Annotated in this window: 46 protein-coding genes and 2 pseudogenes (1 of these 48 only partly in view); 19 read left to right on the plus strand and 29 right to left on the minus strand. The window is 65.8% G+C overall.

The features are described from left to right. Positions 1-391, minus strand: partial view of a VOC family protein gene (locus tag ATE71_RS07745; protein ID WP_058802895.1) — the 5' portion only. It extends 629 nt beyond the left edge of the window; the window shows 391 of its 1020 coding nt (coding positions 1-391); its start codon is at positions 389-391; its stop codon lies off the left edge, out of view. Between the two features lie 77 nt (positions 392-468). On the opposite strand from ATE71_RS07745, the gene ATE71_RS07750 reads away from it, so the two are divergent. Further along, entirely contained in the window at positions 469-1101 is a 633-nt protein-coding gene (locus ATE71_RS07750) for a TetR/AcrR family transcriptional regulator (RefSeq protein ID WP_058802896.1), read from the plus strand. On the opposite strand, the gene ATE71_RS07755 is transcribed toward ATE71_RS07750, so the two are convergent. Both ATE71_RS07755 and ATE71_RS07760 read right to left on the minus strand, forming a co-directional pair. Then, positions 1085-1783: a pirin family protein gene (locus ATE71_RS07755; RefSeq protein WP_058802897.1), complete on the minus strand. Its 699-nt coding sequence runs from the start codon at positions 1781-1783 to the stop codon at positions 1085-1087. The genes ATE71_RS07750 and ATE71_RS07755 overlap by 17 nt on opposite strands. Before the next feature lie 52 nt (positions 1784-1835). Then, positions 1836-2225: pseudogene (locus tag ATE71_RS07760) on the minus strand (hypothetical protein); the annotation flags it as partial. Between the two features lie 293 nt (positions 2226-2518). Here ATE71_RS07760 and ATE71_RS07765 point away from each other — a divergent pair. After that, positions 2519-2899 carry a Rap1a/Tai family immunity protein gene (locus ATE71_RS07765; RefSeq protein WP_058802898.1) on the plus strand — a complete coding sequence of 127 codons (381 nt, stop codon included), beginning with the start codon at positions 2519-2521 and terminating at the stop codon, positions 2897-2899. Between the two features lie 18 nt (positions 2900-2917). Here the strand turns inward: ATE71_RS07765 and ATE71_RS07770 are convergent, their stop codons facing one another. From ATE71_RS07770 to ATE71_RS07815, 11 genes are read right to left on the minus strand one after another with little or no spacing between them, the layout of a single operon-like run. After that, positions 2918-4594 (minus strand): AMP-binding protein, encoded by a 1677-nt coding sequence (locus ATE71_RS07770; protein WP_058802899.1) that lies wholly within the window; start codon positions 4592-4594, stop codon positions 2918-2920. Next, a complete protein-coding gene (locus ATE71_RS07775) occupies positions 4591-6183 on the minus strand; it encodes an AMP-binding protein (protein WP_058802900.1) in 1593 nt (530 codons plus the stop codon). The genes ATE71_RS07770 and ATE71_RS07775 overlap by 4 nt, the downstream gene beginning before the upstream one ends. Next, a complete protein-coding gene (locus tag ATE71_RS07780; protein ID WP_058802901.1) occupies positions 6180-7589 on the minus strand; it encodes an aldehyde dehydrogenase family protein in 1410 nt (469 codons plus the stop codon). The genes ATE71_RS07775 and ATE71_RS07780 overlap by 4 nt, the downstream gene beginning before the upstream one ends. Before the next feature lie 12 nt (positions 7590-7601). Next, positions 7602-8918 (minus strand): TonB-dependent receptor, encoded by a 1317-nt coding sequence (locus ATE71_RS22860; RefSeq protein WP_321164270.1) that lies wholly within the window; start codon positions 8916-8918, stop codon positions 7602-7604. Between the two features lie 9 nt (positions 8919-8927). Next, positions 8928-9821, minus strand: a complete 894-nt coding sequence (locus ATE71_RS22865) for a TonB-dependent receptor (protein ID WP_235587955.1) — start codon at positions 9819-9821, stop codon at positions 8928-8930. Beyond that, a complete protein-coding gene (locus tag ATE71_RS07790) occupies positions 9821-10303 on the minus strand; it encodes a c-type cytochrome (protein WP_058802902.1) in 483 nt (160 codons plus the stop codon). The genes ATE71_RS22865 and ATE71_RS07790 overlap by 1 nt, the downstream gene beginning before the upstream one ends. Beyond that, positions 10300-10731, minus strand: a complete 432-nt coding sequence (locus ATE71_RS07795) for a c-type cytochrome (protein ID WP_058802903.1) — start codon at positions 10729-10731, stop codon at positions 10300-10302. The genes ATE71_RS07790 and ATE71_RS07795 overlap by 4 nt, the downstream gene beginning before the upstream one ends. Continuing rightward, entirely contained in the window at positions 10728-11285 is a 558-nt protein-coding gene (locus ATE71_RS07800) for a methylamine dehydrogenase light chain (protein WP_058802904.1), read from the minus strand. Before ATE71_RS07800 ends, ATE71_RS07795 begins: the two co-directional genes overlap by 4 nt. A gap of 31 nt (positions 11286-11316) precedes the next feature. After that, entirely contained in the window at positions 11317-11907 is a 591-nt protein-coding gene (locus ATE71_RS07805; RefSeq protein WP_058802905.1) for a redoxin family protein, read from the minus strand. Then, entirely contained in the window at positions 11904-12425 is a 522-nt protein-coding gene (locus tag ATE71_RS07810) for a MauE/DoxX family redox-associated membrane protein (RefSeq protein WP_058802906.1), read from the minus strand. Before ATE71_RS07810 ends, ATE71_RS07805 begins: the two co-directional genes overlap by 4 nt. Then, on the minus strand, positions 12425-13591 hold the full coding sequence (locus ATE71_RS07815; RefSeq protein WP_058802907.1) for an amine dehydrogenase large subunit: 1167 nt from the start codon (positions 13589-13591) through the stop codon (positions 12425-12427). Before ATE71_RS07815 ends, ATE71_RS07810 begins: the two co-directional genes overlap by 1 nt. Before the next feature lie 150 nt (positions 13592-13741). On the opposite strand from ATE71_RS07815, the gene ATE71_RS07820 reads away from it, so the two are divergent. Both ATE71_RS07820 and ATE71_RS07825 read left to right on the plus strand, forming a co-directional pair. Further along, positions 13742-14401, plus strand: a complete 660-nt coding sequence (locus tag ATE71_RS07820; RefSeq protein WP_235587956.1) for a TetR/AcrR family transcriptional regulator — start codon at positions 13742-13744, stop codon at positions 14399-14401. Positions 14402-14463: 62 nt separating this feature from the next. Further along, positions 14464-14913: pseudogene (locus tag ATE71_RS07825) on the plus strand (glycoside hydrolase family 92 protein); the annotation flags it as partial. A 137-nt stretch (positions 14914-15050) separates the two neighbouring features. Here ATE71_RS07825 and ATE71_RS07830 read toward each other — a convergent pair. From ATE71_RS07830 to ATE71_RS07850, 5 genes are all read right to left on the minus strand, one after another. Next, positions 15051-16196 carry a GGDEF domain-containing protein gene (locus ATE71_RS07830; protein ID WP_058802910.1) on the minus strand — a complete coding sequence of 382 codons (1146 nt, stop codon included), beginning with the start codon at positions 16194-16196 and terminating at the stop codon, positions 15051-15053. 63 nt (positions 16197-16259) lie between these two features. Then, positions 16260-17633 carry an efflux transporter outer membrane subunit gene (locus tag ATE71_RS07835; protein WP_058802911.1) on the minus strand — a complete coding sequence of 458 codons (1374 nt, stop codon included), beginning with the start codon at positions 17631-17633 and terminating at the stop codon, positions 16260-16262. Further along, positions 17633-18808: an HlyD family secretion protein gene (locus ATE71_RS07840; protein ID WP_152998694.1), complete on the minus strand. Its 1176-nt coding sequence runs from the start codon at positions 18806-18808 to the stop codon at positions 17633-17635. The genes ATE71_RS07835 and ATE71_RS07840 overlap by 1 nt, the downstream gene beginning before the upstream one ends. A gap of 22 nt (positions 18809-18830) precedes the next feature. Next, positions 18831-20501 (minus strand): MFS transporter, encoded by a 1671-nt coding sequence (locus ATE71_RS07845; protein ID WP_058802913.1) that lies wholly within the window; start codon positions 20499-20501, stop codon positions 18831-18833. Positions 20502-20936: 435 nt separating this feature from the next. Continuing rightward, positions 20937-21128, minus strand: a complete 192-nt coding sequence (locus ATE71_RS07850; RefSeq protein WP_058802914.1) for an amidase family protein — start codon at positions 21126-21128, stop codon at positions 20937-20939. Here ATE71_RS07850 and ATE71_RS07855 point away from each other — a divergent pair. Next, the gene (locus ATE71_RS07855; RefSeq protein ID WP_058802915.1) at positions 21127-21552 is read left to right on the plus strand and encodes a hypothetical protein; all 426 of its coding nucleotides are present in this window, start codon (positions 21127-21129) and stop codon (positions 21550-21552) included. The two genes, ATE71_RS07850 and ATE71_RS07855, sit on opposite strands and share 2 nt — an antisense overlap. 21 nt (positions 21553-21573) lie before the next feature. Here the strand turns inward: ATE71_RS07855 and hutU are convergent, their stop codons facing one another. From hutU to hutI, 4 genes are read right to left on the minus strand one after another with little or no spacing between them, the layout of a single operon-like run. Next, the gene (gene hutU / locus ATE71_RS07860) at positions 21574-23241 is read right to left on the minus strand and encodes a urocanate hydratase (protein ID WP_058802916.1); all 1668 of its coding nucleotides are present in this window, start codon (positions 23239-23241) and stop codon (positions 21574-21576) included. Beyond that, entirely contained in the window at positions 23238-24041 is an 804-nt protein-coding gene (gene hutG, locus ATE71_RS07865) for an N-formylglutamate deformylase (protein WP_058802917.1), read from the minus strand. Before hutG ends, hutU begins: the two co-directional genes overlap by 4 nt. Continuing rightward, positions 24041-25561, minus strand: coding sequence for a histidine ammonia-lyase (gene hutH / locus ATE71_RS07870; protein ID WP_058802918.1), 1521 nt, complete (start codon positions 25559-25561; stop codon positions 24041-24043). Before hutH ends, hutG begins: the two co-directional genes overlap by 1 nt. Further along, a complete protein-coding gene (gene hutI / locus ATE71_RS07875; protein ID WP_414892641.1) occupies positions 25558-26742 on the minus strand; it encodes an imidazolonepropionase in 1185 nt (394 codons plus the stop codon). The genes hutH and hutI overlap by 4 nt, the downstream gene beginning before the upstream one ends. A gap of 56 nt (positions 26743-26798) precedes the next feature. Here hutI and ATE71_RS07880 point away from each other — a divergent pair, with 56 nt between their 5' ends. Both ATE71_RS07880 and ATE71_RS07885 read left to right on the plus strand, forming a co-directional pair. Beyond that, a complete protein-coding gene (locus ATE71_RS07880; protein WP_152998695.1) occupies positions 26799-28148 on the plus strand; it encodes a formimidoylglutamate deiminase in 1350 nt (449 codons plus the stop codon). Then, on the plus strand, positions 28145-28837 hold the full coding sequence (locus tag ATE71_RS07885) for a UTRA domain-containing protein (RefSeq protein ID WP_058802921.1): 693 nt from the start codon (positions 28145-28147) through the stop codon (positions 28835-28837). Before ATE71_RS07880 ends, ATE71_RS07885 begins: the two co-directional genes overlap by 4 nt. A gap of 38 nt (positions 28838-28875) precedes the next feature. Here ATE71_RS07885 and ATE71_RS07890 read toward each other — a convergent pair whose 3' ends face one another. After that, complete coding sequence (locus ATE71_RS07890) at positions 28876-30213, minus strand: sigma-54-dependent transcriptional regulator (protein ID WP_058802922.1); 1338 nt, start codon at positions 30211-30213, stop codon at positions 28876-28878. Then, on the minus strand, positions 30210-32018 hold the full coding sequence (locus ATE71_RS07895; protein ID WP_058802923.1) for a sensor histidine kinase: 1809 nt from the start codon (positions 32016-32018) through the stop codon (positions 30210-30212). The genes ATE71_RS07890 and ATE71_RS07895 overlap by 4 nt, the downstream gene beginning before the upstream one ends. Positions 32019-32232: 214 nt before the next feature. Here ATE71_RS07895 and ATE71_RS07900 point away from each other — a divergent pair, with 214 nt between their 5' ends. The 4 genes from ATE71_RS07900 to ATE71_RS07915 are packed head-to-tail and all read left to right on the plus strand — an operon-like array spanning position 32233 to position 39806. Beyond that, on the plus strand, positions 32233-33552 hold the full coding sequence (locus ATE71_RS07900; protein WP_058802979.1) for a dicarboxylate/amino acid:cation symporter: 1320 nt from the start codon (positions 32233-32235) through the stop codon (positions 33550-33552). Positions 33553-33606: 54 nt separating this feature from the next. After that, entirely contained in the window at positions 33607-36741 is a 3135-nt protein-coding gene (locus ATE71_RS07905) for a TonB-dependent receptor plug domain-containing protein (protein ID WP_058802924.1), read from the plus strand. A gap of 56 nt (positions 36742-36797) precedes the next feature. Beyond that, positions 36798-37712, plus strand: a complete 915-nt coding sequence (locus ATE71_RS07910) for a DUF4886 domain-containing protein (RefSeq protein ID WP_235587957.1) — start codon at positions 36798-36800, stop codon at positions 37710-37712. A gap of 45 nt (positions 37713-37757) precedes the next feature. Then, entirely contained in the window at positions 37758-39806 is a 2049-nt protein-coding gene (locus ATE71_RS07915) for a transglycosylase domain-containing protein (RefSeq protein ID WP_058802926.1), read from the plus strand. 3 nt (positions 39807-39809) lie between these two features. Here ATE71_RS07915 and ATE71_RS07920 read toward each other — a convergent pair whose 3' ends face one another. After that, positions 39810-40916, minus strand: a complete 1107-nt coding sequence (locus ATE71_RS07920) for a DNA alkylation repair protein (RefSeq protein WP_058802980.1) — start codon at positions 40914-40916, stop codon at positions 39810-39812. A gap of 177 nt (positions 40917-41093) precedes the next feature. On the opposite strand from ATE71_RS07920, the gene ATE71_RS07925 reads away from it, so the two are divergent. The 6 genes from ATE71_RS07925 to ATE71_RS07950 all read left to right on the plus strand — a co-directional run bounded on the left by ATE71_RS07925 (position 41094) and on the right by ATE71_RS07950 (position 49622). Then, positions 41094-43394: a TonB-dependent receptor gene (locus ATE71_RS07925; RefSeq protein ID WP_058802981.1), complete on the plus strand. Its 2301-nt coding sequence runs from the start codon at positions 41094-41096 to the stop codon at positions 43392-43394. 24 nt (positions 43395-43418) lie between these two features. Then, positions 43419-44684, plus strand: a complete 1266-nt coding sequence (locus ATE71_RS07930) for a spinster family MFS transporter (protein WP_235587958.1) — start codon at positions 43419-43421, stop codon at positions 44682-44684. Next, positions 44681-46309, plus strand: a complete 1629-nt coding sequence (locus ATE71_RS07935) for a carboxylesterase/lipase family protein (protein WP_058802928.1) — start codon at positions 44681-44683, stop codon at positions 46307-46309. Before ATE71_RS07930 ends, ATE71_RS07935 begins: the two co-directional genes overlap by 4 nt. Beyond that, positions 46306-47892: an AMP-binding protein gene (locus ATE71_RS07940; protein ID WP_058802929.1), complete on the plus strand. Its 1587-nt coding sequence runs from the start codon at positions 46306-46308 to the stop codon at positions 47890-47892. Before ATE71_RS07935 ends, ATE71_RS07940 begins: the two co-directional genes overlap by 4 nt. Next, positions 47879-48631: a TetR/AcrR family transcriptional regulator gene (locus ATE71_RS07945; protein ID WP_082665137.1), complete on the plus strand. Its 753-nt coding sequence runs from the start codon at positions 47879-47881 to the stop codon at positions 48629-48631. The genes ATE71_RS07940 and ATE71_RS07945 overlap by 14 nt, the downstream gene beginning before the upstream one ends. Before the next feature lie 82 nt (positions 48632-48713). Then, entirely contained in the window at positions 48714-49622 is a 909-nt protein-coding gene (locus ATE71_RS07950) for an SDR family NAD(P)-dependent oxidoreductase (RefSeq protein WP_201022931.1), read from the plus strand. An 18-nt stretch (positions 49623-49640) separates the two neighbouring features. On the opposite strand, the gene ATE71_RS07955 is transcribed toward ATE71_RS07950, so the two are convergent. From ATE71_RS07955 to ATE71_RS07965, 3 genes are read right to left on the minus strand one after another with little or no spacing between them, the layout of a single operon-like run. Next, positions 49641-51041, minus strand: coding sequence for an efflux transporter outer membrane subunit (locus ATE71_RS07955; RefSeq protein ID WP_082665138.1), 1401 nt, complete (start codon positions 51039-51041; stop codon positions 49641-49643). After that, positions 51034-54198: an efflux RND transporter permease subunit gene (locus ATE71_RS07960; RefSeq protein WP_058802930.1), complete on the minus strand. Its 3165-nt coding sequence runs from the start codon at positions 54196-54198 to the stop codon at positions 51034-51036. Before ATE71_RS07960 ends, ATE71_RS07955 begins: the two co-directional genes overlap by 8 nt. 6 nt (positions 54199-54204) lie before the next feature. Continuing rightward, the gene (locus tag ATE71_RS07965; RefSeq protein WP_058802931.1) at positions 54205-55359 is read right to left on the minus strand and encodes an efflux RND transporter periplasmic adaptor subunit; all 1155 of its coding nucleotides are present in this window, start codon (positions 55357-55359) and stop codon (positions 54205-54207) included. A 116-nt stretch (positions 55360-55475) separates the two neighbouring features. Here ATE71_RS07965 and ATE71_RS07970 point away from each other — a divergent pair, with 116 nt between their 5' ends. Both ATE71_RS07970 and ATE71_RS07975 read left to right on the plus strand, forming a co-directional pair. Then, complete coding sequence (locus tag ATE71_RS07970; RefSeq protein ID WP_058802932.1) at positions 55476-56105, plus strand: TetR/AcrR family transcriptional regulator; 630 nt, start codon at positions 55476-55478, stop codon at positions 56103-56105. A gap of 183 nt (positions 56106-56288) precedes the next feature. Next, positions 56289-57569 carry an MFS transporter gene (locus ATE71_RS07975; RefSeq protein WP_058802933.1) on the plus strand — a complete coding sequence of 427 codons (1281 nt, stop codon included), beginning with the start codon at positions 56289-56291 and terminating at the stop codon, positions 57567-57569. Positions 57570-57671 lie beyond the last annotated feature (102 nt).

Genomic DNA, 57671 nt, shown 5'->3' on the forward strand with positions numbered 1-57671 from the left:
CAGCGGTGTTGCGTGGCCGATCGGGGAAGGGAAGGCTGGTCTCGCCCTTGGCCTGTCCGGCCACGACCTCGACACCATAGCCGTCGGGATCGGTGAGTCGCACGACCTTGCCGCCGCCGGGCGCGACGGAATCCTCGACGGTTACACCCTCGGCGGCGGCGAGCCGGTCGAGGTCGGCGAGCGTTTCTGCGCGCAATCCGATGGCAAGGAATTTTGCCTCGCCGGGTTCGGTGACATGGACAAAGGGACGGCCGTCGCTGCCCTTGCCGTAAAGGCGCCCGCCGGCCTCGAACACGGTCATCCCGAAATCCTCGAGAAAAGCCCGCATCGCCGCCAGGTCGGGTGCGGCGAAGCGCACATGCGCCATGTCTTCGACCTTGATGACGGCCATGATCTCTCCCTGCGACTCGTATATGACTATTTGGTCAATTAGGTTGAATATGACCGGATAGTCAAGTAGAGAGCGGTATGGCCACACAGCCCGAGCTTTCACCCCGCGCCGCCCGCACCCGCACCGCGCTGATTTCGGCGGGCTTTGACCTGCTCGCCGAAAAGCCGATCGACGCCATTCCGATCGACGAGGTCGTCGCGAAAGCCGGTGTCGCCAAGGGAAGTTTTTTCAATCATTTCGAGGACAAACAGGCCTTTGCGGAAGCGATCGCCACCGAGGTCAGACTGGAACTGGAGGATCAGATTACCAGGGCCAACGCCGATGTCGCCGACCCCGTCGAACGGATTGCCGGCGGCATGCGGGTCGGGGCCGCATTCGCGCTCGGAAACCCAAAGCGGACCATCGTGCTGCTGCGCAGCCACGGCAGCTCGACCGCCCGTGCGCATCCGCTCAACAAGGGGGTGCTCGACGATTTTGAATCGGCCTGCGCGCGCGGCCTGCTCCGGCCCGAAGCGAAGGAGAGCGGCGTGCTCTACTGGCTCGGCCTGTGCCAGGCGCTGATGTCGAACCTTGTCGAACGGCGGTTCGGCGAAGCCGAAGCACACCGACGCATCGCCGACATGATCATGCTTGGGCTTTCGGGCCTCGGCATATCGGCGGACAAGGCCGCAGGCCATGCGGCCAAGGCGTTGCTCAAGGCAGGTCGATGAGCAGGACTTCGGCTTCGGAATCGGCTTCGATGGACAGCAGGGTTTCCGACGTCAGCGCGGCGCCGTCGCCTTCGCGCATTTCGGTGCCATTGAGGCCGATCAGGCCGCCGATGACCTGCACCCAATAGCCGCGATCGGGATCGATTTCGCGCGCGATCGTCACCCCTTCGTCAAGGCGGGCGATCGCCATGACGGCATCCTGCCGCAGCGTCAGCGATCCATCGCGCCCGTCGCCGCTTGCAATGGTGATCCAGCGGTTTCGATCGTCGTCGTCCGCGAAGGCTTTTTGTTCATAGGACGGCGGGCCGCCGAACGTGGCGGGAATGATCCAGATCTGGAGCAAGTGGGTGCGTTCGTCGGCGCCGGGGTTGCGTTCGCTGTGGCGGATGCCGGTCCCCGCGCTCATTCGCTGGACCTCGCCCGCGCCGATGATCGCGCTGTTGCCCAGGTCGTCGCGATGTTCGACGGCGCCTTTCAGCACGATCGTCACGATCTCCATGTCTTCGTGCCCATGTTCGGGCAAGCCGGCGCCGGGGACGACGCGGTCCTCGTTCAGTACGCGGAGCGCGCGGAAGCCCATATGTTTGGGATCGTTGTAATCGGCGAAGGAAAAGCTGTGCCAGGCGTCGATCTGGCCGCCCTGGTGGCGGCCGCGTGCGCCGCGGTCCCTGAAACGGATCATCGTCATTCTCCCCCGGTGGAGCGCCGCCGGCTGGGCGGCGCTCCGGTCATGGTCAGGTCGCGTCGACGGGGACGATTTCGCTGTCCTCGATCGCCGTCACGCGCAGCACGTCGATGTCGCGGATCGCGGCGCCGTCGCGGGCGTTCACGCGGACGTCATCGGTCTGCACCGCACCCTTCGCCGGGACGAGATAGGCCTTGCGGTCCTTGCCCAGCTGATATTCTGCCTTCTCGCCGGCGCGAAGCGTCGCGCCGACGACGCGCGCGTCGGTACGGATCGGCAGCGCTTCATTGTCATTGTCATAACCCGACGCGAGCGTCACGAGCCTACCCTACCGCTCGCCCTTGGGGAAGGGTTTCGCGCTCCACTGCGGCGCTTCGCCGTCGCGGGTCGGCAGGATCCAGATCTGGAAGATCTTCCTCGTGAAATCCTCCAGATTATGTGCGAACCAGTCGGATAACATTTTTTGTCTATGTTCTATGTAATAGAAAAGATGCCACCGGGCGGCGCCGTATTGGACCTTTGAGAGTCGACGGTCGCTGTTCACCCCTTACCGCAGTTTCCAAATTGGATTTGCAAGCGCGATCCGGACAGCGGCGCTGGTGAAAAGCGACCGGATGCGTTGTTGCCCAAATCCTATTGGCGCTCTTCGGGCTGCATCGACTATAAGGCCCCGATTCCAGACGATCGGAGAGGCAATTGAAACGACTGTTTGCGTTGGCCCTGGTCGCGGGAATGGCGCCAGCCCCGGGCGCCGCCTTCCAAATGCGCGAGAGCCTGGCGAGGGGCGATTCCTATTATAATCAATGCGTTGTAGGCCCGAAGGATTATAGCGCGTGCATCGGATATTTCATGGGTATCGCCGACGCGCCGGTCATGAACATGGGCAAGACCCCCGAAGAGGCGATATATTGCCTGCCGCCGGGCGCCTCCTATGAACAGCATCGCGACCGGTTCCACACATTCCTGCGTGATAATCCGACGATCCGGCATATTTCGACGCACCATCTGTTCCTAATGGCGATGAATGCCGCCTTTCCTTGCGCAAGTTCGCCTGTGCTGTCGATCGACCCGGCTACCGACGGCTTGTATATGTCGGCGCCCGAGCCGCGGTGAGGACCTCCCGCCAGGCGCTCAGGTCCTCGTCGTCGCCGACCGTTTCGCCTCGTTCAGCAACTGGAGCGTCTGTTCGCGCATCGCGAACTTCTGCACTTTGCCGGTCACCGTCATCGGAAAACCCTCGACGAACCGGATGTGGCGCGGGATCTTGTAATGCGCGATGCGGCCCCGGCAAAAATCGCGCACCTCGTCGGCGGTCAGGGCCGAGCCCGCGCGCAGGATGATCCACGCGCACAGCTCCTCGCCATATTTCTCGTCGGGCACGCCGACGCATTGCGCATCGATGATATCGTCGTGCGTCATCAGATATTCCTCGATCTCGCGCGGATAGATATTCTCGCCGCCGCGGATCACCATGTCCTTGATGCGGCCGACGATCCGGCAATATCCCGCCGCGTCGATCGTCGCGAGATCGCCGGTGTGCATCCAGCCCTCGGCATCGATCGCCTCCGCCGTGCGATCCGCATCGTTCCAATAGCCGAGCATGACCGAATAGCCGCGCGTGCAAAGCTCGCCCGTCTGGCCGCGAGGTACGACGTCGCCCGCCAGATCGATCAGCTTGACCTCGAGATGCGGCTGGATACGGCCGACCGTCGATACGCGCAGGTCGAGCGGATCGTCGGTATCGCTCTGGAAACTGACCGGGCTTGTTTCGGTCATGCCATAGGCGATCGTGACCTGGTCCATGTGCATCCGGTCTATCACCTCGCGCATTACCGTCATTGGGCAGGGCGATCCCGCCATGATCCCGGTGCGCAGCGAAGAAAGGTCGAACCGGTCGAAATCGGGATGCGCGAGCGCGGCGATGAACATCGTCGGTACACCGTAAAGCGCGGTGCAACGTTCGGCCTCGACGGTTTCGAGAACGGCGTGCGGATCGAAGGCCTCGGCCGGATAGATCATCGTCGCGCCATGTACCGCACAGGCCAGGTTGCCCATCACCATGCCGAAACAATGGTAAAGCGGCACGGGAATGCACAGCCGATCCGCCGCGGCAAGCCCGATGCGTGCGCCCACGAACGCGCCGTTGTTGAGGATGTTGCGATGCGACAGCGTCGCGCCTTTGGGAAAGCCGGTGGTGCCGCTGGTGAACTGGATGTTGACCGGCATGGCGGGATCGATGCGAATATCCGCAAGTAGGCCCGTGTCGGCGCTGGCGAGCGCGTCGAACGGCAAGCAACCGGCATGATCCTTGTCGTCCAGCACGATGATATGGCGAAGGTCGGGTAGGCGCGCCGCGCGCAGCATTCCCGGGGTCGATGTCGGCAGTTCCGGCGCGAGTTCCCCGAGCATTGCGACATAATCGCTGCCCTTGTGCGACGGCGCGAGGATCAGCGCCGCGCATCCCACCTTGTTCAGCGCATAGTCGAGTTCGGCGACGCGATATGCGGGGTTGATGTTGACGAGGATCAGCCCCGCCTTGGCCGTGGCGAACTGGACGACGGCCCATTCGGCGCAATTGGGCGCCCAGATGCCGACCCGGTCGCCGGGTTTCAGTCCGCGTTCGAGCAGTCCCGCCGCGACCGCATCGACGCGCGCCTTGAGCTCGCGCCAGCTCCAGCGAACCGACTGGTGGCGCACCACCAGCGCCTCGCCATCGGGGTGGCGCGCGACGGTCCGGTCGAAACAGTCGCCGATCGTGGTTTCGATCAACGTAGCGCCCGTGTCCCCGCGAACGATGCTGTCGGTCATGCCAATCCATTCCTGAATTCATTGTCGCGCAATTCCTTGCGCCGGATCTTGCCGCTGACGGTCTTGGGCAGGCTTGCCACGAATTCAATCCGGCGCGGATATTTGTATGGCGCGGTCGTTCGCTTGACATGCTCCTGCAGTGCCTTCGCCAGTTCTTCGGACGCCTGATGCCCCGCCGCGAGAACGATGAACGCCTTGACCACCTCGCCGCGCGTGGGGTCCGGGCTCGCGACGACGGCGCTTTCGGCGACCGCTTCATGTTCGAACAGCACGCTTTCGACCTCGAAGGGCCCGATGCGATAACCCGACGACAGGATGACGTCGTCGGCGCGCCCGACGAACCAGAAAAAGCCGTCCTCATCGACTGTCGCACGGTCGCCGGTTAGGTACCAGCCATGGCGGAACACGCTAGCGGTCCGATCGGGGTCGCCGCGATAGCCAAGGAAGAGCCCCGGCGGGCGCCCCTCGCTGACGCGCAGCGCAATGTCGCCTTCCTCGTTCGGTGACAAGATTGCGCCGTCATGGCCGATCACCGCCAGGTCGATGCCTGGTGTCGGTCGCCCCATCGCCCCCTGCCGCGCGGCGCCCGCACGGTTGCAGCAAAGCAGCACCGTTTCGGTCTGGCCGTAGCCATCGTGGATTTCGAGCCCGGTCGCCTGCTTCCAGAGATCGATCACCTCGGGATTAAGCGGCTCGCCCGCGCTGACGCAGTGCCGCAATTGCCCGAAGGTCCGCCCGTCCAGGTCGCTGCGCACGAACATGCGGTAGGCGGTGGGGGGCGCGCAGAGCGTCGTCACGGGATGACGTTCGAGCAGATCCATCGCGACGGCGGGGTCGAATCCCGGAGCGTGGTGAACAAAGATCGCGGCGCCCATCAGCCAAGGTGCGAACAGACTGCTCCATGCTGCTTTTGCCCAGCCGGTGTCGGACATATTCCAGTGCAGGTCGCCGGGGCCAAGATCGAGCCAGAAACGGCCTGTAATCTCGTGCGCGAGCGGATATCCCGCGCCGTGGATCGTCATCTTGGGCTGTCCTGTCGTACCGCTGGTGAAATAGCAGAGCGCGGGATCGTCGAACGCGGTGTCGGCAATCTCGGCGAGCGGCTTTGCGACCGCCTTCGCCGCGCAATAGTCCATCCACCCGGCGCGCGCGCCGCCGACGTGGATCAGCGGGATTGCCGCGTCGATCGGCGTTTCGTCGACGCGCGGCGCGACATCGATCCCGGCGACGATGCAGCGGGCGTCCGCCGCGGCGCAGCGATAGGCGATATCTTTCGGCGTCAGCTGGACCGTGCCGGGCGAGGCGATCGCGCCGAGGCGCAAGCAGGCAAGCATCAACTCCCACCATTCGATTTCGCGCGACATCAGGATCAGCACGGTGTCGCCGCGCCTCACCCCGGCGGCGTGTAGAACGAAGGCGGCGCGCGCGCTATGCTCCGACAGTTCGGCGAAACTTCGGTCGACTGGCGTCCCGGCGCCGTCGGTCCAGAGCATCGCGCGGTCGGCCGGTCGTTCCTTCGCCAGTCGGTCGATCGCGTCGCGCGCGAAATTATAGTGCGTCGGCGGATTCCAGTCGAAGTCTTCGCTCATCCGCCGCGCGCCACGTTGATCACCGACAATTGCGTATATTCGGCGAGCCCTTCTTCGGACTGCTCGACGCCGAGGCCGGAAGATTTGACCCCGGCCATCGGGATGTGTGGTCCGATCGCGACATGCTGGTTCACCCACACCGACCCGCTTTCGATGCGGTTCGCGACCGACACCGCGCGATCGACGTCGCGCGACCATATCGATGCGCCGAGGCCGTAAGGCGACGCATTGGCGCGCGCGACGACATCGTCGACGTCCGAAAAACGGATCACCGGCAGAATCGGGCCGAACTGTTCCTCGTCGACGATTTCGTGCCCGTCGGTCACGTCGCGCACGATCGTCGGGCGCAGGAAATAGCCGGCGCGGTCGATGATCTCGCCGCCCGCGACGATCGTCCCGTCGCGGCGCGCGCTTTCAAGGAAAGCCTTTACCTTTTCGAATTGCGCCTTGTTCTGGATCGGACCGATCTGCGCGCCTTGCGCCAGTCCGTCGTCGACGACCGCGGCTTCGGCGAGCCGTGCCAGTTCGTCGCACATCGCGTCATAGATGCTGTCGTGGACATAGGCGCGCTTGATCGCGAGGCAAACCTGCCCGCAGTTGAGGAAGGCCGCGTTGAAGATGCCCTGCGCTACCTCGCGCACATCGACGTCGTCGAGCACGATGCCCGGATCGTTGCCACCGAGTTCCAGTGTCAGGCGTTTAAGCCCGTCCGCGGCGCTCGCCATGATCTTCTTGCCCGTTGCGGTCGACCCGGTGAAGCCGACCTTGGCAATGCGCGGATCGGCGGTCAGGTAACCGCCCAGATCATTGGCGTCGATGATGATATTTACGACACCCGCCGGAAAAATATTCTGGCAGAATTCACCGAGCATCAGCGCGCAGACCGGTGTCGTCGGCGCGGGTTTCAGCACGACCGTGTTGCCCGCGATCACTGCCGGTCCGATCTTCCAGCAGGCGACGAGCAGCGGGAAATTCCACGCGATGATCCCCGCGACCACACCGAGCGGCTTGCGGCGAACCTGGATCAGCCCGCTCGCGTCGTCCTGGATCACCCGCTCGGCGATTTCGAGCGTCGCATAGTGGCGCAGATAACCTTCGGCCCACGCGATCTCGCCCTGCGCCTCGGCGAGCGGCTTGCCCTGTTCCTGCGTCAACGCGCGTGCCAGCCTGTCGGCGTTGGCGGCGATCGCATCCGCCAGCGCGGCGACTTTCGCCTGCCGCTCGGCCAGGGGCACCTCGGCCCAGCCGGGAAAGGCGGTCGACGCGGCTTCGATTGCCTCGTCCGCCTGCCGCTCGGACGCGCGCGCGACGGTCACGAATATCTCTTCGGTCGCCGGGTTGACGACGTCCATGCTGTGATCGCCCTCGACCAGTTTGCCGCCGATCAGCATCTTATAGTCAGACATGCCGCTCTCCGTTCAGAATTTCATGCCCACGGTCACGCCGTAGGTTCGCGGAGTTCCGACATGGTTATAGTCGAAACCGAAGCCCGCGAGCAGGTCGACGCGCGAGGTGAAGTAGAATTTGTTGGTGAGATTCTTGCCCCAGACCGACGCGTTCCAGCGGCCGTCGGCCGATTCCCAGTCGATATGCCCGGCGAGGAGAACATAGCTGTCCTGCCGCAGCCGCGCGATGTTGAGCACTTCGAAATATTGGTTCGACGCATAGTTGAGGTCGCCGTGGACGCTCAGCTTGCCGCTCGAACCATCCATCACCGTTGCATCGAACCCGCCTGTAAAGGTCAGCTTCGGCGCGTTCGACAGACGGTTTCCGCCGACATCGACACCGCTGACGGTCCCGCGCTTGATCTTGGTATCGAGCAGGCCGATGCCGCCGCGCAGCGTGACCATGTCGGTCGCACGCACGGTCAGTTCGGCCTCGCCGCCCAGGATGCGCGAACGGGGGATATTCAGCAAGGTCTGCGCCGCGCTCGCGGGATCGACGTTGATGAATTGCTGGTTGCTGTAGGTATAGCGGAACGCCGCCATGTTGAGCGTGACGCGGCGGTCGGCGAACTGGCTCTTTAGTCCCAGCTCGAACGCGTCGATCTTTTCCGCTTTCGCGACCGACAGTTCGGATGGGTCGAAGAATGCCTGAGCGTTGAAGCTCGGCGCGCGGTAGCCGCGACTGTAATGGCCATAAACCATCACGTCGGGATTGACCTTGTAATCGGCGCCGATCTTTCCCGACAGATTTTCCTGGCTATATTCCAGCCGCGACGACGGGATCAGATTTGCGACCAGCACGCCATCGACGCCGAGGGCATTCGACTCGAAATTGCTCTGTACGCCCTTGTCGTGCGTGAAGCGAAGGCCGCCGCGCAGCGTGAACCGGTCGCTGACCTCGAAACTCATGTCCGAATAGAGCGCATAGCTCTTCTTGACCTGGTCGAAGCTGTTGCGGAACAGGCAGGCAAGCGGGAGGCCCGCCGCGCAGTCATCGACGTCGATCACGCCATTTCCATCGACATCGATATCCTTGCCGATTTCGAAGGTCGTTTCGTTATAGACCTTCTCGCGATTGAAATAGGCGCCGAGGATGAAGTTGAACGGGCCGCCGAAGTCGCTTGTCAGGCGCAGGTCCTGCGCGAATTGCGTCGCCCGGTCGGTATAGGGGATTTCGAGCAACTCGGTCGCCGTACCGTCGGTGTCCTCATAGAAATTCAGCCGCCCCTTGTCCCACGACGTGACGCTGGTGATCGCGAGCGTATCGCTCAGATCGACCGTTCCCGTCAGCGATACCGACTAAGTCCGCGCGCGGCGCCGGTCTGTGACATTGGCCTCGATCTCGCGGCGGCCCAGCCCCGGCCGGTTCACCGTTTCGGGCTGCGCATAGATGCCGTAATTACGCGGGTTCTGATAGCTGGTCGATGCACGCAGGACGAAGCGCGCACCGGCGCTCGGTTCGAAGAGCAGGCTGCCGCGGATGCCATATTCGCGCACGCTCGCAAGATCGGGTTCGTCCGGCAGCTGGTTCTTGAACCAGCCATCGGCGCGCGCGAAGGTGAAGGCGACGCGCGCCGCCAGCGTCTCGCCGAGCGGCACGCTCACGGCGCCATTGGCTTCATAGCGGTCATAATTTCCATAGCCGAGGTTCAAATACCCCTCGGTGTCGCCGAGCACCGGCGTACGGCTGATCAAATTGACTGCGCCGCCGGTGGTGTTTTTCCCGTAGAGCGTCCCCTGCGGTCCGCGCAGAACCTCGACGCGCTCGAGGTCGTACATCGCGACCCCGAGGAAAGCGAAATTGCCCTTGTAGACTTCGTCGTAATAAGTCGCGACAGGGCTCGCTTGGTTGAGGCTATAGTCGGACATCGACACGCCGCGCAGCGCAAAGATCGGGGTGTTGTCGCCGACCGTCGAAGTGAGCTGGAGGTTGACGATCTTGCCGGCCAGTTCGTCGGCTTGCGTCACGCGCTGCCTTTCGAGCGAGTCGCCGCCGATCGCGCTGACCGCGATCGGAACATCCTGCAGCCGCTCGGATCGTTTTTGCGCGGTGACGACGATGTCGGTCCCGTCGACCGTTTCGGCGTCGGCGGCTTCGGCGGCGCTTTCCTGCGCCAGTGCCGGCATCGATACGCCCGCCAGCAGCAGCGCAAGCGTCGGACGGGCGGCACGCCGCATCATTCCCTTGGTCATCAAAATCCTCCCCTGTTCTTGTTTCCCTTATCGTCCTGCGCCATGCGGGCGACCATGCCCGCGCGCATCGTCATCGCCTCCGCGCGCAGCGGCTTCAGCCGCAGCCGCCCGACCTCGGCAGCGGTGTAGGGCCTGAAGTCGGCCGGGACGTTCGCGGCATCGAAGCGCACGAGCGACCAATTCACCACTTCGGCCAGGTCGGCATCGGATAGCGCCGCCGTCGCGACTCCCGGCACCTGCACCAGATATTCGCGCCCGCCCGGCACTTGCAGGAAGCGCGCGACGAAACCCGCCATCGTCGGCGTCGTCTGCGGCGTTCCGGTCGCGTCGGCGCGGTGGCAGCCCTGGCACGACAACATCCAGTTCTGCCGCGCGCGCGCCGCATTTTCGACGCCCGGAATGGCCTCGGTCCCGCTCCACGCCGGGGTGGCAACGGCCGTTCCGGTCGCCACGATCAGCGCGGACGCGGCCAGCCATTTCATTTCGGCTGCAACCGTCCCACAGCGGCCGAGTTGAGCGCCGCGCTGCCCGCCCGATATCCCGCAATCTCTTTCGGCGTGAAGGCTTTCGCCGATCCGCCGCGCACCACATGGTTCAGCACCGCGGCCACCTGTGCGTCGTTCAGCCCCGCCTGCGCGGGCATCATTCCGCGATAGGCCTTGCCCTCGACGGTGATCGGTCCCGATACGCCGCGGATCACGACCAGTGCGAGATAACGGCGCCCGGCGGGGGTTGCCGCCAGCTTGCGGACATCGGTCTTCAATGGCGGAAAGGCACCCGGGACCCCGGCACCGTTGGCCAGATGGCACGCGGCGCAGCGTTTATAGATCGTCGCACCGTCCTGAGCATCGGCATGCCCTGCGGCTGTCAGCCCGGCGGTTGCGGCAAGGATCGCAAGCCGCCGCATCATTGCTGGTCCAACGCAACGCCGAGGATCACTGCGGTCGAACAATTATAGATCGCGCTCTCGGTCCCGAGGCACCAGTTGATGTCATTGTTCGCTTGCGGGCGCACCATCGGCCGGTCACGCTCGTTACGGTTGCACAGGCAGCGCCCGCACGAGGATTTGCCGCAGCAGTCGTTATAGCTGATGATATAGGCGCGGTTGTCGGCTGGATTCTGGCAGGTGCCGATCCAGGTGATCGGCGACATTTCGGTTCCCGGCGGGCAACTGCTCGCGGTGCCGCCGCAGCAACTGCACAAAAAGCCGTCGATTGCGCAATAGCGCCAATAATCGCATTGCGTCTGGTCGCCGGGATCCTGCGGATTGCCCGTCGGTTGCGGAGCGATCGGATCGCCGCCGCCATGGCCGTGTCCTTGGGCCTGCGCGCGCGACACCGGCAGCACCGGGATCACCGCCGCGCCGGTCAGCGCGCCGCCGATCAGTGTCAGCAGGCTGCGCCTCGATGTCGCGCGGGCGACCCGGCGGGTCACTTTCTCCGAAAATTTGTCCAGTCCCGACATATCCGTCCCCTTGTTGTCGCGTCGTGCGGGTTCAGCCGCGCGCGAGATATTCTTGGATCGATGCGACGCGGCGCTCCTTGGCCTCAAACAGGCTTTCCAGATGCTCGCGATTGTTGACGAGGCCGAGCGACGCGATGCGGCCTTCCTCGTCGATCAGCACCGCATAGGGCAGCTTCGAGACGCCGAGCGATCGGCCGAGCTCTTCGGACAAGACATAGTCAAAGCGCGCGAGCCCCTCGGCCATCACGAGCCGGCGATGCGCCGCGGCGTCGCCGTCGCTGGCGAGCACGACGTCGAGCCAGCCACGCTCGGCCTCGCTCGCCGAGCGGACGACGGGCAGCAATGTCTTGCACACCGGGCAGTCGGGCGAGAGGAAGAAGATCAGTTGGCCGCGGCGCGCGCGCTCACCGCCGATCGCGACCTCCTTGCCTTCCAGCGTCCGCAGCGTCATCTCGGGCGCCTTGTCGCCGACATTGACCTTTTGATGCAGCGTCAGCGCGCCAGCGGGTGCGATGCGTTCGTGCAGGACCCCGACCTGCCGCGCGAGCGCGGCGACGAACACCCCCAGAACGGCGACGGCGATCCATAGCAAGATTTGTGAGGCGAGGAAAAATCCGGTCATCGGGCAGCACTCCGGCTGGTGGCGGGAAGATGGGCGATTTCGCCGGCGGCGAAGAGCAGCGCGACAAAGGCGAGGGCGGCGAAGACCGATTGCACATCGACGCTGCCGCCCCCGGCGGGAGAGAGGGGAATGAGCGCAAGCGCGGCGAGGGCGAGCGCCAGCGCACGCGCGATGGCGAAGCGGCCGATACCGGTCTGCCGCCTGCCGAAATCGCAGCCGCAATCGAGGCCGCCGTCGCCGCGGCGCCGCGCGGCGAGCAGCGCGGCGCCATATCCGGCCCAGACGAGTACAGCGAGCAGCGCCCCCGCGATGCGCGACGCCGGAAAGAGCAGGGCAAGCGAAGCAGCCAACTCGATCGCGGCGGCGGCCATCGTCACCGGCGCGGCGACGGCGGGATCGAGACGGAGCAGCCCGGCGGTCGCCGCGGCTAGGCGCGCCCGTTCGGCGAGCTTGTGCGCCGCCGCAATGGCGAGGACCAGCGCGAGAAACAGCGCGAGGACGGATGCGATCGCGGGCATCAGCGGGCCGCCGTCATTGTCATCGGGTCGTGCGCAACGCTCGCGACGGTACGGACGAAGGCGCCGGTCGCGGCGTCATAAACGTCGAGCGATCCGTCGGGGCGCGACGCGACAAGCAGGGGCGTTTCCTGCTGCGTCGCCTCGATCGAGATGCTGTGATTCTTGAGCGCGATGCGGCGGACGACCGTTTTTGCTTTCGGGTCGATCACCCACGCTTCGGTGCCGCCATCCTTGTGCGACCCCTCGCCGCCCTTGGGATTCATCAGTACATAAAGCAGTCCGGCACGGTCGGCCGAAATGACCTGCCAGCCGCCGGGGCGCCATTCGGGGTCACCGCCCGCCTGCGCCGGAATAGCGAAGCTGCCGAGATCCTTCGCCGCGGCGCCCGAAAAGTCGATGGCGCGCAGATTGCCCTTGAAGCTGACGAACCAGCCGGTGCGCCCGACCATTGCGGGGGTCATGAACAGCGGATCGTCGTCGATATCGTTGAACGCTTCGCTCGTCACGGCGGCCCCCGGCTTGCCCGCCGCGTCGAGCGTCATGCTCGTCATCGTGCCGTCGGCGCAGAGCGAGGTGAAACCGCGCGGCCCGGTCGGATAGACAAGCGAGCAGCCCGGCAGGTCGATGTCAGACAGGATCTTGCGTCCATCGAGATCGACGACGGTGACCGAGGAGCCGGGGGTGAAATTGAAAACCAGCGCCCATTTCTCGTCATTCGTGAGTTGCAGGCTGTTGCGCAGCGTGACGAACAGCCCGCGCTTGCCGCCGGGCAGGACGATCTCACCCTTCGGCGCCAGCGTCTTCGTGTCCCAGATGGTGATGACGTCGGTGCGTTCGCCGCGGGTCAGCCGCGAATAGAAGGTTTCGCCGACATAGATTTCGCCGCGCGTCGTCGACGGCAGGATGTTGCCGAATTGCGCGACCGGGATTTGGCCGCGCAGATGGTGGTTGTCCGCCCCGACATCGACCAGCGCCGCGCGACCGTCGGGCAGGCTGTTGAAATGCAGGTCGTGCACAACGACCCAGCTCGCGGGATAGCGTTCGGGCAGTTCGGTGACTGTCGGAACCGGCTCTTCGGGCAAGGGCTGCGGATAACCCGCTGCGCCTGCCGCGCCGACCGACCACATCAACGCGGCAAACGCCGCCCCTCTCAGAATGCTCTGCATCCCGCACTCCCTCGTTCGTGCTGACAATCGGCTCTGACGGCCGATTCGAGCTGATGTTGATCGTTCGTCCAATTTTAGTCAAGTGTCAAAATTAGGGCACTTGTCCAAGGTCGCCAACGCGGTTACCTAGACCGCGAAGGATGCTGAATCTTGACGAATTTCATTGTGCCCGACCTGAAAATCACCCCGCGGCCGGGGGGCTATGCGCGCGGCCAGGACGGGTTCGAGCATATACTCCGCTCGGCGCTGTCGCTGCTCGTCAACCATGGATCGGCGGCATTGACGCTCCGGCGGATCGCAACCGAATCGGGAATGAACGTCGGAAACCTCAACTATTATTTCCGGTCGAAGGAGGAATTGATCCGCGAACTGCTCAACGCAGTGATCAGCAGCTACGAGGAATCGTTCGACGAGATCATTCATGAGCCCGGCGCAAGTGCCGAGGCGCGGCTCGAGAATATGGTCATGCTGATCCTCGAGGATATCACGACCAAGAAGACGACGCGCTTCTTCCCCGAACTGTGGGCGATGGCGAACCATGACCCCTTCATCCATGACCGGATGAGCGAGCTTTACGACCGCGCGCGCGTATCGCTCAATGAACTGATTGCGGAGATCAATCCCGAACTGCCGAGCGACCAGCGCGAGATACTGGCGCTGTTCATATCGGGATCGATGGAGGGCATGACGGTCTTCGCCGGCTATCAAAAGCCCTGGGTCGCCCAGATGCCGATCCTGAAAACGCTCGCCAAGAAATCCTTCGTCCAGCTGGTGAAGTCGTTGCGAGCCGAGGATTTTACAGCGTCCTAGGTGCGGTCGGGGCGATCGTTTCCCGATTGGGCAGCTTGATCGCTTCGCGGCACAAGAGCGCGATGAAACGTCTGTCCGCCGCCGCGCTGCTCGCCCTCCTGCCAATCCAGTTCTTCGCCGAGCAACCGGCGTCCGACCCGCTCGCCTTCGTCGATCCGATGATCGGCACGGGCCCCGAAGGCCGCACCTTCCCCGGCGCGACCGCGCCCTTTGGCATGGTCCAGCTATCGCCCGACACCGACGCGACGTGCCAGATCCGCGAATGCTACGATCATGCCGCCGGATACAGCTACAACGACCCGACGATACAGGGGGTCAGCCACACCCATTTCTCGGGCGCGGGCCATTCGGATCTTGGCGACATCCTCGTCATGCCGCAGGTGCGGGAGGTCAAGCTCGATCCCGGCGACCCGAAACAGCCCGGATCGGGCTATCGCCAGCGTTTCAGCCATGACACTGAGAAAGCCAGCCCCGGCTATTATGCCGTGACGCTCGCCGACAGCGGCATCCGGCGAACGTCACGCGAGCGCGAAGAGACGCTGGCCCTGCGCCGCGAGGTGGCCGAAGCGATTGCGACCCGCGATCCGGCCAGGGCGCGTGCCGCAATGGAAAGCCATTTCGCCAATTCGATCGGCGAAATGCTGCGCGATCAATTCTGAACCGTCGGCTCAGTCCGATGCTGTGACCCGTTCCGGACGGCCATTGTTGCCCGGTCGAGGGCGTGTTCCGCCTGCTCGAGCAGCCCGGCAGCCGGCCCGGCGCAAGCCGGCGCCATGGCCGCGACGCCGATGCCGACGGTCACCGGGGCAGGCAGGCCGGCGGCGGGCTCGCGGGTGAAGGATGCAACCGTCGTGGCGATCCGTTCGGCGACCTGCGCCGCCGCGTCCTTGCCCGTGTCGGGCAGGAGCAGCGCGAATGTCCTGCCGCCCATCCGCGCCGCAAGATCGGTCGCCTCGCGTGCGCTGCCTGCGAGCACGTCGGCCACCGCCTGCACGCAAAGATCGATGGCTGCGGGGCCGAAATTTTTGCGGTAAGCGTCGAAATCGTCGATTTCGACGACCAGGAGCGCGATCGGGCGATCCGTCCGGGCCGCCATGGCCCAATAGAGTTCGAGCCGCTCGTCGAAGGCGCGGCGATTGGCGAGCCCGGTCAGCGGGTCGGTCCGGCCCAATGCCGCCGTCTGGTCCCGCAGTTCCCCGGCAAGCCGTTCATTTTCCGTCGACAATTCCGCCGCGCGCGCGATTCCGCTTCCGAACCACCGCCCGGCGATCGCCACCGTGCCGCAAAGCACGAGCGCCACGATACCGACCTGAAAATGGCCGCTGCGCCCGCTGGTCAGGAACCCCGCCGCCGCGATCGCCGACGCCGGGATGTGGAAGGCAAGGTGCGCCGGCGCATAAGGAAGCGATACCGCGCCGATTGTCATCGCGGCGAGCGCAACCGCGGTGACGACGAGCAATTGGGGATCGGTGGCGGCGCGCGTACTCCAGAACAGCATTGCCCCCCATGCGAGACCCGAAAGAAGCATCAGCGCGGTTGCGCCGCGAAGCCATGTCGTGGGTTGGCGGCGCTTTCGCGCGCGATACGGCGCGGCCGCGATCACTCCGACGCCCATAAGCAGCGTCGCGGCGGCGACGAACAGATCCGCGACGGCTTCGGCCGGCGTCCCGAACATCGTCGTCGCGGCCAGCACGGCGCCCGCAAAGCCCGTTGCCGCGTTGAGAGCGACGGCGGGGAGCAGGGCGCCGGCCTGCGCCGCGGCGATGCTGTCGTTTGTTTCCCCTGCCTCTGACACCCGCCCGCTCCCGTTTCACCCTGTCGTCGAAGGCCGGTAGCGCGATCCTTGGTCTGACTGCAACTATCGCGAAGCGATCCAGCCGCCGCCCATTGCCTGAAAGAGCTGGATGCGCGCCGAGAGCGCATCGGCGCGCAGCTGAATCAGCGACAGTTCGGCGCCGAGCAGACCGCGCTGTGCATCAAGCTGTTCGAGATAGGGCGAATAGCCTTCGCGGTAGCGGTTGGTCGCAAGGCGCAACCCTTCGGCGAGCGCGTCACGCTGCGACCGCGCGAACAGGATCTGACGGTCGCTCAGCCGGACCGCCGCCAGCGCATCCTCGACCTCGCGGAACGCGGTGAGCGCCGTGCGCCGATAGGCGAAGGCAGCCTGATCGCGCTGCGCGCCCGCCGCATCAGCCTGCGCGGTCAGGCGCCCGCCCTGGAAGATCGGGGCCAGGATGCTGCCGCCGACCGACCAGATGGTGACCGGATCGGCGAGCAGGGTCGAAAAGGCCGCGCCCGCCGCGGACGTCAGGCGCAATTGCGGCAGGAAACGCTTGCGCGCCGCGGCCAGGTTTCGATCGGTCGCGGCGAGCTGATATTCGGCCTGCGCGACATCGGGGCGGCGGCGCAGCAGTTCGGACGGGAGGCCGTCGGGCACCGGCGGCACCGTCAGCGCGGCGAGCGTATCGCCCCGGCCGATCGCCCGCGGCGTATCACCGACGAGCAGGCTGAGCGCGTCTTCGGTGCGTGCGATCGCGAGTTCGATCTGCGGCACAATCTGTGCCGTCGCGTCATATTCCGCCTGCGCCTGCTCCAGCTCGAGCCTTGGCGAATAGCCCGATTCGACGCGCGACTTCGCAATGCGCAGCGATTCCGCGCGTGCCGCCACGGTCGCGCGCGCAACCTCCAGCCGGGCGTCGAGGCCGCGGAGCGTGACATAATTGGCAGCCGCCGCCGCCGCGACCGAGAGCCGCACGGCGTCATGCGCAGCCTCGCTGGCGAAATAGAGGTCGCGCGCGGCCGCCTTCTGGTCGTCGAGTCGGCCGAACAGGTCGACTTCATAGGCGACCTGGACCTGCGGCTGCGCGAAATTCTGTTCGACCGGCTGGCCGAAGGGGTTGACCGATCGCGACCGCCCGCCGCCGAGCGTCGCGTCGATCGCCGGAAGCGTCTGGGCGCGGGCCAGCGCGATATTGGCGCGTGCTTCGCGCACGCGCGCGGCGGCGACGCCGATATCGCTGTTGTTGGCGAGCGCGCGTTCGACCAGCGCCGCGAGCGCGGGGTCACCGAACGCCCGCCACCAGTCGCGCTCGAGCGCTGCGGTCGGTCCGGCGTCGGTGCGCCACGCAACCGGCGGCGCGACGGGCGCCGCGGCGGTTGTCGCGACGTGCGGACCGGCGCAGGCGGCGAGGGGGATGGCGAGCAACGAGGCCAGCGCCGGATTGCGCCGCATCACCGCCGCGGTCCGCTGTTCGTATCGACATGGACCTCCACCGACATGCCGGGGCGCAGCCGTCTTGCCAGAGGCTGCTTCGGGTCGATGGCGATCCGCACCGCGATCCGCTGCGCGACTTTGACGAAATTGCCCGTGGCATTGTCGGCCTTCAGCACCGCGAATTCCGATCCCGCCGCCGGGGACAGGTTTTCGATCCGCCCGGTCAGTTCGGCGCCGCCCAGCGCATCGACGCTGAACCGTGCGCGCTGTCCGACCGCCATTTTGCCCGTCTGCGCTTCCTTGAAATTGGCGATCACCCAGACATTGTGCGGGACGACCGACAGCAATTGCGTACCGGCGGTGACATAGGCGCCCTGCCGCACCCCGATTTCGGACAATTGGCCGTCGGCGGGGGCCCTGATGACCGTGTTGTCGAGATCGATCTGCGCGAGGCGGAGCTGCGCCTTGGCGGCGGCCACCGAGGCTTCGAGCCCGGCGCGCCCGACGACGACGGTGCGGACGTCCTGCGTGCCGATGGCGCGGCTCGCGCGCGCCTGTTGCAGTGCAGCCTGCGCGGCGAGCAGCGCCGCGCGCGTCTGGTCGAACTCGCGGGTCGAGATCGATCCGTCGGCGACGAGGGTGCGGGCGCGGCGCATGTCGGCCTCGGCGCGCGTGAGCTGCGCCTGCGCATTAGCGACGCCGGCGTCCTGGCTGTTCGTCGCGACCTCGCGCGAGCGCTGCGCCTGCGCCGAATTGGCGAGCGAGGCCTCCTGCGCCGCGACATTGGCTTCGGCCTGCGCGACGCGCGCGCGATAGATGCGGTCGTCGATCGTCGCGAGGACCTGTCCCGCCTTCACTTCGGCAAAATCCTGGACGGGCACGCTGGTGACATAGCCGCTGACCTGCGGGCTGATGACGGTCACGCGGCCGCGAACATAGGCATTATCCGTGCGCTCCGCGCCGCCGGCGAAGGGCGGCAGCTTCCACGCGAACAGCACCGCCAGGATCGCGACGAGTGCGATCGCGACGATCGCGATGACGGTGGTTTTCTTCTTTTCGGGCGGTCGCCACGACGAGGGCGGGGGATCGACCTGCGGGTCGGGTTCGGGCTCGGCAGGCTTTGCCTCGTCCGCCGGTGCGCCGGCCGGGACGGGATCGGCCGGCAGGGACGCGCTGTCCTGTTCGGGCGGCATATCTGCCTTTTCGTCGTTCATGTCATTGCCCCTGTTTCATATTTGCCTGTGCCTGCGCCTGAAGTCGCTGGACCAGCATCAGCACGGGCGACGGCTCGCCTCGCCGCCGGATCGACCAGCTTATGACGAAGCCCCAGATCGCCGTCAGGATGGCAAGCACCCCGACGAGCAGGAAAACATCATTATACGCCAGTATATTGGCCTCGCGCGTGGTTTGCCGGCCGAGCAGCGCGGCGCCTTGGGCATTGCGGAGCACAGGATCGCCGACCGTGCCGGCCACCGCCCGGCTGCCCGCGCCGAGGCGCGCGGCGACGATCGGATCGGTCGCGACGATATCCTGCACCAATTCGTGCGAGTGATATTTCTCGCGCACCACCTGGAAGGTGCCGAGCAGCGTTCCGCCCGCGAGACCGCCGATGCTCTGGCTCATGCTGAAGATCACGACGAAGCTGATGAAATTCTTGCCCCCAGCCAGCAAGGTCCGCGCAATGCCGATGACCATCGCCTGCGCAAGAAAAAGCAGCGAGGCGAAGCCGATCAGCGCCTGGCTGAGATAGAATTGGGAGGGCCGTGTCAGATTGTTCGAATTCGCGTCCATGAACGATCCGATGACGATCAGGATCACCGCGGCGAGGATCGGACGCGTCAGCTTGTCGGGGCGAAAGGTCAGAACCGCAGTTGCAAGCCCCGCGATCGACGCGAACACCACGATCAGGTTGAGCGTGACCATCTGGTCGTTGATCATCCCGACGGCGCTCAGGAAACCGACCGAACCGAACGCCTGTTCGGACAGCAAGATGCGCACCGATGCCGCCACCGCGATCAGGCGAAGCATCTCGCGCGTTCCGAGCCAGCGCGTGTTGATCAGCGGGTTCCGGCGATGATGCTCGACGAGGAAGGCGGCGGCGATCAGCGCGATGCTGGCGGCGAGCGACCAGCCGATCCATGGCCGTTCGGTCCACCACTGGATACGTCCCTGCGACAGGACTGCGATGAGCAGCCACAGCCCGGGTGCGAACAGCGCGAAGGTCAGGAAGTCGAGGGGCTCGAACACTTTTTCGCGTTCGCTCGGCGGCAGCGGCTGCGCCCAGACCGCCGCCAGTGTCGCAAGCGCGAGCCCGAATTCGAACCAGTAGAGATTGTGCCAGTCGCCCCAGATGAGCAGCCCCGGAGACAGCACGCGTGCGAGCGGGGTTGCGATCTGCGGGATACAGATGCCGATCATCACTGCGGCAAGCCGCTTGGGTGCCGGAAGCGCCTGGAAGAAATAGAGGATGGTGAGCGTCGACAGGCCGCTCGCGGCGATCCCGCTCATCGCCCGCACGGCGACCGAGGTCCAGAAATCGTGGATGAAGAGGTGCATCAACGTCGTCACCGCATAGGCGACCAATGTGTAGCGAATGAACGGCTGGAGCCCGAATTGCTGGCGATATTTGACGAGCAGCAGGTTGGCGGTGACGTTGGTCATGAAATAGGCGGCGGTAAGCCACGCCGCCTCGTCGCTGTCGAGCCCGAGCGTGCCTTGCGCGAAATTGAGATTGACCGTGACGAGCGCGTTGCCCAGCCCGCCGGTGATCCCGATCAGGCAGCCGATCAGGAAATGGCGCACCATGCGCGAAGTCGGATGATCGGGGTTCGCCGGCGACCCCGGCAGCGTCGGTCGTTCGTGCGGTTTGAAGACATAGTCCGCCATCGTGCGTCAGCCCCGTCCGGCAATCATGCGGACGCCGATGGGCAGGCGCCGCCAGCGTGGGGAGTCGGCTCGATGAACATGCCGTCGCCATAGCGCATCGCCCGCGCGCGCGCAGCCTATTCGATGCGTGTAAACAGCCTTGCTAGGAGAATAGTTCGGCGACGACCGCCGGGCTTCGCGTAGCGGAAGCATCTGAAAACAAGCCATCTTGAAATGTCGGCGATTGCGGCCCATCTTCCTTTCATCGTCAACAAGCGAAAGGAGGTGGTCGAATGTCTCATTGTCACACGCCGCATGCGGCAGAATCGAGCATGACCGTCTTTGCGGAGGCCATGCCCGGCTAAGCCGTCCGCGTGCAGCAAGACAATGGAAGGGCCGTCCCCGCGGGGGCGGCCCTTTGTCGTTTCGCGGCAATCGGCGTCGATCGTCGCCGACTCACAGCGGCGGGGTGTGTCGCCACCACCGGGTCGCCGCTTCGAGCTGATAGGCGAACGCCAGCAGCAGCGCCTCGCCCCCGGGTCCGGTCGCGAACTGGACGCTCACCGGCAGCCCGTTGTTGCCGAAGCCTATCGGCAGGGTGATCGCGGGCGTACCGGCGAAATTGTTACCGACCAAAGCGAAGGTCATGGCGGCTGTGGCGGCGGAATTTTCCACCTATCGGACGCGCGTCTATATCGAGGCGATCCGGCGCGGCACGACGCCGTGGGAGTCGATAGAAAATCTGATCGACGCCAATTTCCCCATGGTCAGCCGGCCCGAGATGGCGGCGGTGGTGGAAATCCACCTTGGGCGCCGCAACGACCCAGACCTCGACCGCGAAGTCGGGCCGGGTGCGCGTCGGTTCGACCGGCGCGTGCGGCTCTGGGCCTATTCGATCCTGCACGCGGCGGGTATCCGCGACGACGCCGCGCATCGCAGCCTGCAACTGCTTAACAGTGCGGTGACGCGGGGGCTGACGGTCGAATATATCCGCAACCCCGACCCGGCGGTCGTCGATCGGGCGATCGCGATCTGGAAAGCACAGATGCTCGACCTGATCTTCAAGGCCTGACGCCGGACGAGGTGGACGCCCTCACCGCGCGAGCGAGGGGAGGTCGAGACCTTTCTCGTGCGCGCAGTCGATCGCGATGTCGTACCCCGCGTCGGCATGGCGCATCACACCGGTGCCGGGGTCGTTCCACAATACGCGCTCAAGCCGCTTCGCCGCCTCGGGCGTGCCGTCGGCGACGATCACCATGCCGCTGTGCTGCGAATAGCCCATGCCGACGCCGCCGCCATGGTGGAGCGACACCCAGGTCGCGCCGCTCGCGGTGTTGAGCAGGGCGTTGAGCAATGGCCAGTCCGAAACCGCATCCGACCCGTCGCGCATCGCTTCGGTTTCGCGGTTAGGCGAGGCGACTGAACCCGAATCGAGATGATCGCGGCCGATTACGACGGGCGCCTTGAGTTCGCCCGATGCGACCATCTCGTTGAAGGCGAGGCCGAGCCGGTGGCGGTCGCCGAGTCCGACCCAGCAGATGCGCGCGGGCAGGCCCTGAAACTGGATCTTCTCGCGCGCCATGTCGAGCCAGTTGTGGAGGTGCGCGTTGTCGGGCAGCAACTCCTTCACCTTGGCGTCGGTTTTGTAAATGTCCTCGGGATCACCCGACAGCGCCGCCCAGCGGAACGGACCGATGCCGCGGCAGAACAGCGGCCGGACATAGGCGGGGACGAAGCCGGGGAAATCGAAGGCGTTTTCGACGCCCTCATCCTTCGCCATCTGGCGGATATTGTTGCCATAATCGGTCGTCGGCACGCCCACCGCCTGCAGGTCGAGCATCGCCTGCACATGCACCGCCATCGACGCCTTGGCGGCCTTGGCAACTGCGGCGGGATCGCTCTCGCGCTTGGCGAACCATTCGTCGAGGCTCCATCCGGCGGGAAGATAGCCGTTGACCGGATCGTGCGCCGAGGTCTGGTCGGTGAGCAAATCGGGGCGGATGCCGCGGCGAACCATCTCGGGCAGGACTTCGGCGGCGTTGCCAAGCAAGCCGACCGACACCGGCTTGCCTTCGGCATGGCTCGCTTCGATCATCGCGATGGCCTCGTCGATGCTTCCCGCCTGCTTGTCGAGATAGCCAGTGCGCAGGCGCATTTCGATGCGGCTCGGCTGGCATTCGATCGCAAGGCAGGACGCGCCGGCCATCACCGCCGCAAGCGGCTGCGCGCCGCCCATGCCGCCGAGGCCGGCGGTGAGCAGCCACTTGCCAGCAAGGCTGCCGCCATAATGCTGGCGGCCCATTTCGACGAAGGTTTCGTACGTACCCTGCACGATGCCCTGGCTGCCGATGTAGATCCAGCTGCCCGCGGTCATCTGACCGTACATCATCAGGCCTTTTTTATCGAGCTCGTGGAAATGCTCCCAATTCGCCCATTCGGGAACGAGGTTCGAATTGGCGAGCAGCACCCGCGGCGCATTTTCATGGGTACGGAACACGCCGACTGGTTTGCCCGACTGGATCAGCAAGGTCTCATCGTCCTCAAGCCGCTTCAGCGTCTCGACGATCTTGTCATAGCTTTCCCAGTCGCGCGCCGCGCGGCCGATGCCCCCATAGACGACCAGCTCGTGCGGCGCCTCGGCGACGTCGGGGTGCAGATTGTTCATCAGCATCCGCATCGGTGCCTCGGTGAGCCAGCTCTTCGCGCTGATCTCGGGGCCGGTCGCGGGGCGGATCACGCGGCTGTTGTCGAGACGGGTCATTTACGTCCTTTCGCAAAATCGAGGGTCGCGGCGATCACTTGCTCCAGCACGGGCCGGATCGCGGGGGCGGGGTCGAGGGGGGAGGGCCAGTTGGTGTGGGTGATCGTATCGGGCTCGGTCATATAGCCGCGCTGCGCCAGCTCCATCTGGATCGCGTGGATGCCGTCGTCGGGGCGGCCGTAGTGGCGCGTCGTCCAGCCGCCCTTGAAGCGTCCGTTGACGACATGGCTGTGCCCGCTCGCGGCGCAGATGTTGGCGACGATGGTTTCCAATTCGGGCGCACAGGTCGTACCGCCGTTGGTGCCGATGTTGAATTGCGGCAATTCGCCGCCGAACAGGCGCGGAACTTGGCTGCGGATCGAATGGGCGTCGTAGAGCACGACCTTGCCAAAGGCTGCCCGCAGGCGGTCGAGTTCGGCGGTCAGCGCGTCATGGTAGGGGCGGTGATAGAGGTTGAGCCGCTGCATGATCTCCGCCTCGTCGGGCAAATCGAAGCGGTAGAGCGGCTCGCCATCGAAGGTCGTCGTCGGACAGAGTTCGGTCGTCGCCTGCCCCGGATAGAGCGACGCGCCCGACGGGTCGCGGTTCATGTCGATCACGCTGCGCGAAATATCGATCGCGACCAGCGACGCGCCCATTTCGGCGGCGAAGGCGTAGAGGTCGGCGATCCACCAGTCGGTGTCGATCTGTGCGTGCCAGGGCGACACGAACTGCTCGTCGAGCCCGGCGAGATCGGTGCCGCCGTGCGGAAAGGCGATGACGAGCGGCGCGTCGCCGCGGTGGACGCGCAGCCAATCCATCAGCCGACGCCCGGCAGGTCGGCTGGTACGGCAACGACGAGGCTGCCGGTGCGGATCATCGCGGTCGCGGCTTCCATATCGGGATGGAAATGCCGGTCGTCTTCCAGCGTCGGCACCGCCGCGCGGAGATGCTTGTGCGCCGCCTCCAACGCATCGCTCGATTTCAGCGGTGCGTGAAAGTCGATCCCCTGGCACGCGGCGAGCCATTCGATGCCGATCACCGCGCTGGCATTGTCGGCCATGTCGAGCAGGCGGCGCGCGCCGTGCGCCGCCATCGACACATGATCTTCCTGATTGGCCGAAGTCGGGATCGAATCGACGCTCGCCGGATAGGCGCGCTGCTTATTCTCGCTGACCAGCGCGGCGGCGGTGACCTGCGGGATCATGAAGCCCGAGTTGAGCCCGGGGCGCGGGGTGAGGAAGGCGGGGAGACCCGACAGCGCGGGGTCGACGAGCATCGCGATGCGACGCTCCGAAATCGAACCGATCTCGCACAGCGCCATTGCGATCATGTCGGCGGCAAAGGCGACGGGTTCGGCATGGAAATTGCCGCCGGACAAGGCTTCGTCGGTGTCGGCAAAGATCAGCGGATTGTCCGACACGCCATTGGCTTCGATGCCGAGCGTGGTTGCGGCTTGCCGCAGCAGGTCGAGTGCGGCGCCCATCACCTGCGGCTGGCAGCGCAGGCAATAGGGGTCCTGCACGCGCGGATCGTCGACTGCGTGTGACGCGCGGATCGCCGATCCAGCCATCAGCCCGCGCAAGGCGTCGCCGACCTCGCGTTGCCCCGCATGGCCGCGCAGCGCGTGGATGCGCGGGTCGAACGGGGCGTCGGAGCCTTTGGCCGCCTCGGTCGAGAGCGCGCCGGTGATCAGCGCCGAGCGGAAGACGGTTTCGGCGCGGAACAGACCCGCGAGCGCATTGGCGGTCGAGAATTGGGTGCCGTTGAGGAGCGCGAGGCCTTCCTTGGGGCCGAGTTCGAGAGGGACGAGGCCCGCCTGCGCGAGCGCGTCGGCGGCGGGCAGCGTCTTGCCGTCAACCTCGATTTCGCCGACGCCGATCATCGCCGCCGCCATGTGCGACAGCGGTGCCAGATCACCGCTCGCGCCGACCGAACCCTGCGACGGCACGACCGGGGTAAGGCCCCTGGCGAGCATCGCCTCCAGCATCGCCACCGTCTCGCGCCGGACGCCCGATGCCCCCATGCCGAAGCTTGCGAGCTTGAGCGCCATCATCAATCGCACGATTTTCGCCGGCGACGGCGCCCCGGTGCCGGCGGCATGGCTGAGCACGATATTGCGCTGGAGCGTCGCCAGATCGTCGTCGGCGATGCGAACGCTCGCGAGCTTTCCGAAGCCGGTGTTGATGCCGTAAACGGGCGCGCCCTTCGCGACGATCCGCGCGACCGCGGCGGCGCTGGCGTCGATCGCATCCCATGCACTATCGCTCAATTCGGCGCTCGCGCCCTCATAGATTTCGCGCCAGTCGGCGAGCGAAATATGCCCGGGCTCGATGATCATTGTCCGTCCTTGATGCGTTGGTGAAGCGGGTTGAAGCCGATGCGGTAGACCAGCTCGGCGGGGTCGCCGACGTCCCAGATCGCGAGGTCGCACGCCTTGCCGGGTTCGAGCGTACCGATCTCGTTGCCAAGCCCGAGCGCGGCGGCGGCGTTCACCGTCACCCCGCGCAGCGCCTCGACCACCGTCAGCCCGAATAGAGTCGCGCCCATGTTGAGCATCAGCAGCAGCGACGTCGTCGGCGAGGTGCCGGGATTGTTGTCGGTCGCGAGCGCGATGCGCACCCCGTGGCGGCGCATCGCGTCCACCGGCGGCAATTTGGTCTCGCGCATGAAATAATAGGCGCCCGGCAGCAGCACCGCGACCGTACCCGCTTCGGCCATCGCGCACACATCGTCGTCGGTCGCATGTTCAAGATGGTCCGCCGACAGTGCGCCGTGCCGCGCGGCGAGCGCGCTGCCGCTTAGTGCCGACAGTTGCTCGGCGTGGAGCTTGACCGCGAGGCCGCGCGCCTTGGCCGCCTCGATCACGCGTTCGCACTGGCCGGGCGAGAAACCGATGCCTTCACAAAAAGCATCGACCGCCGTCGCAAACGGCGCGGCGGCGGGGATCATTTCGTTCACGACAAGGTCGATATAGGCGTCGCTGTCGCCCTGATATTCGGGGGGCAGCGCGTGCGCGCCGAGGAAGGTCGGCTCGATGCGGATCGCCCGGCGTTCGCCCAGCGCCCGCGCCGCGCGCAGCATCTTCAGCTCGTCCTCGGTCGACAGCCCGTAACCCGACTTGATCTCGATCGTCGTGACGCCCTCGGCGATCAGTGCGTCGAGGCGGGGTAGGGCGCTTTCGACCAGCTCCTCCTCACTCGCTGCGCGCGTCGCGCGCATCGTCGACACGATGCCGCCACCGGCGCGCGCGATGTCTTCGTAAGTCGCGCCTTCGAGCCGCATCGCCCATTCGTTTGCGCGGTTGCCACCGTGGACCAGGTGCGTGTGGCAATCGATCAGCCCCGGCGCAATCAGCCGACCTTCGCAGTCATGGACTGTTCCTGCGGCCGCGGGCGCGCCGCTCGCCGGACCTGCGTAGGTGATCCGGCCATCGTCTGCGACTACCACGCCATCGTCGACCAGGCCGAGATCGTCTCCGGCCATCGTTGCGAGTCGGGCGTTCGTCCAGCGTTGCTCCATCTGGACAGTCTCGCGCCGATGCGTCATTATGTCTAGACATAATATGAGGACGGATGATGGTTTCGCTCTGGTTCGAACGCGCATGGATCGACGATCGCTGGGAAAACGAGGTGCGGCTGCGCGTCGCCGACGGCCGGATCGCCTCGGTCGAAACGGGCGTCGCGGCGGGCGCCGGCGATGAGCGGCATCGCGTGGGCCTTCCCGGCCTATGCAACGTCCACAGCCACGGTTTCCAGCGCGGCATGGCGGGGCTGTCCGAACGCCGCAGCCGCCCCGATGACAATTTCTGGAGCTGGCGCGAGATCATGTACCGCTTCCTCGACCGGCTGACGCCCGAGGATGTCGCGGCGATCACCGCACAGGCCTATGCCGAAATGCTCGAGGGCGGGTTCACCCGCGTCGGCGAATTCCACTATCTCCACCACGATCCCGCGGGCGCGACCTATGCCGACCGGGCCGAGATGGCGGGCGCGATCGTCGAAGCGAGCGCGGCGACGGGCATCGGCCTGACCTTGCTGCCGGTCTTCTACGCGCATGGCAATTTCGGCGGCGCGGCGCCCAGCCACGGCCAGCGGCGTTTCCTGAACGATATCGACGGGTTCGCAGCGCTTCTCGACGTCTCACGTGCAAAGCTTGCGGGCGACGCCAATATCGGCATCGCGCCGCACTCGTTGCGCGCCGTCGGCCCCGATCAACTCGCGGCGCTGCTCGCGATGGCGCCCACCGGCCCGGTCCATATCCACGCCGCCGAACAGGAAAAGGAAGTCGCCGATTGCGTGGCCTGGAGCGGCGCGCGGCCGGTCGCATGGCTACTCGATAACGCCGCGGTCGATGCGCGCTGGTGCCTGATCCATTCGACCCATCTCGACGCGGACGAAGTGACGCGGCTCGCCGCGAGCGGCGCCGTCGCCGGACTCTGCCCGATCACCGAAGGCAATCTGGGCGACGGGATTTTCCCGGCAGTCGATTATCTTGCGGCGGCCGGTCGTTTCGGGGTCGGCACCGACAGCAATATCCTGGTCGACGCCGCACAGGAACTCCGCACGCTTGAATATTCGCAGCGGCTGGCGCAGCGCGCGCGGGCCTTGCTGGCGAGCGAGGCGGTGCCCTTTGCCGGCGCCAATCTCTTTGCGCACGCGCTGCACGGCGGCGCGCAGGCGCTCGGTGTACCCGCGGGGCTCGCCGTCGGGAATCCCGGCGACATCGTCTCGCTCGACCTCGATCACCCGGCCTTTGCCGGCACCGACGATGCGACGTTGCTCGACCGCTGGATTTTCGCCGCGCGCGCGGGCGCGATCGACTGTGTTTGGCGCGCGGGCATCAAACGCGTCGCGGCGGGCCACCACGTCGACGGCGACGCGATCGCAAAGGCCTATCGCGCCTGCGTCACGCGCATCCTCGCATGACCCCCGCGCGGCGTATCCGCGACGAAATCGCCGGGCGGATCCGCTCGGGCGCATGGCGGCCGGGCCATCGAATCCCGACCGAACAGGAATTGGCGGCGCAGTACGGTTGCGCGCGTGCGACGGTGAGCAAGGCGCTCGGCGAACTCGCAGCCTCGGGGCTGATCGAGCGCCGCCGCAAGGCGGGGTCGTTCGTCGCGCACCCACCCGTCCATTCGGCGGTGATGACCGTCCCCGACCTTGCCGAACTGATCGCCGCGCGTGGCGAAGCTTATCGCTGGCAGGGGCTTTCGGTCGAACCGGCCGGGCAAGGCGACGGCGCGATTCCCGGCCCGGCACTGTGCGTCGCCGGGCTCCATTTGGCGGCGAACGAACCCTTCGCACTCGAACGACGGCTGATCTCGCTCGCCGAGGTGCCCGACGCGGGCGAAGTCGATTTCGAACGCGAAGCGCCCGGGACGTGGCTGCTCGCGCATATCCCTTGGACCGAGGTGCGGCACGTGATCCGCGCGGTATCGCCGACGCGCCGGGAAGCGGCATTGCTCGGGGCCGGCGCCGCGATGGCGTGCCTCGAACTCGATCGCACGACCTGGCGGAGCGGGCGGGTCGTGACGCATGTCCGGCAATTGTTCCGCGGCGACCGCTTCGACCTGGTCGCCGAATTCAAGGCCGGGGTTCCGGGCGAGGGGTGACGATCGACGCCTTCGGTCGCGTTCCGACGTCACCGACCTCACCCCCGAAACAGCTTCGGGTCGATCCGGTGGCGCTGCAGCTTGTCGTAGAGCGTCTTTCGCGGGACGCCGAGGCGCGCCATCGTCTTGGCGATGTTGCCCTGCGTCTGCGTCAGCGTGTCCTGGATGATCGTCGCCTCGAACCGGCGCAGCCGTTCGGACAGCGGGGCTTCGCCGGCTATCGGCGACAGGCCGGGATCCGAAGGCAGGTCGAGTACGACGCTGTAGGCGAAATTCTTGAGCTCGCGAACATTGCCCGGCCAGTCGTGCTCGACAAGGTGACGGCGCACGCTGTCGTCGATCTGGAAGCCCTTGAGTCCCATTTTCGCCGCCGCTTCGTCGAGGAAATAGGCGAAGGTTTGCGGAATGTCGGTGCGCCGCTCGCGCAGCGGCGGGATGCGCAGCTTCACGACATGGAGGCGATAATAAAGATCCTCGCGAAACGATCCCGCACGCACCGCGTCCATCAGGTCGGTCTTCGTCGCCGCGACGACGCGCAGGTCGACGGGTTCGGGGGCGGCGGCGCCCATCGGCTGGACCTCGCGTTCCTCGACCACGCGGAGCAGTTTCGCCTGCACCGCAGGATGCATCGTGTCGATCTCGTCGAGGAACAGCGTCCCGCGATGCGCGCTACGGATGCGTCCGGCCTGTCCCAGCTTGCCCGTCGCGCGGTCGATCTGGTCGCTTCCGAACAGCTCGGCCTCGGCCAGTTCCTGCGGCAGCGCGGCGCAGTTCACCGCGACGAGCGACGCGGCGCTGCGCCGGCTCTGGCGGTGCAGCATATGCGCGACCAGTTCCTTGCCGGTGCCCGTCTCGCCTTCGATCAGGACGTCGATGTCGGCCTGCGCCAACTGCGCGATCGTCTCGCGCAAGCGCAGCATCGCGGGGCTTTCGCCGATCAGCGGGCTGTCGATCGCCGCCGCCGCCGCGGTCAGCCGGCGGTTGTCGAGAATCAGCGCGCGGTGGGCGAGCGCGCGGCGCGCGGCGCCGACCAGATGGTCCGCGGCAAAGGGCTTGGCGAGGAAATCGAATGCGCCGTCGTGCAGCGCGCGGACCGCCATCGCGACGTCGGCGTGGCCGGTGATCAGGATGATGGGAATGCCGGGGTCGATGGCGTGGATCGCCGCGCGCAGTTCGAGCCCGTCCATGCCGGGCATCCGGATATCGGTGACGATCACCCCCGAAAAATCGGCATCGATCCGCGGCAGGACACTCCGCGCATCGGGGAAAGCCTCGACCGCGAGGCCCGCAAGGTCGAGCGTCTGGACATTCGCCTCGCGCAGCGCCGCGTCGTCGTCGACGAAGAAGATGGCCTGATCGCCGGTAAAAAAGCTCATGCAGGCCTCAGCGTCAGGCGGAACCCCGCACCGCCGAGCGGCGAGGGGATGAGGGACAGCGTGCCGCCGAACTCGCCCATGATGTCGCTCGCGATTGCGAGCCCCAGTCCCAGCCCGTCGGGGCGGCCGGTGACGAAAGGCGTGAACAGTTGCGGCAACAGGTCGGCGGCGATGCCGGGGCCATCGTCGCAGATGTCGATGAACACCGGATTGCGGCCATGGACGCGGAGAGCGATCCGCGACGCGTCGCGCCCCTGCAAGGCGTCGGCGGCATTCTGGAGCAAGTTGACGAGGACTTGTTCCAACCGGACGCGGTCAGCATGGACGGACAGGCCCTGATCGTCGATCGCGATGTCGAGCGCGATTCCCTGCGCGCGAAGCCGGTCGCCGATCAGCAGGTTGGTGCCCTCGATTGCCGATTGCAGCGCCACCGGGCCGAGCGGGGTCGGCTTACGCCGGGCAAAATTGCGCAGTTCGTTGGTGATCGCGCCGACGCGCGCGGTCAGGTCGACGATATGGTCCAGATTGCCGCGCGCCTTGTCCGGCTGGGCGCGCTCCAGGTAGCGCAGGCTGTTTTCGGCGAAGGTGCGGATCGCGGCGAGCGGCTGGTTGATCTCGTGCGCCACCCCGGCGGTGATCTGGCCGATCGACCCGAGCCGGCTCGCCTGCGCCAGTTCCTCGCGCGCCGCCCGGTAGCGGCGGTCGGTTTCGGCCTGTCGCTCGGCCGCCTGTTGCAGTTCGGCATTGGCGCCGCGCAGCTCCTGCGTGCGCGCCGCGACCTCGCGTTCGAGCGCGACGTGCGCCGCGTGGCGAAGCGCCTGCCGCTCGACGAGGCGCAGCAGCGCGAGGATGGCGGCGCCGACAAGGATCAGCAAGATCAGGAAAAGCACGCGTGCGGTGGCGTTGGCGCCGTCGCGGGCAGGCTGCGCGGGCTGCAGGACGTGGAGCCGGCTGCCGGGCAGCGAAACGCGCTGGGCGGCCTGACGATAGAGCGTCGCGCTGGCCCCCTCGACAATTCGCACGTCGCCGTCGGCCTGCCGGGTCGAAAGCGGCGCCAGCGGCGCGTCGCCATAGCTTCGCGTTCCGCGCAACCGTTGCTGCGTGGCGGGCGAGATCGGACCGAACGACCGGAAACGCCAGCCGGGCTCGCTCGTCATGATGACGATCCCCGCATCGTCGGTAACGAGCGTCGTCGCGGGGGAATCGGTCCATTTGGCCTCGAGCTTGTCGAACTCGACCTTGACCACGATCACGCCGAGCGCGCGCCCGCCGGCCGCGACGCGGCGCGCGAGGAACAGGCCGGGGCGGCCGCTGACGGTGCCCAGCGCGAACAATTCGGCTTCGCCGCGCTGCATCGCACCGCGAAAATAGGGCCGGAAACGGTAATTCTGACCGACGAAACTAGTCGGTGCCTGCCAGTTGCTCGCGGCGATCGTCGTGCCGTCGGCGCCGATGACATAGATCACCGCGGCATCGGTCCGCTCTGCTAATTGCTCCAGTTCGCGGTCGAGCCGCCGCGACGCCGCGGCGCTCTTGTCCGCGAGCGCCAGGCGCACGTCGGGAAATTCGGTCAGCACGCGCGGCAGCAACCGGAATTTCTGCAGCTCGCTTTCGAGCAGACTCGCATGCGCGCGTGCATTCTGCCGGGCGTCGGCATCGGCCTGCGTCCGTGCATGTCCGGCCGCCCATCGGGAAAGGCCCAGCGCGGCGACAAGCAGGATCAGCGCCCCGGCGATCGCCGCGAACAGCAGCCGCCGCCGGTCGAGCCGGGGCAGGCCAGGATGCGAATCGGAAAGTGATGCCATGTGCGGATTATTGCACAGTTTTCGATATATCTATGCGGATTTTCGCACATTCTGCCTTCGGCGTTCAGTGTCCATCAAATAAAATATAATATTATCATATATTTGATAATGCGGTGTTGCAGTTTGACCCGGCTTCGTCCGCCCGCCTATTTTCCCCTCGAGGCCGAATAACGGCCGCTGATATGGGGAGAGGCCAGTGGCCGCCACGATCGATATGAATGCGATACCGAAGGCCACGGGACGACGTCCCTGGTGGTCGCACCTCTATGTGCAGGTGCTCGGCGCCATTCTCGGCGGGGTACTGCTCGGCCACTTTGTCCCCGAAGCCGGCGTCGCGCTCAAACCGCTGGGCGACGGATTCATCAAGCTGGTGAAGATGATCATCGCGCCGGTGATTTTCCTGACCGTGGCGACCGGCATCGCTTCGGTCGGCGAGGCCAAGACGCTCGGCCGCCTGACGGTCAAGACCTTTGCCTATTTCCTGTTCTTTTCGACGCTCGCGCTGATCGTCGGGCTGATCGTGGCCAATCTGGTCCAGCCGGGCGCGGGGATGAATATCGATCCTGCGACGCTCGATGCCGGCGCGGTGTCGCAATATCAGGCAAAGGCGCATGAAGCGACGCTGACCGCCTTTCTGCTCGAAATCATTCCGACGACATTTGTTTCGGCGCTGACCGAGGGGTCGATCCTGCAGGCGCTGTTCGTCGCGATCCTGTTCGGCATCGCGCTGTCGCACACCGGCGCCGCCGGGGCGCAGGTACTGGGTATGCTCGAAAAGACCTCGGTCGTCTTTTTCCGGATCGTCGCGATGCTGATGCGCTTCGCTCCGATCGGCGCGTTCGGCGCGATGGCCTTCACGATCGGCAAATATGGCGTCGAATCGCTCGCCAATCTGGGGGCGCTGATCGCGACCTTCTATCTGACCTCGCTGTTCTTCGTGATCGTCGTGCTCGGCGCGATGGCACGGGTCGCGGGTTTCTCGATCTTCCGGCTGATCGCCTATCTGAAGGCCGAACTGCTGCTCGTGCTCGGCACATCCTCGTCCGAAGCGGCGCTGCCCAGCCTGATGGAAAAGCTGGAAAAGGCCGGATGCGCCAAACCCGTGGTCGGCATGGTCGTGCCGACCGGATACAGCTTCAACCTCGACGGCACCAATATCTACATGACGCTGGCGGCGCTGTTCGTAGCGCAGGCGACGGGGGTCGACCTCAGCCTGGGCGACCAGGTCGCGTTGCTTCTCGTCGCGATGGTCAGCTCGAAGGGGGCGGCGGGGGTGACCGGCGCAGGCTTCATCACGCTCGCGGCGACGCTGACGGTGGTGCCGTCGGTGCCTGTCGCGGGGCTCGCGCTCATTCTCGGCATCGACCGGTTCATGAGCGAGTGCCGCGCGCTCACCAATTTCATCGGCAATGCGCTGGCGGCGATCGTCGTCGCCAAGTGGGAAAATGCGCTCGACCGCGACGCGCTGAACCGTGCGCTGAACGGCGACCCAGCGCCGCTGGCCGCCGGGCCGGTCGAAACCGACGCAGATTGATCGAAGGCCGGCGTTCCGGCCCACCGAATAAAAACAGATATGGGGAGTGAGATTATGATTTCGACCAAAGCCCGCTGGGCCCGCCACAGCAGCCGTGCCGCGCTGGTTCTCGCTGGCCTAGGCGCGCTTGCCGCGCCGCTCGCCGCGCAGGAAACGCCCGCAGAAGCCGCTGCCGCGGCGCCGGCCGAAGAAGCGATCGTCGTCACTGGCAGCCGTATCGCGCGCGAAACCTACGACACGCCGGCGCCGGTGATCGGCGTTTCGGCCGAGGACCTGGTTGAATCGGGCGACAGCGAGCTCAGCGAAACGCTCGCCGACCTGCCGCAGCTATCGTCGGCGACCAATGATGCGACGGTCACCGGCAACACCCAGAATTCGGGGCTTAGCTCGATCGAACTCCGAAACTTGGGGTCGAACCGCACGCTCGTCCTCGTCGACGGCCGTCGCACCGTATCGAACAGCGGCATTTCGAACCTCGTCAGCCTGTCGACGATCCCCAGCGATTTCATCGACCGGGTCGAGATCATCACCGGCGGCACCTCGTCGGTCTATGGTTCGGACGCGGTCGCGGGCGTCGTCAACATCATCACCAAGAAGAACGAGCGCGGGCTGACGCTGCGCGCGCGCACCGGCATCACGTCCGAAGGCGACGGGCAGGAACTGACGCTCGGCGCCACTTACGGTACGCGCTTCGCCGACGGCCGCGGCTATTTCCTGGTCAGCGGTACCTACGACCGCGACTGGGGCATCCGCGCGATCGATCGCGAATGGGCGGTGCGGCCGGTCTCGTACGGCTATGATTTTGATAATGGCATCAACGAGTTCGAGGGTGTCTATATCAACGCCGACGGCGCGCCCGCGAGCGGATCGCGCCCCGCCTCCGAATTCCCGCCGCTGGTGATGAGCGACCTCAGCAGCTTCATCCCCGGCGGCGTCTTTTCGGGCGCCAGCTCGGCGCGCGACCGATTTTACCGGAACGGCGTGCTCGTCGAGCGCGGGCCCGACCCCGTCACCGGCGAACCCGTCACCGGCAGCGGCGGCCAGGCGAGCAGTCCGGGCAACGTCGGCTATTTCCTGCCCAATCGCGACGGTTACAACCAACGCACGGGCCGCTCGCTGATCCTCGCGCGCAAACGCTATCTGGGCGCGGCGAAGCTCGAATATCAATTCTCGGACGCGGTCGAAGCCTTCGCACAGCTTCAATATTCGCGGATCACATCGGGCGAGACGCGCGAATCGGTCGGCATCGGCTGGGATTCGACCTATCCGCTCACCAACCCCGTCACCGGCGTCACGACCGAGATCGAATATGGCAAGATCCCGTGCCGCCGCGCCAGCGGTTCGGGCTCTGGCCCGTGCAATCCCTTCGTCCCCGACGAAATCCGCGCCGATGCGCCCTCGACCGGCGCCGGCATCGCCTGGGATCGCCGCTTCGACGAGGTCGGTGGCCAGATCACCGAGAACAAGCGCGAGACGATACGCAGCTGGGCGGGCCTGCGCGGCAAGATTTCGGACAGCTGGAACTGGGAAGCGAGCTTCGGTTACGGCCAGTACAAGCAGGACCAGTGGCGTCGGAACGAGATCAACGGCGTCAACCTGTCGCAGGCGCTCAACGCCGAAATGGGACCCAATGGGCCGCAATGCGCCGATGCCGACGCGCGCGACGCGGGCTGCGTCGCGATCGACCTGTTCGGCGAGGGGGCGATCACCCCAGACATGGCCGCCTGGATCCGCGCCGACCTGCACCAGCAATTGACGATCCGCCAATATACCGGCCAGGCTTTCGTCACCGGCGAGCTGTTCCAGCTTCCCGCCGGTCCGGTCGGCGCCGCCTTTGGCGTCGATTACCGCAAGGACAGCCAGGACCTCAGCGGCGATCTCCTGTCGCAGACCGGCGGGACGACGGGCAATGCGGTGCCCAATTTCGGGGGCTCGATTCGTGCGCTCGAAGGCTATGGCGAAGTCAGCGTGCCGCTGCTCCGCGACGCGCCGGGCGCCCATCTGCTCAGCGTCGATGCCTCGGCGCGCGTCGCCGACTATAGCATCGACCGGGTCGGCACGGTGTTCAGCTGGCGCGGCGGGGTTCAATATGCGCCGATCCCCGACATCCGCTTCCGCGCGCAATTCGCCCGCGCCCAGCGCGCGCCCGACATCGCCGAGCTCTATTCGCCGCCGCGCGGCAATTTCGAGGCCGCGAACGACCTCTGTGACGGCGTGACCCCGACGAGCGCGGGGCGGATCGACGCGAACTGCCGGCTCGACCCCGGCATCCAGGCCCTGTTTGCGCAGCAGGCGGCCGACAATGTGACGCAGCAATATTCGCAGGCGGGCAACAGCCTCTATAGCCCCAATGGCGGCAACCTCGACCTCAAGGAAGAAACCGCCGATACGCTTACGCTCGGCGCGGTGATCGCGCCGCGCTTCGTGCCCGGCCTGACGATCGCGGTCGATTATTACGATATCCGCATCAAGGATGCGATCGACGCCTATTCGAACCGCGACATCCAGCTTCAATGCTACGACACCGACGTGCCGCAGGCCGACAACCCCTTCTGCGCCGACATCACGCGCAACGCGAACAACGGCCAGATCGTCGAGTTGGTCCAGCGGCAGGTCAATCTGGCGCGCTTCGACACGCAGGGGATCGACGTCGCCTTCAACTATCGTTTCCGCCTCGACGACGCGCTCGGCATTCCCGGCCGCTTCGACCTGCGTTACGACGGCACGCATGTGCTGAAGCAGAAGGTCCAGTTCCAGGGCGTCGACGGGACCGTCACCAACGACCTTGCGGGGGATCTTGCCGAAGGCAGCTTCAAATATCGCGCGCGTGCATCGCTCGGCTGGAAGCTCGACAATTTCCGCATCCGCTGGACGACCACCTATTATGGCAAGATCAAGGACAGCAATTCGCTCGCCGACCAATATGCCGCGCTGCTCGAAACCAACCCGAATGCCGAGGTGCCGCTCTTCCTCAACATCGGCGACGTGTGGGAGCACGACCTGTTCATGTCGTTCGACATCGACAATGGCGGCAAGGAGTTCCGCCTCTATGGCGGGGTGAACAATCTGTTCAATTCGACCAGCCCCTTCCTGCCGAGCGGGACCGAGAGCGGGCGCTTGACGAACCAGAACGGCGTCTATGATATTGCCGGACGCCGCTTCTATGTCGGCGCGACGGTGAAATTCTGATGCGACACGAAAAAGCTAAAGCTTCGGGGCTTCGATCCACTGGATCCCTGAAGGCCATGTCGGGAGCGGTGCTGCTGATGCTGGCAGGGTGCGCGCCCGGCCAGGCGGTCGCCAGCACCGCCCCGCATGGTGACGCCGCGGCGGCACCCGCCGAGGCCAAGGCGGCGCCGAAGACGATCCTGTTCATCGGCAACAGCTTCACCCAAGGCGCGCATTCGGCGGCGCGCAACTGGCGCGCGGGGTCGGTCGCCGACCTCAACAATGCGGGCTATGGCGGGGTTCCCGCGCTGTTCAAGCTGTTCACCGAGCAGGCCGGGCTCGACTATCGCGTCAGCCTCGAAACGCAGGGGGGCAAGTCGCTCGGCTTTCATTATGACGAGCGGCGCCAGCGGTTCGACCGCGCGTGGGATATCGTCGTGCTGCAGGAGTTTAGCACGCTTGACCGCGATCGGCCGGGCGATCCCGCCGACTATATCCGCAACGTCGGCCGCCTTGCGGCGCTGTTCAAGGCACGCAATCCAGCGGTCGACATCCGCCTCGCCGCAACCTGGTCGCGCGCCGACCAGGCCTATAGACCCCAGGGGCATTGGTACGGCAAGCCGGTGACCGCGATGGCCGAGGATCTGCGCGCCGCCGCCGACCGCGCGCGCTCCGCCAATCCCGGCGTCGCGGGCGTGCTGCCGGTCGGGCAGGCCTGGAACCGGGCGATGACGAGCGGGGTCGCCGACCCCAACCCCTATGACGGCATCGGTTACGGCCAGCTCGATCTGTGGGCCTACGACCATTATCATGCCAGCGTCGCGGGCTATTATCTCTCGGCGCTTGTGACCTTCGGCGCGATCACCGGTATCGACCCGACTACGCTGGGGCCGAAGGAAAAGGGCGCCGACGAACTCGGGCTTTCGGATGAGCAGGCGGCGGCGCTGCAACGTGTCGCGCGCGATACGCTGGCCGAACAGATCCGGCGATAAGGGATTTGCTTATACTGTGTTGCGGCTTTAATACGGCCGCAGCGCATGACTTGGTTCCGTAAATCCACCAGCCCCGATCCCGCGCCCGCACTCGCGCCGATTCCGAGCGATCCGGTCGTCGATACGCCCGCGCCTGCCGTTCCCGAAACGCGCGCGCGCAAATGGATGCGCCGGATTTCGCGCGGCTTCGCCGTCTTTGCGATCCTTTTCATCCTGCTCGTCGGCTGGCTCGCGCTCACCGCGCCCTTGTCGAAATCGCTCGAACCGATCGCGCCGCCGCAGATCACGCTGCTCGCTTCCGACGGGACGCCGATCGCGCGGACGGGGGCGATCGTCGACAAGCCGGTGAAGGCTAAGGACTTGCCGAAACATGTCACCGGCGCCTTTCTCGCGATCGAGGACCGGCGCTTCTATACGCATTGGGGGATCGACCCGCGCAGCATCGCGCGCGCGGTATGGAGCAATGTGACCGGCGGGCGCACGCAAGGCGGCAGCACGATCACCCAGCAACTCGCGAAATTCACTTTCCTGACGCCGAAGCGCACGCTGGGCCGCAAGGCGCGCGAGGCGTTGATCGCCTTTTGGCTCGAGGCCTGGCTCAGCAAGGACGAGATTCTCGAACGCTATCTGTCGAACGCCTATTTCGGCGACAACACTTATGGGCTGCGCGCGGCTTCGCTGCATTATTTCTATCGCCAGCCCGAAAAGCTGACCCCGGCGCAGGCGGCGATGCTGGCGGGCCTGGTGCAGGCACCTTCGCGGCTCGCGCCGACCAAAAATCCCGACCTTGCCGAAAAGCGCATGAAGCTGGTGGTCAATGCGATGGTCGATACCGGCTATATGACGGCCAAGGAGGCAAAGGCGATCCGCACGCCGCGCATCGACGTGCGGATGCGCAACACGCTGCCGACCGGCACCTATTTCGCCGACTGGGCGCTGCCCGAAGCGCGCAAGCTGAGCGACGTCGGCTATTCGCGCCAGACGATCACGACGACGCTCGATGCGCGGTTGCAAGGGATCGCACGGCGCGTGACGGGCCGGGCAGGGCTGGGGAAGGCGCAGGTTGCGCTCGTTGCGATGCGCCCGAACGGCGAGGTCGTCGCGATGATCGGCGGCAAGGATTATGCGGCCTCGCCCTTCAACCGCGCGACGCAGGCCAAGCGTCAGCCAGGTTCGACTTTCAAATTGTTCGTCTATCTCGCGGCGCTCGAGGACGGCTGGGATCCCGACGACATGATCAGCAACGAAGCGATCGACACCGGATCCTACCAGCCCAAAAATGCCGGCGGCGTCTATTCGAAACAAATCAGCCTCGAGGACGCCTTCGCGGCGTCGAGCAACGTCGCGGCGGTACGGTTGCTGCGCGAAGTTGGCGACGACAAAGTGATCGACATGGCCCGCGACCTTGGTGTCACCGCGCCGATGGCGAAGGGCGACCCCAGCCTGGCCCTCGGCACGTCGAGCATGACCTTGCTCGAACTCACCGCCGCTTATGCGGCGGTCGCGGCGAACAGCTATCCGGTCGAACCGCACGCGTTCAAGGGCGAGGAGCGGGGCTGGTTCGAGAATCTGATTTCGGGCCCCAGCCGCTTCGGGTCTGACGAGCATGAGGATATCGAACGGATGCTGCGCGCCGCGGTCAATCGCGGCACCGGCCGCGCCGCACGGTTGCCGCAAGCCAATTATGGCAAGACCGGCACGACGCAGGACAATCGCGACGCGCTGTTCGTCGGCTATGCGAACGGCCTTGTCGTCGGCGTCTGGATCGGCAACGACGACAACACCCCGCTGCAGGGCATTTCGGGCGGCGGCTTACCCGCGCGCATCTGGCGCGATTTCATGATCGAGGCATCGGGGAAGAAGGCGGCACCGCGCCCGAAACCCGCCGACCCGGCCGGCCCGGTCGAGCCGCTCGACATTCCCGACATCGGCAACATCCCGGTGGGCGACCGGACGCGCGTCGGGATCGAGGGGGGCGATGCGGTGATTTCGACCGAGATCAATGGCAGCCGCATCGACCTGCGTCTGCCAATACAGGATCGGAGCACGCCGCCGCCCGTCGCCCCCGAACCGCAGCCACCACCGGGCAACTAGACCTCAGCTGGGCAGGATGTCGAACGCGCTTTCGGCCATCGTCTGTCCATTGACGATCAGTTCGACCCGGTGCCGGCCCGGAAAGTGACGGCGGGTGCTGAAATCGCGGATCGTCTGCGATATTGTCAGCCTCGTCGTTTCGTCGGCTGCGAGTTCGAAGCTTTTGAATTTGAACACTTTGGGCGCCGTCCGGCCTTCGGCGCGCGCGTAATGGATGCGATAGTCGACGACCAGGCGCTGTCTCTCCGGCGCGTCCGAGGCGAGTTCGGCGGCGATCGCAATCCGGTCGCCCAGCCGCACCGCCTGCGGTGCGATAGTGAAATCGCACACGGTCACGGCGGCGCCATGGCCGACGCCGATCAGCGCCAGCGCACGCGGTTCGCCCTGCTTGATCAGCGTGCGGAGCGCATGGCGGACGATCCAGGTGGTGCGCGGATCGTCCTGTGGCCAGCCGGCGAGGCGGTCGAGAAGCCAGTCGGCACGGTCCTTCGCGATATCGTTCAAATGGTTCGCGACCGATTTGCGGACATAGAGGCTGGGGTCGGCGCGCAGCGTGTCGAGGATCGGCGCCGCGAGCGTCGGGTCGGCCTTCAGCGCGGGAATGCGGGCGGCCCAGGGAAGCCTTGGCCGCGCGCCTTCGCTGGCGAGCCGCCGGACATGCTCGTCGTCGCTGGCCGTCCATTCGGTCATCGCCGCCAGCGTGCGGGAGGTGTCGGCCGCGAGGAAGGGACGGATGGCAAATTCGGCCGTGCCGAAACGGGTGAGATCGGCGAGCGCGTCCATCGACCGGTCGAAATCGGCAAGACCCCGGCGCGCGACATATTCGGTGACCGCCATCGCCTGAAAGCCATGGGTCAATTGCGGCGCCATCGCGCGGACGATGTCGAGGCCGGTCGCATAGTCGCCGGGCAGTGCGCCGTGGAGCGCGTCGGCAATATGGCGCACGCGCTCCATGATCGACAGGGCGTCGAGACCGTTGGATGCGGCGGTGAGGAAGGCGTGCCGGTCGAACCGCCGCGATGCGACCGCGCCGGCGTCGGCGATCGTTTCGAGCGCCGCGGGACCGAGAATATCCTTGAGCAGTGCGGCGGGCGGCGCTTCGGTCGTCATGCAGCTGGCATAGCAAGCGGCGGGCCCGACCGGGAGGTCTTTTTCCGACCGGCACGTCGGCTGCATTGCGTTGGATTTTCATTCACACACTTGAGAGTGAATATTGACTCGGCGCATGGCGCGATGCATAGACGCCGCATGCCGACGCTCGAGCGGCGATGAATGGGAGAGGGCAAGATGAAGGCAAAGCTGTTTGCATCCGCGTGCGCGAGCGCGCTTTTCGCAATCCCGGCAGGCGCCGCCGCGCAGGACGCGGCCGAGGCGTCGCCACAGGCCGACGCGGGGCAAGATTCGAACGACATCATCGTCACCGCAACCCGCCGCGAGGAACGCATCCAGGATGTGCCGATCAGCATTTCGGCCTTTTCGCAGGAAGAGCTGACCGACAAGGGCATCGTCGGTTACGAAGGCATCGGGCGCGAAACGCCGGGCGTCGTGCTCAACAAGCCGACCGCCAACTTCAACAATTTCACCGCGCGCGGCATCGCGACCAACGGCTATAACGCCAACCTGCAAAGCTCGGTCGCCATCTATATCGACGAGCTTCCGGTGTCGACGATCGGCAATACCACCGTCGTCGATCCCAATCTATTCGACGTCGAACGCGTCGAGTTCCTCCGCGGGCCGCAGGGGACCTTGTTCGGATCAGGATCGCTGTCGGGCGCGATGCGCATCCTGCAAAAAAGCCCGGACCTCAACGACTTCGACACTGCGGTTCTTGTCGATTTGGGCCTGACCGGATCGGACAGTTTCCGCCAGCGCTACAACGCGATGGTCAACATCCCGCTCGCCGAGGACAAGCTCGCGCTGCGCGTCGTCGGCTTCTACCGCGACGAGGAAGGCTATCTCGACAATGTCGGGACGGGGGTGAAAAATTCGAACACGCTGATCGATTATGGCGGCCGCGCGACCTTGCTCTGGCGCCCGACCGATCGCCTGTCGATCAAGCTGCTCGGCAGCTATGAATATAGCAATCCGAAGGACAGCTCGCTGACCAGCCCGTCGCTCGGCCGCAACAAGCGTATCTCGGACGAGCCCGACCGCTTCACCGGCAAGCAGTTTATCGCCAATGCGACGATCGATTATGAGTTCGATTTCGCAAAGCTCACCAGCTCGTCGACCTATTCGGATTTCGACCAGCGCTTTTACGTCGATCTTGCCGGCACCTTCCCGCCGGGGTCATTCCCGGGCGCGCCGATTGCCTTCGGGCTCGACGCCGATGCCTATGACAAGGTCTTCGTGCAGGAAACGCGGCTCGCCTCGACGTTGGGCGGCCCGTTCCAGTTCGTGATCGGGGGCTTCTACCTCGACCGCCGCCGCGACGTTGATTATTTCTACCGCTCCAACCCGGCATTTCTCGCGGCGCGCGGCATCACCGGGCTTCCCGACAAATATTTCCAGAAGCAATACACCCACTCGCTCAGCAAGGAAATCGCGGGTTTCGGTGAATTGACCTACCGTTTCTCGGACAAGTTCTGGCTTACCGGCGGAATGCGTTATGGCGAAACCTCGGCGCAGGGCTTCACCGAAGCGGGCGGCTATCTCGCAACCGCGTTCGGCTTCAACTATTACGACTATGCGCTGCTCGGCCTTCCGGTGAATTTTGACACCTTCACGCCATATGCCGCAGTTGAAGGCGTCAAGGCAAAGGGATCGAAACCGTCGTGGAAGGCGAGCGCAACCTTCAAGCCTAGCGACGCGCTCACCACTTACGCGACCTTCTCCACCGGTTTCCGCGCCCCGATCGTCAACGCCTTTGCCGGTCGGCCCAGTCTTGTCGACCCGAACGATCTCACCATTCCGTTCGGCGCGAGCTCGGACGATCTCAAAAGCTATGAGATCGGTGCGAAGGGCCGCTGGCTCGGCGGCCGCGTCAGCATGAACGTCGCTTTCTACCAGATCGACTGGAACAACATCCAGGCGCAGGCGAACCGCGTGTCGGATTCGGTCCAGTTCGCAACCAACATCGGCGCCGCGCGCAGCAAGGGGTTCGAGTTCGAAATCGGTGTGATCCCCGCGACCGGCTGGGCGATCGGCGTCAACGGCGCCTATAATGATGCAAAGATCACCAAGCTGTCGCCAGAGGAAGCCGCGATTTCGGGCGCGGTGCTCGGCCACCGCCTGTCGGCGCCGCGCATTCAGGGATCGGCCTATATCGCCTATAGCTTCAACCTCGCGAGCGATGTCGAGGCGACGCTCGCCGCTAATGCGCAGCATATCGGGTCGTACAACAGCAGCTTCCCGAACACGCCGGGCAACCCGAACCTCCCGCTATCGACCTTTGGCAAGACTGACGCCTATAGCAACGTCAACCTGAGCCTAGGGTTGAAGAAGGGCGATATGTCGGCGCAATTCTACGTCGAAAATCTCTTCGACGATCATTCGATCACCTACATCCACCCCGAAGCCTTCCTCGTGAGCCGCTTCGGGACGATGCGTCCCCGGACCTTCGGTGTCCGCCTCGGTTACAGCCTCTAACCCATGGCGACCGGCGCTCCACCCATGCCGGGTACCAAGCCGGCCGCGCGGCCCGGCTTTGTGCTGGGGATGCTCTGCTTCGTCTATGTGCTGAACTTCCTCGACCGCCAGCTTCTGTCGATCCTCGCCAAGCCGATCCAGGATGCGCTCCAGATCAGCGACGGCCAGCTCGGGCTGATCAGCGGGCTCTATTTCGCGATGTTCTATTGCTTCATCGCGATCCCGGTCGGCTGGTTCGCCGACCGGACGAGCCGCGTCGGTGTGCTGTCGCTCGCCTGCGCGATCTGGAGCGGGGCGACGGTCGCGTGCGGCATGGCGGCGAACTATACCCAGCTCGCCATCGCGCGCATGGTCGTCGGCTTTGGCGAAGCAGGGGGCGTGCCGCCTTCCTATGCGATCATCACCGACACCTATCCGCCGGGCAAGCGCGCGGCGGCGCTCGGCATCTTCAACCTCGGCCCCGCCATTGGCGCGGCGGCGGGGGTCGCCTTTGGGGCGGCGATCGCCGAAAGCTTCGGCTGGCGCATCCCCTTCATCGCCGTCGGCACAATCGGCGTCGTCACTGCCTTGCTCGTCTGGCGGACGGTGCGCGAACCCGCGCGCGGCGCAACCGACATCGCGGGGCCCGCGCCCGGCGACAAGGCCGAATTCTGGCCGACCGTGCGCATGTTCCTGTCGCACCCGATATTGATGCTCGCCGCACTCGGCAGCGGGGCGACGCAGTTCGTGACCTATGGGCTCGGCAATTTCGCGGTGCTGTTCCTGATGCGCGAGAAGGGGATGGAACTTGGCGACGTCGCGATCTGGTACGCGCTCGTCCTGCTGATCGGCATGGGCGGCGGGATGATCGTGTCGGGCCGCGTGATCGACTGCATGGTGCGCAAATCGCGCACGGGTTATGCGATCGCGCCGGCGGCCTCGCTGGCGGTGGCGATGCCCTTCTATCTTGGCTTCATCTGGGCGCCGGGCTGGCCGCTGGCGCTCGCGCTGCTCACCGTCGTGATGATCTTCAACTATTTCTACCTCTCGGCCTCGGTCGCGCTGGTGCAGGACGAAGTGAAGCCGGGTCAGCGCGTGCTCGCGGGCGCGCTGCTGCTTCTCATCATGAATTTCATCGGCCTGGGGCTGGGGCCGACCTGGGTCGGCTTCGCGAGCGACGGGTTTACCGCGCGCGGCGATGCCCATGGCCTCCAGACGGCGTTGTATACATTGACGCCCTTTTATCTGATCGCAATCGGGCTGTTCCTGTGGCTCGCCCGGCTGCTGCGCTGGCAGGAGACAAAGGCATGAAGACGCTGCGCACCCTATTGACGGCGACCGGGCTTTTGATGGCGATGCCGGCCGCAGCCGCCAACCCGGTGATCGAGGCGCCCGCCGGTTCGGTCGAGGGCAAAACGGTCGGCAAACTCGATGTGTTCAAGGGGATTCCCTTTGCACAGCCGCCCGTCGGACCGCTGCGCTGGAAAGCGCCGCAGCCGCTCCCCGCTTGGCCCGGCGTACGCAAGGCGCAGAGCTTCGGCGCGGCCTGCATCCAGCCGCGCCCGACCGCGGTCGGCATCTACACCAACCCGCCCGCCAAGATGTCGGAAGACTGTCTGACGCTCAATATCTGGGCGCCGGACCGGGAGAAGGACGTGCCGGTGATCGTGTGGATCCACGGCGGCGCCTTGCTCAGCGGCTATAGCCATGAAGCGATGTACGACGGCGCGAAACTCGCCGCACGCGGGGCGGTCGTCGTGTCGATCAACTATCGGCTTGGCGCGCTAGGCTATCTGGCGCATCCCGAACTCAGCGCCGAATCGCCCGACGGCGTTTCGGGCAATTACGGGCTGCTCGATCAGGTCGCGGCGCTCGAATGGGTAAAGGCGAATATCGGTGCGTTCGGCGGAGACGCGAGCAATGTCACCATCGCGGGCGAGTCCGCCGGTGCGCTCAGCGTTCTCTATCTGATGACCGCGCCCAGGGCGCGCGGACTGTTCCATAAGGCGATCGCGCAGAGCGCCTATATGATCTCGACCCCGTCGCTGCGCGAGGCGCGGCATGGCGAGGTTCCCGCCGAGACGATGGGGACGAAGGTCGCCGCCGCGCTGGGTGCCGCCGACCTGGCGGCGCTGCGCGCGATGGATGCGTCCGCGCTCAACGACGGCGCGCTCAAGGCCGGCTATTTCCCCTGGGGCACGATCGACGGGAAAATCCTGCCGCGCCAGATCGTCGAAAGTTTCGACCGCGGCGAGCAGGCGCCGGTGCCGATGATCGCGGGCTTCAACATCGGCGAGATCCGCTCGCTGCGCATCCTCGCGCCGCCGCCGCCCGCCAATGCCGCCGCCTATGAAGCGACCATTCGCGAGCGGTACGGCGACCTCGCCGACGCCTGGCTGAAACTCTATCCGGCAAAGGACCTTGGCGAGGCGATGCTCGCGGGCGCGCGCGACGCGATGTATGGCTGGACGTCCGAACGGCTGGCGATCCGGCAGACCGCGCTCGGCCAGAACGCCTATCTCTATCTGTTCGATCATGGCTATCCGGCGGCGAGCGAGGCGGGGCTGCACGGCTTTCACGCTGCCGAAATCCCCTATGTGTTCGGTACGATCGACGACACGCCGCCCTATTGGCCCAAAATCCCCGACAGCGTGAGCGAACGCCGTTTTGCGACTGCCATGGGCGATTATTGGGTTTCGTTCGCGAAGACCGGCAGGCCCGAGGCGGCGGGGCAGGCGCCATGGCGGCCATACGGCGCGGACGCCGCTTTCATCGCCTTTGCCGATGTGCCGCGCGGCGGCACGCGGCTGATGCCCGGTATGTTCGCGCTGCACGAGGCCGCGACCTGCCGCCGCCGTGCGGCGGGCAACCAGCCATGGAACTGGAACAGCGGCATCCTGTCCCCGGTGCTGGCGAAAAGTGCACATTGTCCATGATCGACGGCAGCATTCAGGATTTCCCGCTCACGCTGAACAAATTCCTCGACCATGCCGCGCGCTGGCACGGCGATGGCGAAGTCGTGACCGCGCGCGAGGACGGCGGCGTCGCGCGGATCGATTATGCGGGGCTTCGCGCGCGTAGCCTTGCGATCTCGTCGCTGCTCGCCAGCTTCGGTATCGCGCGAGGCGACCGCGTCGCGACGCTGGCTTGGAACAGCCAGGCGCATGTCGAAAGCTGGTACGCCGTCATGGGCATCGGCGCGGTGTGCCACACGCTCAATCCGCGGCTGACCGGCGCGCAGCTCGCATCGATGGCGGTCCAGTCGAGCGCGCGCATATTGGTGGCGAGCGCCGACCTCTTGCCGCTCGTGCGCCTGATCGTCGAGCGTGCGCCCGCGATCGAACGGGTGCTGTTGATCGACGGCGCGGCGGGCGAATGGCCCGCGGGCGCGCCGCCGCTTCAATTACTTGAGCCGCTGATCGCCGACGCGCCGGGCGGGGCTATCTGGGGCGATTTTGCCGAAACCGCGCCAGCGGGGCTGTGCTTCACATCGGGGACGACCGGGGCGCCCAAGGGGGTGACCTATACCCATCGCGGCAGTTTCCTGCATACGCTTCGGGCGTTGCAGGCCGACGTCATGGCGTTCACCCACCGCGACGCGGTGCTCGCGGTCGTGCCGATGTTTCACGCCAATGCCTGGGGTTTGCCGTTCGCGCTTCCCGCGGTGGGTGGCAAGCTCGTGCTGCCCGGGCGCCAGACCGATGGGGCCAGCCTCGCGCGGTTAATCGCCGCCGAGGGCGTGACGGTGGGGGTCGGCGTGCCGACGGTCTGGCTGGGCGTTGCCGAACATGTCGAGCGGACGGGCGAGGCGCTGCCGTCGCTCGAACGCATCATCGTAGGCGGGGCGCCGATGGCGCCCGCGTTGATGGACCGCATCGAACGGGTGCTCGGCGTCGCGGTGCAGACGAGTTGGGGCATGACTGAGTTGTCGCCCCTCGGCACCATCACGCCCCCCGCCGATCCGCATCGGTCGGCGGCGGTGTCGGGGCGCCCCGCGGTCGGCGTCGACCTGCAACTCACCGACGCCGGGGGCACGCCGCTCGCCGAACAGCGGGGCGCAGAAGGCCATCTGCACGTTCGCGGATCGGCGGTCGTCGATCGCTATTTCGGGCAGGACGAGCGCGCGACCGATCCCGACGGCTGGTTTGCGACCGGCGACCTCGCGCGGATCGATGCAAGGGGCAATCTGGTTATCACCGGCCGTGCGAAGGATTTGATCAAATCGGGCGGCGAATGGATCAACCCGGCCGAGATCGAAGCCGTGGTCGGCGCGCTGCCCGCGGTCTCGCTCGCCGCGGTGATCGGCCGCGAGGACGCCAAATGGGGCGAACGCCCGGTCCTGCTCGTCGAACTGCGCGCGGGCGAGGATATCGACGATGTCGACCTGCTCGCGCCGCTCAAGGGGCGCGTTGCACCCTGGTGGATTCCGGATGCGGTGGTCCGGCTGGGCGCCATGCCGCTGGCGCCGACCGGAAAAATCGATAAGATTCGCCTGCGGAACGAATATGGCGCGAGTTGAACCGGGGCGGGGCGCCGCGGGATCGGTCGCCGAAAAACAGGGATTGAAGGCCGATATCGTGACAAATCAGGCGAAAACGCGTCGGCGATCGACCAAGGCCGAGCAACGCGCCGAAACGATCGAGCAAATTCTCGACGAGGCCGAATTGCTTTTTTCCAAACATGGCCTGCACGGCGTCACGCTGAAGGACGTCGCGCAGCGCGTCGGCGTCCATCACACGCTGCTGAACTATTATTTCGAGGACAAGAAAAAGCTGTTCGACGCGGTGTTTGCGCGCCGCGCGGTGGTGACGAGCACGAAGCGGATGCAGGCGCTCGACGAATATGACCGCGCAAGCGACGGCAAGCCGACGATCGAAGGCGCGCTGCATGCGTTCCTCGACACCGACCTCGATCTCTACATCCATGGTGGAGATGGTTGGAAAAATTATGGCGCCCTCGGCGCCCAGGTCGCCAACACCCCCGAATGGGGCGCCGAACTGATGGACAGCCATTTCGACCCCGTGGTGCTGCGCCTGATCGACCTCCTCAAGCGCGCGATGCCCGATTGCGCCGAGGAAGATATCTTCTGGGGCTATCATTTCGTCACCGGCGCGCTGATGGTAACGCTCGCGCGCACCGGGCGCATCGACAAGCTATCGGGCGGCCTGTGCAAGTCGGAGGATTTCGAAGCGATCAAGGCCCGCATGGCGTCCTTCATGGCCGCGGGCTTTATGCAAATCTGCAACAGGAAGGCATAGGCTTGGGCGGAGGAGCGTGAGCGTTCTTTCGCCTTTCGCTTAGTCACAATATTAACTCACTAGAGAGTGAATGGAGGCTGATATGGGAAATGAGACATTGCCGCTGCGGGGCCGGGTCGCCGTCGTCACCGGTGCGGGCGGCGGACTGGGCCGCGCCCACGCCCTCTATCTCGCAAGTCGCGGCGCGCGCGTTGTCGTGAACGACCTGGCGTTGTCCGCCGCCGAGCAGGTCGCAGCGGAGATCGTCGGGCAGGGAGGCGAGGCGCTGGCGATTGCGGCTTCGGTGACCGACGAGGCGGCGGTGGGCGCGATGGTCCGCGAGACACAGGATGCTTGGGGCCGGATCGACATCCTCGTCAACAATGCCGGCATCCTTCGCGACAAGAGTTTCGCGAAGATGAGCATCGACGATTTCCGCATCGTCGTCGACGTCCACCTGATGGGCGCCGCCATTTGCTGCAAGGCGGTGTGGGAGGTGATGCGCGCGCAGCAATATGGCCGCATCGTCATGACGACCTCGTCGTCGGGGCTGTGGGGCAATTTCGGGCAGGCCAATTATGGTGCCGCCAAGATGGCCCTCGTCGGGCTAATGCAGACGCTGGCGATCGAGGGCGAGAAATATGGTATCCGCGTCAACAGCCTCGCGCCTACCGCGGCGACGCAAATGACGCATGGCGTGCTGTCGGACGCCAGCCTCGCATTGCTCGATCCGGCGCTGGTCAGCCCTGGCCTGCTCGCGCTCGTCGGCGACGATGCGCCGACGCGCGCGATCCTCTGCGCCGGGGCCGGCCATTTCGCGGCCGCCGATGTCACGCTGTCCGAAGGACGCTATATCGGGTCCGCCGCCGATGCGGGCGAGCAACTCGTCCAGCATTGGAACGCGGTTTCCGACCGCGATGGTGCGATCGTCCCCGCTTATGGCTTCACGCAGGCCGAGCGCGAACTGGCGAACGCCGGATCGGGGCTGCCCGCGATGGCGGTGGCGCGTTGAACCGGCCGGGTGCCGCGATCAGCGGCGCTCGACCAGCCCGCCGCCGAGCGCGACATAGAGCGTCACCAGATTGTCGACCTGCGCCCGGCGGAGTTCGATCAGCGTCTGTTCCGACGCGAACAGATTGCGTTCGGCGTCGAGTACTTCGAGATAGGTCGAGACCCCCTCGCGATACCGTTTGCGCGCAAGGTCGGCGATGCGGCGCGTCGCTTCGGTCCCGCGCTCCTGCGCCTCGACCTGCTCGGCAAGATAACGGCGCCCGGCAAGCGCGTCGGCGACTTCGCGGAACGCGCCCTGCACGGTGCGTTCATAAGTTGCGACCGCAATATTCTCGCGCGCCTCGGCGACGGTCAGATTGCCCTTGTTGCGCCCGAAATCGAAGATCGGCAGCCTGATCGACGGACCGAAGCTCCAGCCGAAACCGTCGTCGCTGAACAGATTGTCGAGCGACCCCGACGCGAACCCAAGATTGCCGGTCAGCGAAATCGACGGGAAAAAGGCGGCGCGCGCCGCACCGACATTGGCGCGGGCAGCGCGCAGCCGTTCTTCGGCCGCGACGATGTCGGGACGCGCGACGAGCAGGTCCGACGGCAGGCCTGCGGTCAGCGTCGGCGACTGTCCCTGAGCGACGAGCGGCAGCGGCGCGGGCAGGGGGCCCGTCACCGGGCCACCGGTCAGCACGGCGAGGAAATTGTCGGCCTGCGCCTTGCCGAGCTTCAGGCTGGCAAGCTGCGTCTCGGCCTGCGTCAGCAATGTTTCGGACTGGCGATAATCGAGCGCCGAGGTCACGCCGGCGTCGAGGCGGCGCTTGGCAATGCGCAGCCCTTCCTTGCGGCTCGTCACCGTCGCTTCGGCGAGCTCGATCTGCTCCTCGGCGCCGCGCGACGAGAAATAGGTCGAGGCGACGTCGCGAACGAGCGCCAGGCGAAACGCGCGTTCGGCCGCCTCGGTCGCAAGATACTGGCTGCGCGCCGCCTCGGACAGATTCTTGACCCGCCCCCAGAAATCGAGCTCGAACGAGGTCACGCCGACACCCACCGAATAGCGGTTCGTCGTGTCGGTGCCCGGGCCGGTCAGCGAGGGCCCGCGCGTCCGTGTCGCGTCGGCGCTCGCGCCGACGGTCGGCAGGCGGTCGGCGCCCTGGATGCGATAGAGGCCGCGCGCTTCCTCGATCTGCGCGACCGCGACGGCGAGGTCGCGGTTGCGCGCGATCGCCTGTTCGACCAGCACCTCAAGCTGCGGGTCGGCGAAGAAGTCGCGCCATGCGACGTCGGTCGCCCGCTGCCCCAGCGTTATGTCGCCCGCGAATTCGGCCGGATAGTCGGCGGCGGTCGAGAGCGGCGGACGCTCGTGCTTGGGCGCCATATTGACGCATCCGGCAAGCGTCGTCGCCGCGAGCAGCGCGATCAGGTTACGCATGGCCGGGTTCCTCATGATGGCCTTTCTCGGTAGGGGCAGGGGGGCGCTTGCGGCTGAGCCATTTGCGCACCGACAGATAGAAGAGCGGGATGAAGAAGATGCCGAGCAACGTCGCGGCGATCATCCCGCCCATCACGCCCGAACCGACCGCGATGCGGCTGGCCGCGCCCGCGCCGCTCGCGATAACCAGCGGTACCATGCCGAGGATGAAGGCGAGGCTGGTCATGATGATCGGACGCAGGCGCAACTTGACCGCTTCCATCACCGCGTCGAGCGTCGACTTGCCCTCGGCCTCCTGCTCGATCGCGAATTCGACGATCAGGATCGCATTCTTCGCCGCCAGCCCGATGATCGTGATCAACCCGACGTTGAAATAAATGTCCGCCGAAAGCCCGCGCAACATCGAGAACAGCACCGCGCCGAGCACGCCCAAGGGCACAACGAGCAGCACCGAGACCGGCACCGACCAGCTTTCGTAAAGCGCTGCGAGCAGCAGGAAGACGACCACGAGGGACAGGCCGAGCAGCATGCCGATCTGGCCCGCCGACTGTTTTTCTTCGTACGAAATGCCCGTCCATTCATAGGCGAAACCTGCGGGCAACTGCGACGCGAGCCGCTCCATCTCGGCCATCGCCTCGCCGGTCGACTGGCCCGGCGCGGGTTCGCCCGAAATCGTCATCGCGGGATAGCCGTTATAACGCTGGAGCTGCGGGGCTTCGGCCGACCATTCGGCCTTGCTGAACGATCCGAAGGGCACCATGTCGCCGTTCGCGCTGCGCACGCGCAGGTCGAGCACGTCCTGTGGGGTCATGCGGCTCGCTGCATCGGCCTGGAGCAGCACGCGCAGCACCCGGCCCTCGCGGGTGAAATCGTTGGCATAGGCGCTGCCGAAGCTGATCGCGAGCGTCGCGTTGACGTCGCCGATCGACAGGCCAAGCGCGCGCGCCTGGATGCGGTCGATATCGACCTTCAGCACGGGCGCATCCTCCTGTCCCTCGGGGCGGACATTGGCGAGCAGCTTGCTCTGCATCGCACCGCCGAGCATCTGGTTGCGCGCAGCGACCAGCGCTTCGCGGCTATTGCCGCCGCGATCCTGCAGCTTGAACGTAAAGCCGCTCGACGTGCCGAGTTCGGGAATCGACGGCGGGCTCAGCGAGAAGGCGAACGCCTCCTTGATCCCCATGAAGGTGCCCATCGCTTTGCCGGCGATCGCATCGGCGCTGTCGCCATCGCCCGTGCGTTCGTCCCAGGGTTTGAGCGGCGTGAACATGATCGCGTTCGCCTGACCCTGTCCAAAGAAGCTGAAGCCGTTGACCGACACGACATTGGCGACCTGCGGCTGTTCGGCGAAGAAGGCCTTGACCTGCTTCGTCGCCTCGTTGGTGCGCTGCGTCGTCGCGCCTGGCGGCGCCTGGATGACGGTGATCAGATAGCCTTGGTCTTCCTGCGGCAGGAACGATCCCGGCAGGCGGAAGAACAACAAGGCCGTCACCGCGACCATCGCGACGAACACGCCGAGCCAGCGCAGCGGAGCCGCCAGCATTTTGCCGACGCCGCCCTGGTACCGGTCGGTCGTGCGGCCGAACCAATCGTTGAAGCGGCCGAAGAAGCGGTCGAAGAAGGCGCCAATCCGGCCCTTGCGCTCGCTATTGTCGTGCGGCTTCAAAAGCGTCGCGCAAAGCGCCGGGGTCAGCGTGAGCGCGAGCAGCGCCGAAAAGGCGATCGAGATCGCGAGCGTCATCGAAAATTGGCGATAGATACCGCCGGTCGATCCGGGAAAGAACGCCATCGGGATAAATACCGCGATCAGCACCAGCGTGATGCCGATGATCGCCGAAGTGATCTGCCCCATGGCCTTCACCGTTGCCTCATAGGGCGACAGATGTTCCTCGTTCATGATGCGCTCGACATTCTCGATCACGACGATCGCGTCGTCGACGAGGATGCCGATCGCGAGTACCATGCCGAACAAGGTCAGCACGTTGATCGAGAAACCGAACATCCACAGGCCGAGGCACGCGCCCGCGAGCGCGATCGGCACGACGACCGTCGGGATCACCGTCGCGCGCCAGTTCTGGAGGAACAGGAACATGACGAGGAAGACGAGCAGCATCGCCTCGCCCAGCGTTTTCACCACTTCCTCGATCGACAGGCTGATGAAGGGCGTAGTGTCATAGGGAATCGACCAGGTGATGTCGGGCGGAAAGCCCTTCGACAACTCGGTCATCCGCGCGCGAATGCCCTCGGCGGTGGATAGCGCGTTGGCCCCCGGGGTCAGCTGGACCGCGAGCCCCGCCATCGGCTTGCCGTTGAGTTCGGATGAAAAGAGATAGCTCGCCGCGCCCAGTTCGACCCGCCCGACGTCGCCCAGCGTCACCGCCGACCCGTCGGGATTGGCGCGCAGGATGATGCTTTCGAACTGCTCGGGCTTGGTGAAGCGGCCCTGCGTCGTGATGACGGCGTTGAGTTGCGCTCCCTTGGCGATCGGCTGGTCGCCGAGCTGGCCGCCTGGCGTCTGGCTGTTCTGCTCCTGCACCGCGCCCAGCGCTTCGGCGGCGGAGAGATTATAGGAGGCGAGCTTCTGCGGATCGAGCCAGATGCGCATCGCATATTCGGGGGCGAACGCCTGGACGTTGCCGACGCCGTTCACGCGGCGGAGCTCGTCGAGCACGCGCGTGTTGGCGAAATTGTTGACTTCCATCGGGTCGGTATTGCCGCTCTTCGACGTGATCGCGACGATCAAAAGGAAGCCTGAATTGGCCTCGGTGACCGAAATGCCCTGGCGGCGCACATCTTCCGGCAGACGCTGCTCGACGCGGCGCAGGCGGTTCTGCACCTCCATCTGGGCATTGTCGATGTCAGTTCCCGCCTCGAAGGTCAGGGTGATCGATGCGGTGCCGTTCGATTCACTGGTCGAGGCCATGTAGAGGAAGCCCTCGACCCCGTTCAGTTCCTGCTCGATGACCTGCGTAACATTTTGTTCGAGCGTGCTGGCGTCGGCGCCCGGATAGGTGACGCCGATCGTCAGCGACGGCGGTGCGACCGACGGATATTGCTCTACGGGCAGGCTGCGCAGCGCGATGATCCCGGCGAGGAGGATGCCAATGGCGATGACCCAAGAAAAGATGGGCCGGTCGATGAAGAAGCGGGGGGTCATATCGGATCAGCGCTTTGCTGCGGGGGTCGCGGCGGTTCCCTTGGGCTGCGCGACGCGCACAGGCTGGCCGGGCTGCACCTTTTGCAATCCATCGACGATCACGCGGTCACCGGGTTTCAGCCCGTCGAGGATCGCCCATTGGCCCGCGACCATCGTACCGAGTTTGACCGGGCGCGGGGTTGCGACATTCTTGGCGTCGAGCACCATCACGCTCGCATTGTCGGCTGCCAGCTTGACCGCGCGTTGCGGGACCAGCACGCCGTCGGCGCGGTTGCCGGCAAAAATGCGCGCGCGCACGAACTGGCCGGGCAAGAGCGCCGAATTGGGGTTCGGGAATTCGGCGCGCAGCGCCGCAGTACCCGTCGCCTCGTCGATCGACAGGTCGAGGAAGTCGAGATGGCCGATGACCGGAAAAGCGGTGCCGTCCTCGAGGATCAGCTGGACTTCGACGCGTTCGAGCTGCGGCGCGCTGACCTTGCCCGATCCCATGTCGCGGCGGGTGGCGAGCAGGTCCGAACTCGACTGGCCGAAATTGACGTAGACGCGGTCGATCTGCTCGATGGTGGTGAGCAGCGTGCCTTGCCCGGCGCTGACCAGCGCGCCTTCGGTGACCTCGGCGCGGCGGGCGCGGCCCGAAATCGGCGCCGTGACCGACGCATAGCCGAGGTTGAGGCGCGCCGATTCCAGGTTCGCCTGCGCTTGCTGCACATCGGCCTCGGCGGTGCGCTGTGCGGCCACTGCAGCGTCATATTCCTGTTTGCCGATCGCCTGGTCGGCGAGCAGCGGCTGATAGCGGCCGACGACCTGCCGCGCATTGGCGGCGGTCGCTTGGGCCCGCGCGAGCTGCGCACGCGCGGCATTGGCGGTGGCGATCAGCTCGCGCGGATCGATCCGGAACAGCGGGGTCCCGGCGCGAACGAAGCTGCCTTCATCGAACAGGCGGCGCTCGACGATGCCGTTGACGCGGGCGCGGACTTCGGACGTGCGATAGGCCTGCACGCGTCCGGGCAGTTCGATCACGTTCGGGATGGTCTGCGTCCGGATCGTGACGATGTTCACCTCGGGCGGCGGCGGCGCGGGTGGCGCTTCCGACGAGCAGGAAGCCAGCAAAAGGGCCAGCGCGGCGCCGGCGGCGCAGCCGAGAGGACGATAGCGACTCATAAGGACCCCTGAAAAATCGCAGTTGTGCGGGAGTTGTATATACGCAAAAGCTTGCGCTGAGGCGCCGTGTAATTTAAATTACAGAAAAGAGCAAGAGAGAGGGTCCAAAATTGGTCATGCCGGAATCGGATATATGTCAAATAGATAGGCTGTCGCCGCGCGCACGGCGGCAAAGCGCGATCCTCGACGCGGCGGAGTCGCTGTTTCTCGAACAGGGCTATGAACGCACCAGCCTCGCCGAAATCGTCAAGCGGTCCGGAGGCTCGCTCGCCACGCTCTACGAATTGTTCGGTAACAAGCAGGGGCTGCTCCGTGCGATCGCGACGCGTTGGTGCGACGAAGCGATGCTCCGGTCGCTCGACGACGACGCGACGAAAGGATTGTCCAGCGTCGAAATCCTGAAACGCTACGCGCATCGCCAGAAAGAGCTGATGGAATCGCCGCACGCCGTGGCGCTGATGCGGATGCTGATATCCGAAAGTTTACGCGACCATGAATTCGCAATGCAAATCTACCTCGACCTCCACGTGCCCGCGCTGGAGGAATTGATCGATCTGTTCGCCGAATGGGCGGCCACCGGAAAGGCCGCGATCGACCGCCCCGACGCCGCCGCGCGCCTGTTTTTCGATATCGTCGTCGGCGACTCGATGCTGAATACGTTGATGGGGATCGAGGTCGAATGGCTGGACGCCGAACAGATCGACTGGCGGCTCCAGCCGTTCCTTTCGCATTTCCAGATTCGGTAGGTGATTAAAATCATGCGCCGCTCGTTGGAAACGCGCCAGCATCTGCACACCATCAGCCTGTTGACATAACTGTAAATAGCTGAAAACTTGCGGCCTCCGTTTCGAGAGTGTCGCATCCTGGCCAGCACCGCCCTGCCATCGGCCGCCCCGGCCGGCGAAACATCCGCCCTGCGTGCGCGGACGGTGGCCGCCTATGCCGCGACCGCGGGGCCGACGGTGATCCTCGGCCTGCCGTTCAGCGTCTACCTGCCGCCCTATATCGCGGCGGGCGGGACGATTCCGGTGGCGCTCGTCGGGCTGCTCTTTTCGCTGACGACGATATGGGACGGGGTCGTCGATCCGCTGATCGGTACGATGGTCGACCGCGTGCGAACGGGCCTCGGCGCTCACCGGCGCTGGATGCTGCTGGCGCTGCTTCCCTTGTCGCTGCTGCTATTCGCGCTGGTGACGGTCGGCGACCGGCTACCGTTTGCCGCGCTCTTTCTGATGATGGTGCTCTTCTATTCGAGCTACAGCCTTTACGAGGTCGCGCAGCTGTCATGGGGGTCGGCGCTCGTGCGATCCCCCGCGGATAGTGCGCTTCTCTATGGCATGCGCGACTGGTTTGCGAAGATCGCGCTGATCCTTGCGTTTGCGGCGCCGGCGGCGGCGCAACTGCTGTTCCCGGGCGTGGGATTGCAGGGGCGGATCATGGCCTATGCCAGCCTATTCCTGCTGATGGTGCCCATCGCGCTGGTCGCGATCCGCCGCGTCCCGCCGCGTGCGGTTGTCGCCGAACACGGCATCGGCTGGCGGCATGAAATCCGCGTGTCGCTGTCCTTTCCGCCGCTGATGCTGTTGCTCGGCGTCCAGTTCCTCAACAGCTTCGCCTTCGGATCGCTCACTTCGCTGTTCATATTCTTTGCCGCGGCGGTGCTCGATCTCGACGGGCAGAGCGCGGTGCTGCTCTTTGCGAGCTTCGTCGGCGGGGCGTTGGCGTCGCCGGTCTGGACGCTGCTGGCGCGCCGGTTCGGAAAGCCGCCGATGATGATCGGGATGGGTCTGCTGATTTCCGGGCTGCTGGTCGCGACACTCGCGCAGGAACCGCGCGGACTGGGGCAGGCGGCGGGCTTTTCGCTCGCACTGGGCACCGGTTTCGTCGGCTTGCTCTTCACCTATTCGATGCTCGCCGACCTGATCCCGCGCGATGCCGAACGGTGCGGGCGCGGTCGTTCGGCCTTTCTCTTCGCGCTGCTCAACCTGATGCAAAAGTTCGGCGTCGCCGCCGCGATCGCCGTCAGCTATGCCGCGCTCGACCTCGTCGGATTCGATCCGCAAAACGGGAAGGCCGCGGCGCGCGAACTGCACCTGCTCTTCGCCCTCCTGCCGACGTCGAGCTGGATCGTGATGACCGGCCTGCTGCTCTTGATGCAGCGCGAAATCGGTCGGACGGCCGCTCTTGCAATCGCCGCGCCGCGCAAGTAAAGGCCGCTTTCATTCGGACAGATGCGCCGTTTTCCTTCCGCCCTTCGCCGACATGCTCGGGAAGGGTGGGCGGACTATTGCCCGAAACGCGCTTGACGCGTG

The organism is Sphingopyxis sp. H115 (assembly GCF_001468465.1).
Lineage (GTDB): Bacteria > Pseudomonadota > Alphaproteobacteria > Sphingomonadales > Sphingomonadaceae > Sphingopyxis.

What these genes read in the sequence shown, in the direction of transcription:
- ATE71_RS07750 (WP_058802896.1), top strand. Translation starts at nt 469, where the DNA reads ATGGCCACACAGCCCGAGCTTTCACCCCGCGCCGCCCGCACCCGCACC.
- ATE71_RS07755 (WP_058802897.1), bottom strand. Translation starts at nt 1,783, where the DNA reads ATGATCCGTTTCAGGGACCGCGGCGCACGCGGCCGCCACCAGGGCGGC.
- ATE71_RS07765 (WP_058802898.1), top strand. Translation starts at nt 2,519, where the DNA reads ATGGCGCCAGCCCCGGGCGCCGCCTTCCAAATGCGCGAGAGCCTGGCG.
- ATE71_RS07770 (WP_058802899.1), bottom strand. Translation starts at nt 4,594, where the DNA reads ATGACCGACAGCATCGTTCGCGGGGACACGGGCGCTACGTTGATCGAA.
- ATE71_RS07775 (WP_058802900.1), bottom strand. Translation starts at nt 6,183, where the DNA reads ATGAGCGAAGACTTCGACTGGAATCCGCCGACGCACTATAATTTCGCG.
- ATE71_RS07780 (WP_058802901.1), bottom strand. Translation starts at nt 7,589, where the DNA reads ATGTCTGACTATAAGATGCTGATCGGCGGCAAACTGGTCGAGGGCGAT.
- ATE71_RS22865 (WP_235587955.1), bottom strand. Translation starts at nt 9,821, where the DNA reads ATGACCAAGGGAATGATGCGGCGTGCCGCCCGTCCGACGCTTGCGCTG.
- ATE71_RS07790 (WP_058802902.1), bottom strand. Translation starts at nt 10,303, where the DNA reads ATGAAATGGCTGGCCGCGTCCGCGCTGATCGTGGCGACCGGAACGGCC.
- ATE71_RS07795 (WP_058802903.1), bottom strand. Translation starts at nt 10,731, where the DNA reads ATGATGCGGCGGCTTGCGATCCTTGCCGCAACCGCCGGGCTGACAGCC.
- ATE71_RS07800 (WP_058802904.1), bottom strand. Translation starts at nt 11,285, where the DNA reads ATGTCGGGACTGGACAAATTTTCGGAGAAAGTGACCCGCCGGGTCGCC.
- ATE71_RS07805 (WP_058802905.1), bottom strand. Translation starts at nt 11,907, where the DNA reads ATGACCGGATTTTTCCTCGCCTCACAAATCTTGCTATGGATCGCCGTC.
- ATE71_RS07810 (WP_058802906.1), bottom strand. Translation starts at nt 12,425, where the DNA reads ATGCCCGCGATCGCATCCGTCCTCGCGCTGTTTCTCGCGCTGGTCCTC.
- ATE71_RS07815 (WP_058802907.1), bottom strand. Translation starts at nt 13,591, where the DNA reads ATGCAGAGCATTCTGAGAGGGGCGGCGTTTGCCGCGTTGATGTGGTCG.
- ATE71_RS07835 (WP_058802911.1), bottom strand. Translation starts at nt 17,633, where the DNA reads ATGCGGCGCAATCCGGCGCTGGCCTCGTTGCTCGCCATCCCCCTCGCC.
- ATE71_RS07840 (WP_152998694.1), bottom strand. Translation starts at nt 18,808, where the DNA reads ATGCCGCCCGAACAGGACAGCGCGTCCCTGCCGGCCGATCCCGTCCCG.
- ATE71_RS07845 (WP_058802913.1), bottom strand. Translation starts at nt 20,501, where the DNA reads ATGGCGGACTATGTCTTCAAACCGCACGAACGACCGACGCTGCCGGGG.
- ATE71_RS07855 (WP_058802915.1), top strand. Translation starts at nt 21,127, where the DNA reads ATGGCGGCTGTGGCGGCGGAATTTTCCACCTATCGGACGCGCGTCTAT.
- ATE71_RS07850 (WP_058802914.1), bottom strand. Translation starts at nt 21,128, where the DNA reads ATGACCTTCGCTTTGGTCGGTAACAATTTCGCCGGTACGCCCGCGATC.
- hutU (WP_058802916.1), bottom strand. Translation starts at nt 23,241, where the DNA reads ATGACCCGTCTCGACAACAGCCGCGTGATCCGCCCCGCGACCGGCCCC.
- hutG (WP_058802917.1), bottom strand. Translation starts at nt 24,041, where the DNA reads ATGGATTGGCTGCGCGTCCACCGCGGCGACGCGCCGCTCGTCATCGCC.
- hutH (WP_058802918.1), bottom strand. Translation starts at nt 25,561, where the DNA reads ATGATCATCGAGCCCGGGCATATTTCGCTCGCCGACTGGCGCGAAATC.
- hutI (WP_414892641.1), bottom strand. Translation starts at nt 26,742, where the DNA reads ATGGAGCAACGCTGGACGAACGCCCGACTCGCAACGATGGCCGGAGAC.
- ATE71_RS07880 (WP_152998695.1), top strand. Translation starts at nt 26,799, where the DNA reads ATGGTTTCGCTCTGGTTCGAACGCGCATGGATCGACGATCGCTGGGAA.
- ATE71_RS07885 (WP_058802921.1), top strand. Translation starts at nt 28,145, where the DNA reads ATGACCCCCGCGCGGCGTATCCGCGACGAAATCGCCGGGCGGATCCGC.
- ATE71_RS07890 (WP_058802922.1), bottom strand. Translation starts at nt 30,213, where the DNA reads ATGAGCTTTTTTACCGGCGATCAGGCCATCTTCTTCGTCGACGACGAC.
- ATE71_RS07895 (WP_058802923.1), bottom strand. Translation starts at nt 32,018, where the DNA reads ATGGCATCACTTTCCGATTCGCATCCTGGCCTGCCCCGGCTCGACCGG.
- ATE71_RS07900 (WP_058802979.1), top strand. Translation starts at nt 32,233, where the DNA reads ATGAATGCGATACCGAAGGCCACGGGACGACGTCCCTGGTGGTCGCAC.
- ATE71_RS07905 (WP_058802924.1), top strand. Translation starts at nt 33,607, where the DNA reads ATGATTTCGACCAAAGCCCGCTGGGCCCGCCACAGCAGCCGTGCCGCG.
- ATE71_RS07910 (WP_235587957.1), top strand. Translation starts at nt 36,798, where the DNA reads ATGTCGGGAGCGGTGCTGCTGATGCTGGCAGGGTGCGCGCCCGGCCAG.
- ATE71_RS07915 (WP_058802926.1), top strand. Translation starts at nt 37,758, where the DNA reads ATGACTTGGTTCCGTAAATCCACCAGCCCCGATCCCGCGCCCGCACTC.
- ATE71_RS07920 (WP_058802980.1), bottom strand. Translation starts at nt 40,916, where the DNA reads ATGACGACCGAAGCGCCGCCCGCCGCACTGCTCAAGGATATTCTCGGT.
- ATE71_RS07925 (WP_058802981.1), top strand. Translation starts at nt 41,094, where the DNA reads ATGAAGGCAAAGCTGTTTGCATCCGCGTGCGCGAGCGCGCTTTTCGCA.
- ATE71_RS07930 (WP_235587958.1), top strand. Translation starts at nt 43,419, where the DNA reads ATGCCGGGTACCAAGCCGGCCGCGCGGCCCGGCTTTGTGCTGGGGATG.
- ATE71_RS07935 (WP_058802928.1), top strand. Translation starts at nt 44,681, where the DNA reads ATGAAGACGCTGCGCACCCTATTGACGGCGACCGGGCTTTTGATGGCG.
- ATE71_RS07940 (WP_058802929.1), top strand. Translation starts at nt 46,306, where the DNA reads ATGATCGACGGCAGCATTCAGGATTTCCCGCTCACGCTGAACAAATTC.
- ATE71_RS07945 (WP_082665137.1), top strand. Translation starts at nt 47,879, where the DNA reads ATGGCGCGAGTTGAACCGGGGCGGGGCGCCGCGGGATCGGTCGCCGAA.
- ATE71_RS07950 (WP_201022931.1), top strand. Translation starts at nt 48,714, where the DNA reads ATGGGAAATGAGACATTGCCGCTGCGGGGCCGGGTCGCCGTCGTCACC.
- ATE71_RS07955 (WP_082665138.1), bottom strand. Translation starts at nt 51,041, where the DNA reads ATGCGTAACCTGATCGCGCTGCTCGCGGCGACGACGCTTGCCGGATGC.
- ATE71_RS07960 (WP_058802930.1), bottom strand. Translation starts at nt 54,198, where the DNA reads ATGACCCCCCGCTTCTTCATCGACCGGCCCATCTTTTCTTGGGTCATC.
- ATE71_RS07965 (WP_058802931.1), bottom strand. Translation starts at nt 55,359, where the DNA reads ATGAGTCGCTATCGTCCTCTCGGCTGCGCCGCCGGCGCCGCGCTGGCC.
- ATE71_RS07970 (WP_058802932.1), top strand. Translation starts at nt 55,476, where the DNA reads ATGCCGGAATCGGATATATGTCAAATAGATAGGCTGTCGCCGCGCGCA.